Annotated in this window: 49 protein-coding genes (2 of these 49 running past the window's edge); 22 read left to right on the top strand and 27 right to left on the bottom strand. The window is 63.8% G+C overall.

The genetic code is table 11. The annotated features are described in order from the left end of the window. Positions 1 to 699, top strand: the 3' portion of a protein-coding gene (locus tag R3X27_RS02030) for a malonyl-CoA synthase (RefSeq protein ID WP_317707141.1). 813 nt of this gene lie to the left of the window's left edge; 699 of the gene's 1512 nt are visible here — the last part of the coding sequence; its start codon lies beyond the left edge, outside the window; it ends in the stop codon at positions 697 to 699. A gap of 18 nt (positions 700 to 717) precedes the next feature. Here the strand turns inward: R3X27_RS02030 and R3X27_RS02025 are convergent, their stop codons facing one another. The 7 genes from R3X27_RS02025 to R3X27_RS01995 are packed head-to-tail and all read right to left on the bottom strand — an operon-like array spanning position 718 to position 9206. Beyond that, complete coding sequence (locus R3X27_RS02025; protein WP_317707140.1) at positions 718 to 2061, bottom strand: M81 family metallopeptidase; 1344 nt, start codon at positions 2059 to 2061, stop codon at positions 718 to 720. A 10-nt stretch (positions 2062 to 2071) separates the two neighbouring features. Further along, the gene (locus R3X27_RS02020) at positions 2072 to 3961 is read right to left on the bottom strand and encodes a beta-N-acetylhexosaminidase (protein WP_317707139.1); all 1890 of its coding nucleotides are present in this window, start codon (positions 3959 to 3961) and stop codon (positions 2072 to 2074) included. Beyond that, positions 3954 to 5051 carry an N-acetylglucosamine-6-phosphate deacetylase gene (locus tag R3X27_RS02015; RefSeq protein WP_317707138.1) on the bottom strand — a complete coding sequence of 366 codons (1098 nt, stop codon included), beginning with the start codon at positions 5049 to 5051 and terminating at the stop codon, positions 3954 to 3956. Before R3X27_RS02015 ends, R3X27_RS02020 begins: the two co-directional genes overlap by 8 nt. Positions 5052 to 5054: 3 nt before the next feature. After that, positions 5055 to 6305 (bottom strand): class II D-tagatose-bisphosphate aldolase, non-catalytic subunit, encoded by a 1251-nt coding sequence (locus tag R3X27_RS02010; protein WP_317707137.1) that lies wholly within the window; start codon positions 6303 to 6305, stop codon positions 5055 to 5057. A gap of 41 nt (positions 6306 to 6346) precedes the next feature. Beyond that, positions 6347 to 7252, bottom strand: coding sequence for an ROK family protein (locus tag R3X27_RS02005; RefSeq protein WP_317707136.1), 906 nt, complete (start codon positions 7250 to 7252; stop codon positions 6347 to 6349). Between the two features lie 3 nt (positions 7253 to 7255). After that, a complete protein-coding gene (locus R3X27_RS02000) occupies positions 7256 to 8332 on the bottom strand; it encodes a phosphosugar isomerase (RefSeq protein ID WP_317707135.1) in 1077 nt (358 codons plus the stop codon). 4 nt (positions 8333 to 8336) lie between these two features. Continuing rightward, on the bottom strand, positions 8337 to 9206 hold the full coding sequence (locus R3X27_RS01995; protein ID WP_317707134.1) for a DeoR/GlpR family DNA-binding transcription regulator: 870 nt from the start codon (positions 9204 to 9206) through the stop codon (positions 8337 to 8339). A 168-nt stretch (positions 9207 to 9374) separates the two neighbouring features. Between R3X27_RS01995 and R3X27_RS01990 the strand changes: the two genes are divergently transcribed. The 7 genes from R3X27_RS01990 to R3X27_RS01960 all read left to right on the top strand — a co-directional run bounded on the left by R3X27_RS01990 (position 9375) and on the right by R3X27_RS01960 (position 16476). Then, a complete protein-coding gene (locus R3X27_RS01990; RefSeq protein WP_317707133.1) occupies positions 9375 to 10109 on the top strand; it encodes a copper homeostasis protein CutC in 735 nt (244 codons plus the stop codon). Beyond that, positions 10106 to 11263, top strand: a complete 1158-nt coding sequence (locus R3X27_RS01985) for a Gfo/Idh/MocA family oxidoreductase (RefSeq protein WP_317707132.1) — start codon at positions 10106 to 10108, stop codon at positions 11261 to 11263. Before R3X27_RS01990 ends, R3X27_RS01985 begins: the two co-directional genes overlap by 4 nt. Positions 11264 to 11266: 3 nt before the next feature. Continuing rightward, complete coding sequence (locus R3X27_RS01980; protein WP_317707131.1) at positions 11267 to 12148, top strand: sugar ABC transporter permease; 882 nt, start codon at positions 11267 to 11269, stop codon at positions 12146 to 12148. Then, positions 12148 to 12990, top strand: a complete 843-nt coding sequence (locus R3X27_RS01975; protein ID WP_317707130.1) for a carbohydrate ABC transporter permease — start codon at positions 12148 to 12150, stop codon at positions 12988 to 12990. Before R3X27_RS01980 ends, R3X27_RS01975 begins: the two co-directional genes overlap by 1 nt. Positions 12991 to 13016: 26 nt before the next feature. Then, a complete protein-coding gene (locus tag R3X27_RS01970; RefSeq protein WP_317707129.1) occupies positions 13017 to 14228 on the top strand; it encodes an extracellular solute-binding protein in 1212 nt (403 codons plus the stop codon). A 62-nt stretch (positions 14229 to 14290) separates the two neighbouring features. Further along, a complete protein-coding gene (locus R3X27_RS01965) occupies positions 14291 to 15403 on the top strand; it encodes a sn-glycerol-3-phosphate ABC transporter ATP-binding protein UgpC (RefSeq protein ID WP_317707128.1) in 1113 nt (370 codons plus the stop codon). A gap of 41 nt (positions 15404 to 15444) precedes the next feature. Next, entirely contained in the window at positions 15445 to 16476 is a 1032-nt protein-coding gene (locus tag R3X27_RS01960) for an SIS domain-containing protein (RefSeq protein ID WP_317707127.1), read from the top strand. A 9-nt stretch (positions 16477 to 16485) separates the two neighbouring features. Here R3X27_RS01960 and R3X27_RS01955 read toward each other — a convergent pair whose 3' ends face one another. Beyond that, the gene (locus tag R3X27_RS01955; protein ID WP_317707126.1) at positions 16486 to 17301 is read right to left on the bottom strand and encodes a sugar phosphate isomerase/epimerase family protein; all 816 of its coding nucleotides are present in this window, start codon (positions 17299 to 17301) and stop codon (positions 16486 to 16488) included. Positions 17302 to 17540: 239 nt separating this feature from the next. Between R3X27_RS01955 and R3X27_RS01950 the strand changes: the two genes are divergently transcribed. The 3 genes from R3X27_RS01950 to R3X27_RS01940 are packed head-to-tail and all read left to right on the top strand — an operon-like array spanning position 17541 to position 20203. After that, on the top strand, positions 17541 to 18395 hold the full coding sequence (locus R3X27_RS01950; RefSeq protein ID WP_317707125.1) for a transketolase: 855 nt from the start codon (positions 17541 to 17543) through the stop codon (positions 18393 to 18395). Further along, a complete protein-coding gene (locus R3X27_RS01945) occupies positions 18392 to 19420 on the top strand; it encodes a transketolase family protein (RefSeq protein WP_317707124.1) in 1029 nt (342 codons plus the stop codon). The genes R3X27_RS01950 and R3X27_RS01945 overlap by 4 nt, the downstream gene beginning before the upstream one ends. 30 nt (positions 19421 to 19450) lie before the next feature. After that, entirely contained in the window at positions 19451 to 20203 is a 753-nt protein-coding gene (locus R3X27_RS01940) for an SDR family NAD(P)-dependent oxidoreductase (RefSeq protein WP_317707123.1), read from the top strand. 13 nt (positions 20204 to 20216) lie between these two features. On the opposite strand, the gene R3X27_RS01935 is transcribed toward R3X27_RS01940, so the two are convergent. From R3X27_RS01935 to secE, 13 genes are all read right to left on the bottom strand, one after another. Then, the gene (locus R3X27_RS01935) at positions 20217 to 21212 is read right to left on the bottom strand and encodes a LysR substrate-binding domain-containing protein (RefSeq protein ID WP_317707122.1); all 996 of its coding nucleotides are present in this window, start codon (positions 21210 to 21212) and stop codon (positions 20217 to 20219) included. Positions 21213 to 21372: 160 nt separating this feature from the next. After that, on the bottom strand, positions 21373 to 25620 hold the full coding sequence (gene rpoC / locus R3X27_RS01930) for a DNA-directed RNA polymerase subunit beta' (RefSeq protein ID WP_317707121.1): 4248 nt from the start codon (positions 25618 to 25620) through the stop codon (positions 21373 to 21375). Between the two features lie 73 nt (positions 25621 to 25693). Continuing rightward, entirely contained in the window at positions 25694 to 29830 is a 4137-nt protein-coding gene (gene rpoB, locus R3X27_RS01925) for a DNA-directed RNA polymerase subunit beta (RefSeq protein WP_317707120.1), read from the bottom strand. Between the two features lie 232 nt (positions 29831 to 30062). Beyond that, entirely contained in the window at positions 30063 to 30440 is a 378-nt protein-coding gene (gene rplL / locus R3X27_RS01920) for a 50S ribosomal protein L7/L12 (RefSeq protein WP_317707119.1), read from the bottom strand. Between the two features lie 66 nt (positions 30441 to 30506). Then, positions 30507 to 31025, bottom strand: coding sequence for a 50S ribosomal protein L10 (rplJ, locus tag R3X27_RS01915; RefSeq protein ID WP_317707180.1), 519 nt, complete (start codon positions 31023 to 31025; stop codon positions 30507 to 30509). Positions 31026 to 31314: 289 nt separating this feature from the next. Next, positions 31315 to 31863 (bottom strand): helix-turn-helix transcriptional regulator, encoded by a 549-nt coding sequence (locus R3X27_RS01910; RefSeq protein ID WP_317707118.1) that lies wholly within the window; start codon positions 31861 to 31863, stop codon positions 31315 to 31317. Continuing rightward, on the bottom strand, positions 31860 to 32456 hold the full coding sequence (locus R3X27_RS01905) for a hypothetical protein (protein WP_317707117.1): 597 nt from the start codon (positions 32454 to 32456) through the stop codon (positions 31860 to 31862). The genes R3X27_RS01910 and R3X27_RS01905 overlap by 4 nt, the downstream gene beginning before the upstream one ends. Before the next feature lie 167 nt (positions 32457 to 32623). Beyond that, on the bottom strand, positions 32624 to 33166 hold the full coding sequence (locus tag R3X27_RS01900) for an NADPH-dependent FMN reductase (protein ID WP_317707116.1): 543 nt from the start codon (positions 33164 to 33166) through the stop codon (positions 32624 to 32626). A gap of 24 nt (positions 33167 to 33190) precedes the next feature. After that, positions 33191 to 34426 carry a lytic murein transglycosylase gene (locus tag R3X27_RS01895; protein WP_317707115.1) on the bottom strand — a complete coding sequence of 412 codons (1236 nt, stop codon included), beginning with the start codon at positions 34424 to 34426 and terminating at the stop codon, positions 33191 to 33193. A gap of 256 nt (positions 34427 to 34682) precedes the next feature. Further along, on the bottom strand, positions 34683 to 35384 hold the full coding sequence (gene rplA, locus R3X27_RS01890; protein ID WP_317707114.1) for a 50S ribosomal protein L1: 702 nt from the start codon (positions 35382 to 35384) through the stop codon (positions 34683 to 34685). Positions 35385 to 35387: 3 nt separating this feature from the next. Continuing rightward, positions 35388 to 35816, bottom strand: a complete 429-nt coding sequence (gene rplK, locus R3X27_RS01885; protein WP_317707113.1) for a 50S ribosomal protein L11 — start codon at positions 35814 to 35816, stop codon at positions 35388 to 35390. Positions 35817 to 36291: 475 nt separating this feature from the next. Then, entirely contained in the window at positions 36292 to 36825 is a 534-nt protein-coding gene (gene nusG / locus R3X27_RS01880) for a transcription termination/antitermination protein NusG (RefSeq protein ID WP_317707112.1), read from the bottom strand. 215 nt (positions 36826 to 37040) lie between these two features. Then, positions 37041 to 37232 (bottom strand): preprotein translocase subunit SecE, encoded by a 192-nt coding sequence (secE, locus tag R3X27_RS01875; protein ID WP_411572445.1) that lies wholly within the window; start codon positions 37230 to 37232, stop codon positions 37041 to 37043. Positions 37233 to 37448: 216 nt separating this feature from the next. On the opposite strand from secE, the gene R3X27_RS01870 reads away from it, so the two are divergent. The 4 genes from R3X27_RS01870 (at position 37449) to R3X27_RS01855 (ending at position 41533) form a co-directional block, all read left to right on the top strand. Continuing rightward, positions 37449 to 38243: a YdcF family protein gene (locus R3X27_RS01870; protein ID WP_317707111.1), complete on the top strand. Its 795-nt coding sequence runs from the start codon at positions 37449 to 37451 to the stop codon at positions 38241 to 38243. Positions 38244 to 38377: 134 nt separating this feature from the next. Continuing rightward, positions 38378 to 39631, top strand: a complete 1254-nt coding sequence (locus tag R3X27_RS01865; RefSeq protein WP_317707110.1) for an Hsp70 family protein — start codon at positions 38378 to 38380, stop codon at positions 39629 to 39631. Positions 39632 to 39664: 33 nt separating this feature from the next. Next, positions 39665 to 40669: a class I SAM-dependent methyltransferase gene (locus R3X27_RS01860; RefSeq protein WP_317707109.1), complete on the top strand. Its 1005-nt coding sequence runs from the start codon at positions 39665 to 39667 to the stop codon at positions 40667 to 40669. Between the two features lie 45 nt (positions 40670 to 40714). Beyond that, positions 40715 to 41533 (top strand): SDR family NAD(P)-dependent oxidoreductase, encoded by an 819-nt coding sequence (locus R3X27_RS01855; protein WP_317707108.1) that lies wholly within the window; start codon positions 40715 to 40717, stop codon positions 41531 to 41533. Positions 41534 to 41563: 30 nt separating this feature from the next. Here R3X27_RS01855 and R3X27_RS01850 read toward each other — a convergent pair whose 3' ends face one another. Next, entirely contained in the window at positions 41564 to 41965 is a 402-nt protein-coding gene (locus R3X27_RS01850) for a hypothetical protein (RefSeq protein WP_317707107.1), read from the bottom strand. 121 nt (positions 41966 to 42086) lie between these two features. On the opposite strand from R3X27_RS01850, the gene hemF reads away from it, so the two are divergent. After that, a complete protein-coding gene (gene hemF, locus R3X27_RS01845; RefSeq protein ID WP_317707178.1) occupies positions 42087 to 42977 on the top strand; it encodes an oxygen-dependent coproporphyrinogen oxidase in 891 nt (296 codons plus the stop codon). A gap of 152 nt (positions 42978 to 43129) precedes the next feature. Here hemF and R3X27_RS01840 read toward each other — a convergent pair whose 3' ends face one another. Together R3X27_RS01840 and hemE are read right to left on the bottom strand one after the other, a co-directional pair. After that, entirely contained in the window at positions 43130 to 43696 is a 567-nt protein-coding gene (locus tag R3X27_RS01840; RefSeq protein WP_317707106.1) for a hypothetical protein, read from the bottom strand. A gap of 336 nt (positions 43697 to 44032) precedes the next feature. Further along, positions 44033 to 45064, bottom strand: coding sequence for a uroporphyrinogen decarboxylase (gene hemE, locus R3X27_RS01835; protein ID WP_317707105.1), 1032 nt, complete (start codon positions 45062 to 45064; stop codon positions 44033 to 44035). 105 nt (positions 45065 to 45169) lie between these two features. Here hemE and hemC point away from each other — a divergent pair, with 105 nt between their 5' ends. Then, positions 45170 to 46126: a hydroxymethylbilane synthase gene (gene hemC, locus R3X27_RS01830; protein WP_317707104.1), complete on the top strand. Its 957-nt coding sequence runs from the start codon at positions 45170 to 45172 to the stop codon at positions 46124 to 46126. A 205-nt stretch (positions 46127 to 46331) separates the two neighbouring features. Here hemC and R3X27_RS01825 read toward each other — a convergent pair whose 3' ends face one another. Both R3X27_RS01825 and R3X27_RS01820 read right to left on the bottom strand, forming a co-directional pair. Then, entirely contained in the window at positions 46332 to 47738 is a 1407-nt protein-coding gene (locus R3X27_RS01825) for an FAD-binding oxidoreductase (protein WP_317707103.1), read from the bottom strand. A gap of 8 nt (positions 47739 to 47746) precedes the next feature. Next, positions 47747 to 48430, bottom strand: a complete 684-nt coding sequence (locus R3X27_RS01820) for an arylesterase (protein WP_317707102.1) — start codon at positions 48428 to 48430, stop codon at positions 47747 to 47749. Here R3X27_RS01820 and R3X27_RS01815 point away from each other — a divergent pair. Together R3X27_RS01815 and R3X27_RS01810 are read left to right on the top strand one after the other, a co-directional pair. Next, positions 48429 to 49121, top strand: a complete 693-nt coding sequence (locus R3X27_RS01815; RefSeq protein ID WP_317707101.1) for an ABC transporter ATP-binding protein — start codon at positions 48429 to 48431, stop codon at positions 49119 to 49121. The two genes, R3X27_RS01820 and R3X27_RS01815, sit on opposite strands and share 2 nt — an antisense overlap. Beyond that, on the top strand, positions 49118 to 51628 hold the full coding sequence (locus tag R3X27_RS01810; protein WP_317707100.1) for an ABC transporter permease: 2511 nt from the start codon (positions 49118 to 49120) through the stop codon (positions 51626 to 51628). Before R3X27_RS01815 ends, R3X27_RS01810 begins: the two co-directional genes overlap by 4 nt. 6 nt (positions 51629 to 51634) lie before the next feature. Here R3X27_RS01810 and R3X27_RS01805 read toward each other — a convergent pair whose 3' ends face one another. Then, complete coding sequence (locus R3X27_RS01805; RefSeq protein WP_317707099.1) at positions 51635 to 52567, bottom strand: isopenicillin N synthase family dioxygenase; 933 nt, start codon at positions 52565 to 52567, stop codon at positions 51635 to 51637. Positions 52568 to 52716: 149 nt separating this feature from the next. Between R3X27_RS01805 and mnmH the strand changes: the two genes are divergently transcribed. The 3 genes from mnmH to R3X27_RS01790 all read left to right on the top strand — a co-directional run. Then, positions 52717 to 53769: a tRNA 2-selenouridine(34) synthase MnmH gene (gene mnmH / locus R3X27_RS01800; RefSeq protein ID WP_317707098.1), complete on the top strand. Its 1053-nt coding sequence runs from the start codon at positions 52717 to 52719 to the stop codon at positions 53767 to 53769. A gap of 198 nt (positions 53770 to 53967) precedes the next feature. Beyond that, on the top strand, positions 53968 to 56076 hold the full coding sequence (locus tag R3X27_RS01795; RefSeq protein WP_317707097.1) for a glycosyltransferase: 2109 nt from the start codon (positions 53968 to 53970) through the stop codon (positions 56074 to 56076). 134 nt (positions 56077 to 56210) lie between these two features. Beyond that, positions 56211 to 57671, top strand: the 5' portion of a protein-coding gene (locus R3X27_RS01790; RefSeq protein WP_317707096.1) for a hypothetical protein. 33 nt of this gene lie beyond the right edge of the window; the window shows 1461 of its 1494 coding nt (coding positions 1–1461); the start codon lies at positions 56211 to 56213; its stop codon lies beyond the right edge, outside the window.

The raw sequence follows: 57671 nt of genomic DNA, 5'->3' as shown, positions 1-57671 counted from the left end.
CTCTTCGTCTCCGGCAGCGCCCCGTTGCTGGCGGCCACGCATGAGGCTTTCGAAGCCCGCACCGGCCATCGTATCCTCGAACGGTACGGCATGACCGAAACCAACATGAACGCCTCGAATCCCTATGAGGGTGCGCGGATCGCCGGCACGGTGGGACAGCCGCTCCCCGGGGTCGAGATCCGGATCACCGAGCCCGGCAGCGACAGCGTTCTCGGCCAGGGCGAAACAGGCATGATCGAGGTGCGCGGCCCGAACGTGTTTCAGGGCTATTGGCGGATGCCGGAGAAAACGGCCGAGGAGCTGCGCGAGGATGGGTTCTTCCTCACCGGCGATCTCGGCCTGATCGACGCTGCGGGGTACTTGCATATCGTCGGACGCCAGAAGGACCTGATCATCGCCGGCGGTTACAATATCTATCCCAAGGAGATCGAGGTCCTGCTGGACGAGATGGACGGGGTCGCCGAAAGCGCCGTCATCGGCGTGCCGCATCCCGATCTCGGCGAGGCCGTCGTGGCCCTGGTCGTGGCCGGGGACGGAACGCCGCCGGAGCCAGAGGCGCTGCTTGCCGCGCTCTCCTCGCAGCTTGCGCGCTTCAAGCACCCACGCAAGCTTCTGCTGGTCGACAGCCTGCCGCGCAACACGATGGGCAAGGTCCAGAAAAACGCCTTGCGCGACAGCTACGCCGATTGCCTCGGCTGAATCCTCCGCATCGCCCGGTCAGAGCGCCTGGAACGGGTGGCTCGGACGCGGGCGGTGCAGGTTCTCCAGCCGTGCCAGATCCTGCGAGACCGCGCCATCGGTCAGTGCCATGATCTGGCGGCGCGGCAGAGTCCGGATATCGGCGGAGAGGTAGCCGGACTTGACGACGAGAAACGGGTGATCGTCCAGCGAGAGCCCGAGTGCCGCGAAATCAGCGAACCAGTGGAAGGGCCGGCGGCGGTGGCTGATGACCACCGTGGCCGGGCCGGTCGTCACGATGGCGCAGCCTTCGGCGAAACGGCAGCTCTCGATGGAGAGCGTCAGGCGCGGCCCTCCGCCGCCAAGTTCGCCGCCCAGCTCGATCTCTGTCGCACCGCGTTGCAGCGCCTCATAGGCGCGCGGCGCGGCGATCCCGGCAAAAAGCGCCGGACGGTCCGCCGCAAGCACGGCTTGCAGCACGTCCGCGCGATCGCCAACGCCACCGCCCGTGGGGTTGTCGCCGCTATCGGCCAGCACGGCCGGCCCGTCGAGCGCCGCGACGGCATCCACCAACGGCAGGGCTTCCATGTCGAAGAGAAGGTCCGTGCGGGAGTCGAAATAACCCTTCGCGATTTCCAGGGCAGCAGCCTGCCCCGCCTGCGCGTCCTCGCAGGTGACGACAGCTGCGGCGGTGGCGCGCGGGCTGTCGGCCCAGACATAGCCGATCATCAGGTTGGCGTCCCAGATCCCGGGCCGCGCATCCACCTCCGGCAGCGCCGCGTAAAGCCGGTCGCAGGGGGACACGAAGGTCGAGGACATCTCGCCGGAGACCAGAACAGGCACCGGAACCCGCACCACGCAGGGCCGTGCCGCGCCCTTCAGCGCGCGTGCCAGCATGGCAGCAGCGCGGGCATTGGTCTCGGCCACATCGACATGGGGGGCTGTGCGGAAGGCGGCGAAGATGTCGAGCGTCTCGGCGATCCGCGCCGTGATCTGGCCATGCAGATCGAAACTGCCGGCGATCAGGCAATCCGGCCCGACAACCTCGCGCACGGAGGTGATGAAATCGCCCTCCGGGTCGTCGATCCCGGGCACGAACATCGCGCCATGCATCAGCAGCAGTACCCCGTCCAGCGGAGCAGCCGCACGCAACCTGTCGAGCAGTTCGGCGCATTGCGCCTCGAAGACCTCGCTCCGCACCGGTCCGCCGGGGACGGAAGCTTCGTGAAACAGCGGCAAGGTCTGAATTCCGGCGGCGGCGAAATCGAAATTCGCCTTGGCGATCAGAGCCTCGCCCTCCAGCCGCCGGAAATCCGACCGCTCCTGCAGGAGCGGGTTATAGGTCGAGCATTCGGTGTGAAGCCCGCCAATCGCGATACGCATGGATTTGCTCCTACATCTGCGGCATCAGTCGCGACAGCGCCGCGAAACGGGACCAGTCCTTGGCATCTGCTGCGCTCCACCCCGCCTCGGCCACGATGGACCAGCGCGGGAAGGCGATGTCGTTGAAACGGGCCATGCTGTCGATCTGCTCGGTCCACATGCAGCCCTGAACTCCGGCAAGCTTGCCCGGCCCCTCCGGCAGGCCGGTCGTCGCCTCGTAGCCATAGCTGGCCTCCGGCGTCGAGACCCCGGCCCAGAACGTGCCCGGCGCGTCCCATCCGGCGGTTTCGATCATGTCGAGATAGTAGGCCTGCCCCGGCGTGCCGACGACCTCGTAGCCATCGGCGATCAGCGCTGCGACACGCTCCCGTGTGCGCCAGGCGAAGAGCAGCGCATCCGCTTCGACCCCGCCGCCATCGGCGCATTCGTCCCAGCCAGCCATGCGGCGGTCCCGGGCGCGCAGCATCTGCTGGATGCGCCGCAGGAAGAAGCTCTGCAGCGGCGCAGCACCGGGCTCCAACCCTTCACGCTCCACCAGCACCTGCGCGGCGGGCGATTGCGACCAGCTCAACGCGTCCACCTCGTCGCCGCCGATATGCACCACATCGAAGGAGAAAAGCTCGACCAGCCCATCAAGGATCGTCTCCATCACCGGCCAGACCGCCGCGATCGCCGGGTTGGCGGCGTTGTTCGGATAGCCCTGCACGGAGCGATAACTGTCCGGCGTCTCCTCCGGATCGATCAGTTCGGGCATCACGGCGAGAAGGATCCCCATATGGCCAGGCATGTCGACCTCCGGCATGATTTCGATGCCGAGGCTCTTGCCATGGGCGACCAGCGCACGGACTTCATCGGCCGTGTAGGCCCCCGTCTGCCCACTGGGGCCATCGGCATATTGCGGCGGGATCGGCCCATCCATGCCGCGCGTTCCACCAGCGTGCGTGAGTTGCGGCAGGCCGGCAATCGGCACCCGCCAGCCCTCGTCATCCGTCAGGTGCCAGTGCAGCCGGTTCATCCGCTGCCAGCCCATGATGTCGAGCGCACGACGGACTCCGTCATGATCGATGAAATTGCGCGAGACATCGAGCATCACCCCGCGCCAGTCATGCCGGGGGGCGTCCTCGATCACGCCACTCAACGGGAAGCGGAAGCGATGATCCGTGCGTTCGGCATGGGCCATCTGGGCCAGCGCGATCAGACCGTGGCGCAGCCCGTCCGGGTCGCCATGCGCAATCGTGATCGTCTTGCCGAAGTCGATCCGGAAACCGCCTGCGGGCAGCTCCGCCTTCGTGGCCGCAACAGCGCGGCTCCGGGTGCAATCATCAAGGCTGAAGGGAGCGGGGGCGGCGGGGTAGAGGCGCCGGTGCAGCGCGGCGACGCGCGCCATTTCCGGCTTCAGCGCTTGACTGGCCGGGACAAGTTGCGGCGCGGGACCGTATTCCGCGATCTCGATCGAGGTCGGCCAGGGCAGGAGACAGATCGGCAGGGATATCTCGCCCTGGGGCCAGAGCTTCGGCCTGCCTCGCTCCTCCGCTTCAGGCGGCTGCAGGTCCCCGGTCGGGATAATGACCGGCCCGTCGCCGGTCTCGAACCAGGCAGCCATCGCGCCCTGGGTGCGGTTGACCGGCTTGTGGGTCAGCCCATGGATCTCGACCTGCCAGACATCGCCCGGCGCGAACGTCAGCCCTTCGGGTGGCAGGATCTCGACATGGTTGGCATAGTGATTGACCAGCGTACCACCGATCACGCGATGCGCGCGCGCCGGGCGGGTCATGCAGGAATAGCACAGCTTCTCAACCCGGAACGGGTCGCCCGAGAGATGGTGGATGCGGAAAACAAGCGCGCCATGCTCGGCGTCGCTGTCCGGCTGGTAGTGCTGTTCGAGGCGGAACTCAGCCATTTGGCATCTCCGTGAGGGCAAGGGTTTCGTCAAGGCAGATAAGGTCGGCAATCTGTGTGCCTGCATCGATTCTCTGACGCGGCAAGCCGAGAACGTCGCGCGGCACATCAGTCGCCATGGCAATGGCCTCGGCCCGCGGCAGGCCGATCTGTTTGTGGGCATTGGCGAGCGAGGTCACCAGATCGATATGGGCGCCGGCGAGCGAGCCCTCGGCATTGACCAACGCTCCGTCCTGCACATGAATCTTCTGGCCATAGAGGGTGAAGAAATCCGGCCCGCCGACCGTCGCCATGGCGTCGGAGACGAGATATGTGCGTCGTGGGGCGGGCCGCGCCAAGCAGGCGATTCGCGCCATTTCCCAGCTCACATGGATACCGTCTGCGATCAACCCGACATGGGCGTCCGAGCAAATCGACACGCCGACCGGGCCGGGCTCGCGCGAGGTCATCGGCGGCATGGCATTGTAGAGATGGGTGAAACAGGTGACGCCGTTTTCAAGAGCGGCCCTGGTCTCGACGGTGTTCGCAGCGGTGTGACCGGCAGAAAGCACACACCCCATTTCGCGCAGTTCCGCCATGAGCGACGGGTCGGCCAGCTCGGGGGCCAGCGTCAGCAGGACGGGGATATTCTTCGCCCTGAGCGTCGCGATCAGATCCACCGTGATCCGGTCCAGCGGGCGAATACGGGCGGCGTCATGGGTGCCGCGCCGCTCGACCGCAATATGCGGGCCCTCGATATGCAGCCCGAGGATGTTCGGATCCGGCCAGAGCGCCATGACGGCCTGCCCCGCGGCTTCGGTCACATCCGGCGTGTCGGTGATGATCGTCGGCAGGATCCAGCGCGAGCCGCGCCCGGCATGGGCCTCGGCGATGCGGCGAAAGCCCTCGGGTGTGGTGTCGGAATTGGTCATCGCCCCGCCACCGCCATTGACCTGGATGTCGGTGCAGCCGGGCATCAGGAGATGCGGCGTGGGGCCTGTATCGGAGGGCTGGCGCGGGCGCAGGGCGGTGACTTTGCCTGCGTCCACTTCCACGGTCATGTCGCTGTGGAGCGACCCGTCGGACCAAAGCTGTTCGGGCAGAAGAAGCATGTCTTACTCCCCCGGCGCAGCGAAATAGGGCAGCAACATCCCCTGCACGCTCGCCAGCAGCATCGCACGCGGCCAGGGCAGCGGCAACGTCTCGGCGATCTCAAGCGTGTCTGGCGGCAGGTATTGCGCCAGCAGCGGCTCGGGCGGATCCATCCCTTCGAGCGCCTCCAGCATCGTCGCGACGGCCCCCTGCGCCTGCGGCCAGTAATAGCGGATGCGGTCGGAATAGCCGAAATGGCGCAGGCGCTTCTGCTGGTCGGGATCGCCATGAAGATGGCCTTGCCAATAGCCGGGACTGGCCAGCATGAGCCGTTCCATCTCTTCGCTGATATGCGGCGCACCGCTCATCCATCCATGGATATGCGAGAGGCCATAAAGCGCCTCGCGCCAGGCATAGGTCAGCGCCGGGCCAACCTTCAGCAGCGCGAAATGGCGGCGGGCAAGGTCGGGATAGACCGCATCAAGCTGGTAGTCGGTGGAATGGGCCTCGAAACAGAGCAGGTCATGTCCGTCGAGGACAGGGGAGAGATCGTCGGGGCGCTCGATGTCGAACCGGTCGATATGGGCGGGGGCGAACTCGAGCCCCGGTTGCAGGACGAGGCCGCGGATGCGCGACCAGGCGGCGTCGAGACCGCGGGCCGCGAAGGCGTCTCGGTGGGTTTTCAGCGTTGCCAGCGCCCGGGCGGGCGGCGTGGAGACAATGCCGTGTTCGTCGGAGCGGGCACCGCCCGGGGGAGGAACTTCGGTGCCGATGATATAGCGCAGCGCGCCCGGGTCCGGCGCTGCCAGTTCGCAAATCTCGGCCAGATCGGCAGCCCGGGCAGCGACGATCCCGTCGCCAAGCTGGGCTGGCTCTCCGGCGCAGCCTTCCGAGCAATCGAGGTGGATCTTGGTGAAACCGGCTTCGACATAGGCCCGCATCATGTCGCGCGCCTTGGCCATCGCATCCTCGGCCGGCTCGGCCTTCCAGGCCTGCGGCCCGAGATGGTCGCCACCGAAGAGCACCCGCGCCCGGTCCACCCCGGCACGATCGCAGATCGCATGGACGAAGGTGGTGAAATCGGCCGCCTTCATTCCGGTATAACCGCCGAACTGGTTGACCTGGTTCGACGTGGCCTCGACCAGCAGCGGGCGGTCCAGTGTCTCGGCGAGACGCAGCGAGGCCTCCAGCACATCTTCATGTGCCGAACAGACGGAGGGGAGCGCGGGGGCGCCGGCGCGATTTGCGGCGATAATGGCGTCGAGTGGGTTCATGTCGATACTCTCATGCAATGATCCAGCCGGGCGGGCCGAAATCAGTCTGTCTTTGCGGCCTGCATCCGGGCGACGAGGGCAGCGCCGCGCGCACCAGAGCTGTCGCCATGCTGGGCGATGCGCAGCGTCGGCAAGCGGACCGATCCGAGCCGGAGCGCGCCGAACGCCGCTTCCAGCCGTTCGACCGCGCCGGGCATATTCGACACGCCCCCGCCAAACACGATGCAATCGGGGTCGAGCAGGAGCTGTATCGTGTCGAGGCAATCGGCGGTCAGGTCGGCCCAGATGGTGAGGACGTCCTCGGCGCGGGGATGGGCCTCCAACTCGCGCCCGGTGAGTGTCTCGCCGAGCTTCCACTCCGCCAGCCGGGCCAGCCCGGTGCCGGAGATGTAGTTTTCCATGCAGGCCACGCGCCCGCAGCCGCATTTCCAGAGCGGCAAATCATGCCGGGCCAGCGCGCGGGCCGAGATGCCGACATGGCCGATCTCGACCGCGAGCCCTGCGTGGCGATACGCGAGCCGTGAACCGAGGCAAAACCCGCCGCCGACGCCCGTGCCGAGCACCAGCCCCATCACCGAGTGGAACGCCGTGCCCGCCCCGCCATGCGCCTCGGAAAAGGCGAAGGCCATGCAGTCATTGACCACCGGGATCGCACGGCCCGTGTCCAGCGCCAGTTGCCGACCGACGGAGTGGCCGGTCGCCGGGATGTTGGAGGCGAAATTCTCTTCCGTCACTGGGTCGATGACGCCGGGAATGGCGACGCCGATGGGAAGGCCGGGGGCGTGGCCCTCCAGCCAGGCGACCTGCTCTTCCAGCCCTGCCATCATTTCCGCGAAGCTGCTCTGCGGCGTCGGGATGCGCCGGGTCTCCACTGTCAACGCGGCCTCTCCGTCAAAGAGGCGCGCCTCGATCTTTGTGCCGCCGAGGTCAATTCCACCGCAGAGCATGGGTCAGCCCTCGTAGTCGTAGAACTGCACGCCGGAGACGACACGACTGAGGTTCTGGCCCTGGAACGGGTCGTCCACATGCAGACCGAGCTCAGCCGACCAACGGGCGCCGAGGACCTGACTCAGCATCACGTAGAGCGGCGCGTCGGCGCGGGGATTGCCGGTCCCGGCCAGCGGGATGTCGCCGCCGGGGCCAATCGTGGTCACAGCCGTTTTCGGGAATTGCGCCCGGATTTCGGCGGCAATGTCGGCATCGTAGCGGGCCGTATGGGCATCCGGGTTCAGCATGACGAAGACATGGGTCGCGTCGTCAACCGCCGCTTTCGGACCGTGGCGGAAGCCGAGCGCGCTGTCCCAGAGCGTCATCGTCCGCCCGGCGGTCAATTCCAGCACCTTCAGCCCACTTTCCCGGGCAGCCCCGGTCAGGGCGCCGGACCCGAGGAAGATGGCGCGGGCAGGCCGTTCGATCTGCGCAAGCGCAGGCTGCGCCAACAGCGCTTCGGCGGCATCGGCCAGAACCGGCAGCGCGGCAACCGCGTCGAAGGACGACAGGCTGGTCAGCGCCGAGAGCACCATCGTCGAGAAGCTCGAGGTCATGGCGAAGCCGACATCATGGGTCGCCTCCGGCAGGGTCAGGACTCGCGCCTCGCCCGGTCCGGGCGCGGCGCGAGTGGCCAGAGCGCTCTCGGGGTTGCAGGTGATATGGAGGCGGTCCCAGTCCGGGCGGTGCTTGTCCAACAGGTCTAGGGCAGCAATGGATTCGGAGCTGTCCCCGGAGCGGCCGAATTGCACGACGAGCCCGTGGCCGGGCCGGCCGAGCCAGTCTTGCGGGGCGGAGACGAGATCGGTTGTCGGCACCGCACGCAGCCGGGCATCGCCTGCGGCAAGCACATTGCCGATATAGGCCGAGGTGCCGGCACCGCAGAGCCAGATTTCGGAGGGCGCACGGGCGGCAATCCAGTCGCGGATCTCGCCGGCCTGCTCGGCCAGTGGCCCTGCCCAACTGCGCCAGATGGCGGGTTGGGAGTGGATTTCCGACCAGGTTGCACATTCGGTGAGCGGGTTGGTCAGGCTGTTCATGAGATTACCTCGGGTCGGATGGCCGGTCTTCCGGCGAAACGGTTTCAACCTGGACCCCGCGCTCGCGGATGGCCAACAGGATAGGAGATGAAGGCGGCAGGTCGGTCACGAGGATGTCGATATCCTCGAGGCCGCAGATCTTGTGCAGCGCCGATTTGCGGAATTTCGTGTGGTCCGCCAGCACGATGACTCGCGCGGCAGCGGCGACCATGGTCCGCGTGCCATGGGCCTCGTCCTCGCGGAAGGTGGAGAAGCCGAGCTCCGGCTCGACCGTACCCACCCCCATGATGAACGTGTCGAACCGCATGCCTTCAAGCGTGTTTTCCACCTGCCGGCCCGTCAAGGAGAGCGCGCGCGGGCGGATGCGCCCGCCGGTCAGCAGCACGTCATGCGCGCCGCGGACGAGCGCGTTCTGCGCAACGACGAGCCCGTTGGTCATGATCGTTCGTTTCGGCTCTTCGGGCAGGGCCGAGGCGAAGAATTCCGCCGTCGAGCCATTATCGATCAGCAGCGTGTCATCCGACCCCAGAAGCGTGACCGCATGTTCGGCGATTCGGCGTTTGGCGGCGAGATTGGCGCGACGCCGGTCCCCTGCGAGCGGCTCGACAAAGCCATGCCCGCGCGGTTGATGGGCCAGAGACAGCGCGAGGTCGATGCGGAAATCCGACAGGCCGGAATAGCCAAACTGGCGGCAGAAACGAATCAGTGTTGGTTCGGAAGTGCCCAGCTCGGCGCAGATCTCACGGCTCGTATTCCGGATGAACTGCTCTGTTTTCACAAGACACATCTCCCCGGTCGCTCGCATTTTCGGCGTCATCCCGGGCAGTGTGCTGCGAATGACCGTCATCAGGTCCTGATCGGAGGCATGCATCATAATCCAAACATCATGAGTGCAGAATGTTTTGTCAAACAAAAATCTTAGGCGCCCAATTTGCGTTCAGCAAAAAAATTCTTGCCAGAATGCGCGATTCGTGGTGACCTTTAGGGCAACAGGTTGGTTTACCTGAACCAACACGACGGGCTTCGTATGCAGGAAGGATGCATGGTTCATTCGCTGCCATTGCCATTGGAGATCTGCGTGGACAGCGCCGAAGGGCTGGCTGTTGCCGAGTCTGCCGGTGCTGATCGGGTCGAGCTTTGCGCGGCGTTGCCGCTGGGCGGGCTGACGCCGGGGCCTGGCCTGATCGCTGCGGCGCGAGCGGCACAGGTTCCCTGTCATGCAATGATCCGGCCGCGGCCGGGCGATTTCCTTTTTGAAGACGCCGACCTGCGCAGCTGCCTCGACGATATTGCCGCAATCCGCGCGGCCGGGCTGGCCGGGGTGGTGATCGGTGCAGCCGGGCCGGATGCCCGGCTGGACCTGCGGGCGCTGGAGGCGATGATCACGGCAGCGGGTCCGATGCAGGTGACACTGCACCGGGTTTTCGACCTCACCCCCGATCCCTTCGAAGCGCTGGAGCAGGCTATCGGGCTTGGCATCACGCGCATCCTGACCAGCGGGCAGGCGCCTGCGGCCCCGGACGGCATCGCACTTTTGAAAGCGTTGGCGCAGCGCGCGGATCGGCGGATCGAGATCATGGCCGGTGGTGGCGTGATGGCAGAGGCAGCGGCGGCGCTGATCGCGACCGGTGTGAACGCATTGCACAGCTCCTGCTCGACGCCCGCCCCGTTGCGGCAACCGGCCGAGCGCATCGGCATCGCACCCAGCCGGGATACGAACAAGAACAGCATCCTGGCCCTGCGGGCAGCGATGCGCACAAGCGAGGAAGTGGTATGAAGATCGGCGTAATCGGGCTGGGGCTACGGCTCTCCAAGCTGGCGGCGGATTTCAAGGAGGCGGCGCCCGGGATCCACTTTACGGCCGTAGCCGACCCGGACGACACCCGCATGGAGGCGTTGGAAGCCCTGGGCGACAGCCCCGTGCGGTATGACACCGCCGAGGAATTGCTGGCCGCCGACAGCTATGACTTGCTGATGATCGGCTCGGTCAACTCCATGCATCTGGAGCATCTGAGGCTGGCGCTGGAATCGGATGTTCCCTTCATCTTCTCCGAAAAGCCGGTGGTGATTTCGGTCGAGGAAACCATCGAGCTTGGCCGCCTCATCGCAGAACATGACGGGATGAAGCGGCTGATGATCGGCCTCGTGCTGCGCTACTCCCCGCTCTACCGGGCGCTGCGCAAGGCGCAGGCAGACGGCCAGATCGGCGAGGTCATGTCGATCGAGGCCAGCGAGCATATCGGCCCCTATCACGGCTCGTTCTTCATGCGGGACTGGCGGCGCAACTGTGCCGAGGCCGGCTCTTTCATGCTGGAGAAATGCTGCCACGATATCGACCTGTATCAAGGCGCCGTGGGAGTGCGGCCAACGCGCGTGGCCAGCTTCGGCGGCCGCAAGAAATTCGTTCCGAGCCAAAGGCCTGCGACACCGCCGGCATATCTCGGAGAGATGGCGCCGCGTTGGGGCGGGATTGACGACCCTTGGTCCGGCAAGGGCGACATCATCGATTACCAGACCGCGTTGGTCGAATATGAGAACGGCGCCACGATGGCGTTTCACACCAATCTCAACGTGCCTGACGAGTTCCGCCGCTTCTGTGTCATCGGCGTCGATGGCATGGCCGAGGGCGACTTCATTCGCAACACGTTCAAGGTCACGGATTCCAACACCGAGACGGTGATCCAGGAGACCGACAGCATCGGCACCGGCGACCAGAAAGGGCACTATGGCTCCGACATCGCCATGTGCCGGGATGTCATGTCTTTCGTGAAGGGCGATCTTGCCGGATTGCCGCTGAGCGTGAAGGATGCGCTGGAAGCCGGGGTCACGGCATTGGCCATGGACGAGGCGCGAGAGCAAGGCCGCGTCGTCGAACTTGCGCCGGTCTGGGACCGACTCGACGCGGCGCTGGCCGGCAAGGCGGCAGGGTAAGCGATGAAGAAAAAGACAGATCTCTTCCCATACCTGCTGCTGATCCCGGCCTTTCTGCTTGTGGTCACCATCGTCGCCTGGCCGCTGCTGGAGACCTTCCGGCTGTCCTTCACCAATGCCTCGATGCGCCCGACCTGGAACTATGTCGGCTTCGAGAATTACGTCGAGATATTCGAGGATGACTTCAACGAGATTATCCTGCGGACCTTCCTCTGGATGACGATCTCGGTGGTTCTGAAGATCGTGCTCGGCACCGTCGGTGCGTTACTTCTAAGCGCGGCCCTGCCCGGGCGCGGCCTGTTCCGGGTGCTGGTCATGCCGCCCTGGGTCGTGCCGATCGCCATTGGCGTCTTCATGTGGTCCTGGATGTATAACGGCCAGTTCGGCATGATCTCGGGCGTCGCGCAGCGGATCGGGCTGATCGACGGGCCCTTCGAGTTCCTCGCCTACAAGACCTCCTCCTTCCTCTCCACCATCGTCACCGATGTCTGGATCGGGGTGCCGCTGGTCTCGCTCTACCTTCTGGCGGCGATGCAATCGATCCCGCGGGAGCTACACGAGGCCGCCTGGACGGACGGCGCTTCGCGCTTCTATCGCCTGCGCCGGATCACCTTGCCGCTGATTGCGCCCTCGATCTTCACCATGGCGCTACTCTCCGCGATCTGGACCTTCAACTCCTTCGACATCATCTGGATCCTGACCGAAGGCGGCCCGCGTGGCGCCACGACCACGATGATCATCGACACCTACAAGACCGCCATCTCCCGCTTCCGCTTCGGCGAGGGCTCGGCGCGGGCGGTGATGATCCTGATCTGCCTGACGGCCTTCTCGGTGATCTACATGATGCTGCTCATGCGCACCGCACGCAAAGGGGAGTCGCGCTGATGCTCTACAAGTACAAATGGTATGAAAAGCTGGGCATGTATGCGGCGATGCTGGTCTTCCTGACCTTTGTCCTCGCGCCGTTCCTCGAAGCTTTCCTCGTCTCGCTGCGTCCGCTCGAAGCGGTCTTCCGCGCCCCGCACCGCTTCCTGACCGAGGACATGTCCTTCCGCGCCTATGTGACGATGTGGGAGAGCGTGCCAAACCTGCCGCGCTACATCTTCAACTCCTTCTTCATCTCCTGCGCGGTCACGCTGCTCGCGCTTTCCTGCATCATCCCGGCCGCCTATTCGGTCTCGCGTTTCGAGTACCGCTTCCGGGACGGAATCCTGACGGGCTTCCTTGCCATCAACATGGTGGGCGCTGCGGTCCTGATCATCCCGCTCTACAAGCTGATGCTGAGCATCGGCCTGCTGAACACCTATTGGGCGATGATCGTCCCAGGTGCTGCCTTCACCGTGCCGACGGGCATCTTCCTGATGCGCAGCTATTTCCTGCGCATCCCCAAGGAGCTTGAGGAAGCGGCCTATGTGGATGGCGCGGGGCGACTCTACACGCTCTGGCGGGTGATCCTGCCGGTGGCGCTGCCGGGGATCATCGTGGTCTCGATCACCGTCTTCATCTCGGCCTACGCCCAGCAATTCCTCTTCGCGCTGACGTTCAACTCCATCGACAATTACAACCCGCTGCCAATGGGCCTGTTCCAGTTCTTCGGCCGCGAGCGCGTCGTCTATAACGAGCTGATGGCGGCGAGCCTTGTCGGCATCCTGCCGGTGCTCTTCGTCTACATCTTCCTTCAGAAATACATCGTCGCCGGGCTGACCGCCGGGGCGGTGAAAGAATAGTGGTCAACCTCAGGGAGTATTCAGCCATGAAACTCAAGTCACTTCTCTTTGCCGGTACGGCAATCGTTCTGGGAGCGCAGATGGCCAGCGCCCAGACCGAACTCAAGTTCATCAATTGCGGCGGCAATGACGGCGTTGTGCCCGAAGCCCAGGACGCCGATGTCGCGGCATGGGAAGCCGAGAACCCGGATTACAAGGTGATGCAGGAATACATCCCCTGGGGCCAGTGCCAGGAAAAGGCGATCACGCTGGCCGCCGCCGGTGACCCGGTCGGCCTTGCCTATCTCGGCAGCCGCACCCTGCCCCAGCTCTCCGATGCCGGCCTGATCCTGCCCGTCGAGATGAGCGACGAAGAGCAGGCCAGCTACGAGCCCTCCGTGCTCTCCACGGTGCAGTTCAATGGCGCCATCTGGGGCCTGCCCCGTGCCTTCTCAACCAAGGCTATCTTCTACAACAAGGCAATCTTCGAAGAAGCCGGTCTGGACATGCCGAACGGTCCGCAGACCTGGGCCGAAATGCTCGAAGCCGGCAAGGCGATCTCCGAGAACACCGACGCCAAGGCGTTCGGTATGCCGGCGGCTTCCTTCGACAACACCATGCACGCCTTCCTCAACTTCATCTATTCCAACGGTGGTGAAGTCGTGAACAGCGATGGCGAGATTGTCTTCAACAGCCCCGAAGTCGTCGAAACCTTCCAGTTCTACAAGGACATGGTGCCCTTCTCGCAGGAAGGTCCGGTGGCTTATGATCGTGGCAAGGTCGAGCCGCTCTTCTCCGAAGGCAAGGTTGCCATGATGGTGCAGAGCTTCGGCTACCGGTCGCGCACTGGCGATGTCGATTACGGCATCACCTGGATCCCGAATGGCCCGTCCGGCGAGCACTCCACTCTGCTGATCACCGACAGCCTCGCCGTCTTCAAGGGTTCGGGCGTGGAAGAGGCCGCGATGTCGCTGGCCAAGTTCCTCAACGAGACCGACCGTCAGGCGAAGTTCGACGATATCGCCGGCTGGACCCCGGTTCGCGAGACCGACATCAGCCGTGCGCTGACCGAGAAGGATCCGAACTGGAAGTTCTTCCTCGAATCCATCTCTGCTGGCGGACCGGAGCCGCAGGTCATCGACTATAACGCCCTGCAGGACGTCATGAACGAGGCCATCCAGGGCGTCGTGCTCGACGAGATCTCGCCCGAGGAGGCCGCCGAAGACGTGGCCAAGGAACTCGCAGACCTGATGGAGTAATCCTCCATCTTCCGGGGCGGCGCGATCCGCGCGCCGCCCCCTTTCGCCTTTCAGGAGCGGATATGGGACATCTCACACTCACCGGCGTTACCAAGAATTTCGGCACCGCCGAGGTGATCAAATCGACCGATCTGACCATCGAGGATGGGGAATTCATCGTCTTTGTCGGCCCCTCGGGTTGTGGCAAATCGACGATCCTGCGGATGATCGCGGGGCTGGAGGAAATTACCTCCGGGACGATCTCGATCGACGGCGAGGTGGTCAACGACCTCGCCCCCGTCAAGCGCGGCATCGCCATGGTGTTCCAGTCCTACGCGCTCTACCCGCATATGAGCGTATTCGAGAATATCGCCTTCCCGCTGCGCGTCTCCAAGGCGCCGGAAGCGGAGGTCAAGGAGCGGGTCGGCAAGGCCGCCGCAATCCTCAAGCTGGAAGACCGGCTGACGCACCGCCCCGGCGCGCTCTCGGGCGGCCAACGCCAACGGGTCGCCATCGGTCGGGCCATCGTGCGCGAGCCCTCGGTCTTCCTCTTCGACGAACCGCTGTCCAACCTCGACGCAGCACTGCGCGCGGAGATGCGGGTGGAGCTATCGCTGCTGCACAATTCGCTCGGCAACACGATGATCTATGTCACCCATGATCAGGTCGAAGCCATGACCATGGCGACCAAGATCGTGGTGCTGCAAGACGGACAGATCGAGCAAGTTGGCTCGCCGCTGGAGCTTTTCCACAAGCCGGTCAACCGCTTCGTTGCCGGATTCATCGGCAACCCGAATATGAATTTCCTCGACGCGACCTGCCTGGGAAGCGGTCCTGACGGCGTCCGGGTCAAGCTTGCGACGGGGGCCGAGGTCACCGTGCAGGCAGATGGCACGGTTTCTGAAGGCGATGCCATGGTGTTGGGCATCCGGCCTGACGACCTCTGCGTCGGCGGCGGCGAGGCGCGGCTTGAGATGATGCCGGAAGTGGTCGAGCGTCTTGGCAATCACAGCGTGATCCACGGCCACGCCTCCAATGGCCAGCCGATCTGTGCCCAGGTCGACGGTGCTGTGCCGATCGCGGTCGGAACCGCCGCAGAGATCGGTTTCGACGGCAGCCGGGCGCATCTCTTCCTGTCTGATGGCAGCGCGCTTGAGCGGCGGGTCAATCTCGACGAGCTTTCGCTGCCCGACTAATGCGCGTTTCACATCACGACCAGCCCCAAGGGAGCTGACCAATGACTGATCGAACGACCCGGATGCGTCTGGAGATCGACGAAATACCTGCTGCCGCCGAGCGGTTGCTGACGGAAGGTGCCGCGGATGTCGCGCGGGTGGCCGCGCAACTGCGCGAGCGCGACCCGTCGTTGATCGTGACCGTCGCGCGCGGCACCTCGGATCACGCCTGCACCTTCCTGAAATACGCAGCCGAGACAGTCCTCGGCTTGCCTGTCGCCTCGCTCGGCCCCTCCATCGCCTCGATCTATCACACACCGCTGCGGCTGGACGGCGCCGCGAGCCTCTCGATCTCGCAATCCGGACAAAGCCCGGACATCGTGCAGATGACGGAAGCGGCCCGCGCCGGGGCGGCGCTGACCGTGTCCCTGACCAACAGCGCAAACTCGCCGCTGGCCGCCGCCGCCGACCTGTCGCTCGACATGCGCGCCGGGCCGGAGCTGGCTGTTGCCGCAACGAAGTCCTTCTGCAACTCGCTGGTTGCCAGCCTGATGCTGGTCGCGGAGTGGAAGGGCGACGATGCACTAAAAGCAACCCTCGCACGGCTGCCGCAGGCGCTCGAACAAGCGGTCGCGATCGACTGGCCTGAGATCCGCGACGGGGTTTCGGACGCGAGCTCGATGTTCACGCTGGGGCGCGGCCATTGCTTCGCGATCTCCAACGAGGCTGCGCTGAAGTTCAAGGAAACCTGCTTCCTGCATGCCGAGAGCTATTCCTCGGCCGAGGTGCTGCATGGCCCGGTTGCCGTTGTGCAGGAGGGCTTCCCGGTGCTCGCCTTCGCCGCCGGGGATGCCGCCGAGACCAGGCTGGCGGAGGTCGCCGACCGCATCGCCGCCATGGGCGGGCGCGTCTTCGCCACCACGTCCAAGGTCGCACAGGCCCACTCCGTCGCCCATGTCGACACAGACCACCCGCTGACCGATGCGCTCTGCCTGATCGCATCCTTCTATTCGATGGTCGAGCGGTTGGCCGGCAGCCGGGGCATCGACCCCGACACCCCGCGCAACCTGCTCAAGGTGACCGAAACGGTCTGAAACGGCGCGCTACCGCCCCTCGATGAACTTGCGTCCGGCCGCGACAGTGCGGTCGAGCCAGGGCTGTTCCTGCGCCATGGCGTCATCGAGCGAGGCGCCAAGCGGCAGCCAGTGCTCGACGATCACGCTCATATCCGCGTCGCAATGGGCAAGCTGGTCGAGGATCCAGGGGATGTTGGCCCGGCCTTCGCCAAGCGGCACGCCGTGAATGCGGAAGCCGACGCCATAGGGGTCCGGCGTGATCTCGAAATCCTTCAGATGCAGGTTGATCGTCCATGGCGCGAGCATGGTGATCGTCTCTTCCGGCCATTCGCCAGCGCAGATCGAGTTGGCCACGTCGAGGCAGACGCCAAGCGCGGGATCATTCACCGCTTCCAGCAGCTCCACCATGCGCGGGGACGGGTAGTTGAAATGGTTCTCGATGGCGATCCGGATGCCGGCGGCCTTCGCCTCCTCGACCAGCGGGCGGAGCTGTTCGGCCAGCTCGGTCACGGGCACGAGGGCATCCTCGGCATCGAGCGCCACGCGCAGGATCTTCGAAGAGATCACCTTGCAGATGCCGATATATTCCGCGACCTGCTTGGCGTCGAAACATTGGGTGCCGACTTCGAGCGTAATGCCCTTCTCGCGCGCAAGTGCGGCAAGCCGCTCCAGTTCCTCGGCCGAGAGCGCCTCCAGCGGCATGTTGTCGGCATATTGCACAAGATCCAACCCCATCCGTTCGGCGGCCTCGAGCACGTCGAAAGGCGTCATCGGGATCGCCGGAACCTGGTCCTTGATCCCGATATTCCAGCGATAGGCATAGCTTCCAAGACCAAGGCGCATGATGAATCCTCCAAGAATACCCTCTGGCGATGGGTGCCTCCGGCTTTGAAAGCCGTCCACATCCGCCAAGGCCCGGCCAGATCTCCAGACGGGTTCTCCTATTACCCATCACAATCCGCGCCACAGTAATATTTAGCAATACTACGCAAGTTTGTAATTTTTGTTTGTATCGTTTTGCTCCGGCTTGGCTCACTCTCAGCTCCACTGGACGCGAACCGGCGCGTCCGAAGGGAGGAACCATGAACGGGCAAACTTCGACCGACAAACGGTCGAATGTCTCCTTGGCGCGGCGCGCCTACAATATCCGTCGCAAGGCCATCCAGATGGGCGAAGTTCAGGGCCAGGGCTATGTAGGACAGGCGCTCGGCGTCGCCGATCTGCTCGCCGTCTCCTTCTTTCACGCGGTGGAGTACCGCTCCGAAGATCCGGAATGGGAAGGGCGGGACAGGGTCCTGCTCTCGATCGGGCATTACGCCATCGCCTTCTATGCCGCCCTGATGGAGGCCGGCATCCTGCCCGAGGAGGAGCTTGGCACCTACGGGATGGACGATTCCCGGATGCCGATGTCCGGCATGGCCTCCTACACGCCCGGCATGGAGATGAGCGGCGGCTCGCTCGGGCTTGGGCTCTCGGTCGCCGTGGGCCGCGCACTCGGACTGAAGCGCAAGAAGAGCGGCGCGCTGGTTTTCAACCTGATGTCGGATGGCGAGCTGGGCGAGGGATCGACCTGGGAAGCGGCGATGGGGGCTGCGCATCACAAGCTCGACAACCTGATCTGCCTTGTCGATTTCAACAACCAGCAGGCCGATGGCGCCTCGACCGGCATGCTCTCGGCCGAGCCAGTGGACGCAAAATTCGCCGCCTTCGGCTGGTTCGTGCAGCGGGTCGACGGCAACGATATCGACGCGCTGGTCGCCGCCTTCGACGCCGCCCGCGCCCATGACGGGCCGGAGCCGCGCGTGATCATCTGCGACACGAAGATGTGCAAGGGCGTGCCGTTCCTTGAGGCGCGCGAGATGGCCCATTTCGTCCGGGTCGAGCCGGATGAGTGGCAGAAGGCACTGGACGCGCTGGACGAGGAGGCCCCGAAATGAGTGCTGCAACCCGCGCCCGCAAATACGAGCCGCGCAAACTGCCCGAGGGCAAACAGGCCACCTCCGCCATGATCGCCTCGCTGGAAGCGGAAGGCTACGACACCGTCGCCGCGCCTTTCGGCCATGCGCTCAACGCGCTGGCGGAACGGGACGACCGGATCGTCGGCCTCTCGGCGGATCTGTCGAAATATACCGACCTGCATGTCTTCGCGCAGGCCAACCCGGATCGGTTCTATCAGGTCGGCATGGCCGAACAGCTCCTGATGGGGACGGCGGCGGGCCTCGCGCATGAGGGGTTCATCCCCTTCGCCACGACCTATGCCGTCTTCGCCGCGCGTCGGGCCTATGATTTCGTCTCCCAGGCCATCGCCGAGGAAGGGCTGCCGGTGAAGATATGCTGCGCCCTGCCCGGTCTGACCTCCGGCTACGGGCCGAGCCATCAGGCAACCGAGGATATCGCCATCTTTCGTGGCCTGCCGGACATTGCGATCATCGACCCGTGCGACGCGACGGACGTGGCGCAGATGGTGCCCGAACTCGTGGCGTGGAAGGGCCCGACCTATGCCCGCCTGCTGCGCGGACAGGTCGCCAATGTGCTTCAGAAGCACAAGCCGGACTACCAGTTCAAGCTCGGCCGCGCGCAGTTGATCCACGAGGGCAAGGACGTGCTGGTAATCTCCTCCGGCATCATGACCATGCGGGCGCTGGACGCTGCCGAGGATCTCGCCGCCGACGGGATTAATGTCGCCGTGCTGCACTGTCCGACGATCAAGCCGCTCGACACCAAGACCATCCTCTCCGAGGCCGGAAAAGGGCGGCTGACGGTCGTGGCGGAGAACCACACCAAGCTCGGCGGGCTGGGCGAGGCTGTGGCCACGACATTGCTGACGGCAGGCGTGACCCCGGTCTTCCGCCAGATCGGCCTGCCGGACGCCTTCCTCGACGCCGGCGCGCTGCCGACGCTGCACGACATGTACGGAATTTCCCGCCGCGCCGTGGCGGAGCAGATCAAGGGCTGGCTCTGACCGCCGACAGAACAGGAACGGAGAAGAAACATGGGACTACTTGAAGGCAAATTCGCCGTCATCACCGGCGCCGCCTCCCCGCGCGGGCTGGGCAAGGCCACCGCGAAGCTCTTTGTCGAGCATGGCGCGACGGTTGCGATCCTCGATCTCGACGCCGCGCAATCTCAGGCCGCCGCGGCGGATCTCGGGGCGGGTCATGTCGGCCTGGAATGCAATGTGTGCGACAAGGCGCAGGTGCAGGCGGTCATGGACACGCTCATTGCGAAATGGGGTCAGATCGACATTCTTGTGAACAATGCCGGGATCACCCAGCCGCTGAAATTCCTCGAAATCGAACCGGAGAATTACGAGGCAGTGACCGATGTCAGCCTGCGCGGCACGCTTTATTGCAGCCAGGCCGTGGTACCGCATATGCGGGCGCGCAAGTCCGGCTCGATCATCAACCTCTCCTCGGTTTCGGCGCAGCGCGGCGGCGGCATTTTCGGCGGTCCGCATTACTCGGCGGCCAAAGCCGGCATTCTGGGCCTGACCAAAGCCAGCGCCCGCGAACTGGCGCCAGACAATGTCCGTGTCAACGCCATCTGCCCGGGCTTCATCGCCACCGACATCACCCAGGGCAAGCTGACGCCCGAGATGAAGGCGCAGGTTCTGGCCGGCATCCCTATGGGCCGCGCCGGCGAAGCACGCGATGTCGCGGGCTGCGCGCTCTTTCTTGCCTCGGAGCTGTCGGCCTATTGCACCGGGACCGAGGTCGATGTGAATGGTGGCTCACTGATCCACTGAGGCGCGCGGCCTGTCAGGAGCGCTCGGACCCCACATCACCCGGGGTCGGCCCCTCTTCCTGCACCACGCGACACCCCTTCGCCTCAAGGAAGGTGCGCAGCTCAGCCTCGTGCTTCGCGCCCTCCTGCACCACCCAGTCGGTGAAACGCCGCACGATACGACGATTGGTGTGTCGCGGCGGGCAGACCACGCGATAGGCCGGGTAGGCGATGACATCGATCTTCGGCGAAAGTGGAACCAGCCGGCCGGCTTCCAACTCGCGCCAGGCCAGCACGGCGCTCTCCAACGTGACGCCGGCGCCATCGACGGCAAGCTGGATCGCCATCGAGGAACGGTCAAAGCGCAGTGAATAGACGGACGGGATCGACATCGACCGTCCGGCATAGCGATTCAGCCAGAGGTCCCAGCGGTAATGGGCCATGGCGGAGTCGATCAGCTGGGCCTCGCGAAGCTGCTCCAACGTGTCGTCGCTTGTCTTGCGAAGCGTCTCCAGCAGCTCGGGCGAACACATGGGCAGCACGAAATCCTGCATCACCGGGGTTTCGTGCAATTCGGACAGGGCTCCGTTGCCATAACGCAGGTCGAGATCCACATTCTCGGTTCCGAAATCGGAGACCTCCGGCGTTGCGTCAACCCGGACGGACCAGTCGGGATGCTGGTCGAGAAACGACTTGATCCGTGGACCCAGCCAACGGACCCCGAAGGACGGACTCGCCCGCAGGACAAATTCCCGCCCATGTGGCTGACGAACGATGGCGGAATGCACATCGGACATCAACTTGAACGCCTGCGATGTCGCGGTGTAGAGCCGCGCGCCTTCTTCCGTCGGGATCAGTCGGCGATTGTGACGGCGGAACAGGAGGACGCCGAGCTGCTGTTCGAGCAGGCGGATCTGCTGGCTCACGGCCGACGTGGTCACGCGGAGCTCATCGGCGGCCTTGGAGACGCGCCCAAGCCGCACGACCGCCTCGAAATGGCGCAACCCGTTGAAATTGAGATCCTTCAGCATCGATCCGTCCGACTTCGTTCCGGGCGCGGTCAGGCCGGCCCTGGTCCATCGTAACCGCGCGGGAGGAGACCGCAATGCGAGCTGGCCTCTCGCGGTCTTCAAAAAGCAAAACGCCCCACCAAACCGGCGGGGCGTCCTGTTTTCAATCGTCTGTCCGGGCTCAGAGGTCGCGGCTCTCCGCCGTGTCCACGATGAAGATATCCTCGGCGCTTCCGCCAACGACATCCTCGACCGGGGCTGCCAGCGCCGCCGCGGCTTCCGCCTCGGCCTGGCGCTCGTCGATCACCTTCTGATCGCGATCCGTAGCGATCTTGCGGACCCGCTGGGTCGCGCCACCGGTGCCCGCCGGGATAAGGCGGCCGACGATGACGTTCTCCTTGAGACCGACCAGCTTGTCGCGCTTGCCCTGGACCGAGGCCTCGGTGAGCACGCGGGTGGTCTCCTGGAAGGAGGCCGCCGAGATGAAGGACCGGGTCTGCAAGCTCGCCTTGGTGATGCCGAGCAGGATCGGTTCGCCCTGGGCCGGGCGGCGGCCGTCCTTGAGCGCCTTGGCATTGGCCTCGTCGAACTCGGCCTTGTCCACGTTCTCGCCCTTGAGCAGCGTGGTTTCCCCGGAATCCTGGATCTCCCACTTCTGCAGCATCTGGCGAACGATCACCTCGATATGCTTGTCGTTGATCTTCACGCCCTGCAGACGATAGACCTCCTGCACCTCGTTGATCATGTAGTCAGCCAGCGCTTCGACACCCATGATCGACAGGATGTCATGCGGCGCCGGGTTGCCGTCCATGATGTAGTCGCCCTTCTGGATGAAGTCGCCTTCCTGCACCGGGATGTGCTTGCCCTTCGGCACCATGTATTCGACCGGCTCCAGCCCTTCTTCGGCAGGAACGACCGCAATCCGACGCTTGTTCTTGTAGTCGCGTCCGAATTTCACATAGCCATCGGCCTCGGCGATGATCGCGTGATCCTTGGGACGACGCGCCTCGAAGAGTTCGGCCACACGCGGCAGACCACCGGTGATGTCCTTCGTCTTCGCGCCTTCCCGCGGAATACGCGCGACCACGTCACCGGCCTTGACCTCGGAGCCTTCCTCGATCGAGAGGACCGCATCCACCGACATCTGGTAGGTCACGGGGTTGCCGAGATCGTTGCGGACCGCCTCGCCCGTTTCCGGGTCGAGGATCAGGACTTCCGGCTTGAGCTCGTTGCCCTTGGGCGCGGAACGCCAGTCGGACACGATCTTCTGCGTCATGCCGGTCGCATCGTCCGTATCTTCGCGCACCGAGATGCCCGAGATAAGGTCGACGAACTTCGCGGTACCGGCCTTCTCGGCGATGATCGGCTGGGTGTATGGGTCCCATTCGAAGAGCTTCTCGCGACGGGCGATCTGCTGACCGTCCTTGACGAAGATCTTCGAGCCGTAGCTGATCTTGAAGTTGCCACGCTCCACACCATGCTCGTCCATGATGGCGATCTGCATGTTACGGCCCATAACCACATGCTCACCAGCTGCGTTTTCCAGCAGGTTCGCATTGCGGAACTCGATCTTGCCGTCGAAGTTGGCCTCCTGGAAGGATTGCTGGCCACCCTGGGCAACGCCGCCGATGTGGAAGGTCCGCATCGTCAGCTGTGTGCCCGGCTCACCGATCGACTGCGCCGCAATGATACCCACGGCCTCGCCCTGGTTCACCGTCGTACCGCGCGCAAGGTCACGGCCATAGCACATGGCGCAGACGCCCTCTTCGCTCTCGCAGGTCAGCGGCGACCGCATGCGGATGGAAACGAGACCGGATTTCTCGATCTCGTCGGCCTTGCGCTCGTCGATCAGCTCGTTGCGCGCAACGATGACCTCGTCGGTGCCCGGACGCAGGATGTCCTCGGCCGCGACACGGCCCAGCACACGCTCGCCGAGCGTCGCCACGACCTCGCCATCCTTGATCGCCGGCTCGGCGGTGATCGCGATATCGGTGCCACAGTCATGCTCACGGATGATGCAATCCTGCGCCACGTCCACCAGACGACGGGTCAGGTAGCCCGAGTTCGCCGTCTTCAGAGCGGTGTCCGACAGACCCTTCCGGGCGCCGTGAGTGGAGTTGAAGTACTCCAGCACGGTCAGGCCTTCCTTGAAGTTCGAAATGATCGGCGTCTCGATGATCTCGCCGGACGGCTTGGCCATCAGGCCGCGCATGGCGCCCAGCTGCTTCATCTGCGTAACGGAGCCACGCGCCTTGGAGTCGGCCATCATGTAGACCGAGTTCGGCTCTTCTTCAGCGCCGTTCTCGTCTTTCCGCTTGGCGGAGATGGTGTTCATCATGGCGTCCGTGACGCGGTCGTTACATTTCGACCAGGCATCGACGACCTTGTTGTACTTCTCACCCTGGGTGATCAGGCCGTCCATGTATTGCTGTTCGAAATCCTTGACCTGGTCGCGGACCGAGTCGACGATCTCCCACTTGGTGTCGGGGATGACCATGTCATCCTTGCCGAAGGAGATGCCGCCCTTGAACGCTTCGCGGAAGCCCATCGTCATGATCTGATCGCAGAAGATGACCGATTCCTTCTGGCCGCAATAGCGGTAGACGGTATCGATGACCTTCTGGACGTCGCCCTTCTTGAGCAGGCGGTTGACCAGCTCGAACGGCGCCTTGGCGTTCTTTGGCAGCAGCGCGCCAAGACGGACCCGGCCGGGCGTCGTCTCGTAGCGGATCATCACTTCCTGGCCATGATCGTCGATCTGCGAGACGCGGCACTGGATCTTGGCATGCATATGCACTTCGCCTGCATCGAGGGCGTGTTGCACCTCCTCGATGCCGGAGAAGATCATGCCTTCGCCCTTCATGCCTTCGCGCATCATCGACACGTAGTAGAGGCCGAGGATCATGTCCTGCGAGGGCACGATGATCGGCGCGCCGTTGGCGGGCGACAGCACGTTGTTGGTCGACATCATCAGCACGCGCGCTTCAAGCTGGGCTTCCAGCGAGAGCGGCACGTGGACGGCCATCTGGTCACCGTCGAAGTCGGCGTTAAAGGCCGAACAGACGAGCGGGTGCAGCTGGATCGCCTTGCCTTCGATCAGCGTGGGTTCGAAGGCCTGGATGCCGAGGCGGTGCAGCGTGGGCGCGCGGTTCAGAAGGACCGGGTGCTCACGGATAACCTCGTCGAGGATATCCCAGACCTCGGGACGTTCTTTCTCCACCAGCTTCTTCGCCTGTTTCACGGTACTGGACAGGCCCTTGGCCTCCAGCCGCGAATAGATGAAGGGCTTGAAAAGCTCGAGCGCCATTTTCTTCGGAAGACCGCATTGATGCAGCTTCAGCTCCGGGCCGGTCACGATGACCGAGCGGCCGGAGAAGTCCACGCGCTTACCCAAAAGGTTCTGCCGGAAGCGACCCTGCTTGCCCTTGAGCATGTCGGAGAGCGACTTCAGCGGACGCTTGTTGGCGCCGGTGATAACGCGGCCACGACGACCGTTGTCGAACAGCGCGTCAACGGATTCCTGCAGCATCCGCTTTTCGTTACGGATGATGATGTCCGGCGCGCGCAGCTCGATGAGACGCTTGAGACGGTTGTTCCGGTTGATCACGCGGCGATAGAGATCGTTCAGGTCCGAGGTCGCGAAACGGCCACCATCCAGCGGGACGAGCGGGCGCAGTTCCGGCGGAATAACCGGCACGACCGTGAGGATCATCCATTCCGGACGGTTGCCCGATTCCAGGAAATGCTCGACGATCTTCAGACGCTTGATGATCTTCTTCGGCTTCAGCTCGCCAGTGGCTTCCTTCAGCTCGTCGCGCAGTTGCTCGGCGGTCGACTCAAGGTCGATCTGGGAGAGCATCTCGCGGATCGCTTCGGCGCCGATATTGGCGGTGAAGGCGTCCATGCCATAGGTATCCTGGGCATCCATGAACTCCTCTTCGGACATGAGCTGCCCGTAGGAGAGGTCAGTGAGACCCGGCTCGATGACAACGTAGTTCTCGAAGTAGAGAATGCGCTCGAGATCGCGAAGCGTCATGTCCAGCATCAGGCCGATGCGGGAGGGGAGCGACTTCAGGAACCAGATATGCGCAACCGGCGCGGCCAGTTCGATATGGCCCATGCGTTCGCGGCGCACCTTCTGCAGCGTGACTTCCACGCCGCATTTCTCGCAGACAACGCCGCGATATTTCATGCGCTTGTATTTGCCGCAGAGGCATTCGTAATCCTTGATCGGGCCAAAGATCCGGGCGCAGAACAGGCCGTCGCGCTCCGGCTTGAAGGTCCGGTAGTTGATGGTCTCGGGCTTCTTGATCTCGCCATAGGACCACGAGAGGATCCGTTCCGGGCTCGCCAGCGACACCTTGATCTCGTCAAAGACCTTCGGCGGGGTGAGCGGGTTGAACGGGTTGTTGGTCAGTTCCTGGTTCATCTTCAAATCCTTGAAATGGTGCGGGAGGGGAGGAGCCGGGCGACGCGTGCGCCGCCCGTTTCAGGCCGGGGCCTTATTCCTCGCCCTCCGCATCCAGGAGTTCCATGTTGAGGCCGAGGCCACGCACTTCCTTGACGAGAACGTTGAACGATTCCGGCACGCCGGCTTCGAAATTGTCCTCGCCCTTGACGATGCTCTCGTAGACCTTGGTCCGTCCTGCCACGTCGTCCGACTTCACCGTCAGCATCTCCTGCAGGGTGTAGGCGGCGCCGTAAGCTTCCAGGGCCCAGACCTCCATCTCCCCGAAACGCTGACCGCCGAACTGCGCCTTACCACCAAGCGGCTGCTGGGTGACGAGCGAGTACGGGCCGGTGCTCCGCGCGTGGATCTTGTCATCCACGAGGTGGTGCAGCTTGAGCAGGTACTTCATGCCCACGGTGACCTTGCGGGAGAACTGCTCGCCGGTGCGGCCGTCGAACAGGTCCGACTGACCGGACAGGTCAAAGCCGGCACGCTTGAGCGCGTCATTGACGCCCTCTTCGCGGGCACCGTCAAAGACAGGCGTGGCGATCGGAACACCGTTGGTGACGAGCGAGGCGCTCTCCACCAGGTGATCTTCGTCCATCTCGGCGATGCCTTCTTCGTAGACATCCTCGCCATAGACCAGCTTCATCGCGTCCCGGACCGGGGTCAGGTCGCCAGAGCGGCGATACTCGTCCAGAGCGTCATCGACCTTGATGCCGAGGCCGCGCGCGGCCCAGCCCATATGGGTCTCGAGGATCTGTCCGACATTCATCCGCGAGGGCACGCCGAGCGGGTTCAGCACGAAGTCGACAGGCGTACCGTCGGCGAGGAAGGGCATGTCCTCCATCGGGACAACCCGGGAGATAACACCCTTGTTGCCGTGACGGCCGGCCATCTTGTCGCCCGGCTGAAGCTTGCGCTTCACCGCGATGAAGACCTTGACCATCTTCATCACGCCCGGCGGCAGGTCGTCGCCGCGGCGAACCTTCTCGACCTTGTCCTCGAAACGGGCATCCAGCGCGCGCTTCTGCACGTCGAACTGCTCGTTCAGCGCCTCGACCACCTGCGCGTCGGCCTCTTCGGCCAGCGCCAGCTGCCACCACTGGCCCTTGGACAGGGTTCCCAGCAGATCCTCGGTGATCGCCGCATTGGACGGAACGCCCCTCGGACCCTTCACCGCGGTCTTGCCGAGGATCATGGACTTCAGGCGCGCATAGATGTTGCGCTCGAGGATGACGAGCTCGTCGTCCCGGTCACGGGCCAGACGCTCGACCTCTTCGCGCTCGATCTGCAGCGCACGCTCGTCTTTTTCCACACCATGGCGGTTGAAGACGCGCACTTCGACGACAGTACCAAAATCCCCCGGCGGCAGGCGCAGGGAGGTGTCACGGACATCGGAAGCCTTCTCACCGAAGATGGCGCGCAGGAGTTTCTCCTCCGGCGTCATCGGGCTCTCGCCTTTCGGGGTGATCTTGCCCACGAGAATGTCTGCCGGGCCCACTTCGGCGCCGATATACACGATCCCCGCCTCGTCGAGGTTGCGCAGGGCTTCCTCGCCGACATTCGGGATATCGCGGGTGATCTCTTCCGGGCCGAGCTTGGTGTCACGGGCGGCGACTTCGAATTCCTCGATATGGACAGAGGTGAAGACGTCATCCTTGGCGATGCGCTCGGAGATGAGGATCGAGTCCTCGTAGTTGTAGCCGTTCCAGGGCATGAAGGCGACGATCACGTTCTTGCCGAGGGCCAGCTCACCGATATCGGTGGAGGGGCCGTCCGCGATCACTTCGCCCTTGGTCACCAGGTCGCCCACCTTCACCAGCGGACGCTGGTTGATGCAGGTGTTCTGGTTGGACCGCTGGAACTTGCGCAGGCGGTAGATATCGACGCCGGGATCACCGACCGCGAGATCGGCCGTGGCGCGGACAACGATCCGCTGGGCGTCGACCTGGTCGATGACGCCGGCACGCTTGGCCTGGATGGCCGCGCCCGAGTCGATGGCGACCTTGCCCTCGATGCCGGTGCCGACAAGCGGCGCCTCGGCGCGCAGGAGCGGAACCGCCTGACGTTGCATGTTCGAGCCCATCAGAGCGCGGTTGGCATCGTCATTCTCGAGGAACGGGATCAGCGAGGCAGCGACCGAGACCAGCTGCTTGGGCGACACGTCGATCAGGTCGACCGTGTCACGCGGCGCCATGGTGTATTCGCCCGACTGGCGGGTGTTCACCAGATCGTTCTCGAAGCGACCGTTGACGTCCAGATGCGCGTTGGCCTGGGCGACCGTGTGGCGCATCTCCTCCGTCGCGGACATGTAGTGAACCTCATCGGTCACCTGCCCGTCTTTCACGACGCGGTAGGGGGTCTCGATGAAGCCGTACTTGTTCACGCGGGCAAACGTGGCCAGCGAGTTGATCAGACCAATGTTCGGGCCTTCCGGCGTCTCGATCGGGCACATCCGGCCATAGTGGGTCGGGTGCACGTCGCGAACCTCGAAGCCGGCACGCTCACGGGTCAGACCGCCCGGGCCAAGCGCCGAGAGACGACGCTTATGCGTGACCTCGGAGAGCGGGTTGGTCTGGTCCATGAACTGGCTGAGCTGCGAGGAGCCGAAGAATTCGCGCACGGCAGCCGCGGCGGGCTTGGCGTTGATCAGATCCTGCGGCATGACCGTGTCGATCTCGACGGAGGACATGCGCTCCTTGATCGCGCGCTCCATGCGAAGCAGGCCGACGCGGTACTGGTTTTCCATCAGCTCGCCGACCGAGCGAACACGACGGTTGCCGAGGTGGTCGATATCGTCGATGTCGCCCTTGCCGTCACGCAGCTCCACCAGCGCCTTGATACAGGCAATGATGTCAGCCTTGCGCAGGGTCCGTTGCGTGTCTTCGGCGTCCAGCGCCAGACGCATGTTCATCTTAACCCGGCCAACGGCGGAGAGATCGTAGCGCTCGCTGTCGAAGAACAGGCTGTCGAAGAGCGTGGACGCGGCCTCGACGGTGGGCGGCTCGCCCGGACGCATCACGCGATAGATGTCCATGAGCGCGGTGTCGCGGCCCATGTTCTTGTCCATCGCCATGGTGTTGCGCATGTAGGGGCCGACATTGATGTTGTCGATGTCGAGCACGGGGATCTCGGTGAAGCCCGCATCCATGAGATCCTTGAGAATCCCGCCGGTGACCTCGCCATCCTTGTCGGTTTCCCAGGTCAGCTCGTCGCCGGCCTCGGCATAGATCGCGCCGGTATCTTCGTTGATGATATCCTTGGCGACAAAGCGGCCGACGATATGATCGAAGGGCACGAGCAGCTCGGTGATGGTCCCCTCTTCGAGGATCTTCTTCACGGCGCGCGGCGTGACCTTCTTGCCGGCCTCGCAGATCACCTCGCCGGTGGCGGCATCGACCAGATCATAGGTCGGACGCGTGCCACGAGCCCGCTCGGGGAAGAACTTGGTAACCCAGCCCTTGTTCTTCTCGAGCTTGAAGTCGACCGTATCGTAATAGGCGTCGCAGATGCCTTCCTGATCGAGACCGAGTGCATAGAGCAGGGTCGTGACCGGCAGCTTGCGGCGGCGGTCGATGCGGGCATAAACGTTGTCCTTGGCATCGAATTCAAAGTCGAGCCAGGAGCCGCGATAGGGGATGATCCGGCAGGCGAAGAGCAGCTTGCCCGAAGAATGGGTCTTGCCCTTGTCATGGTCGAAGAACACGCCCGGGGAGCGGTGCATCTGGGAAACGATCACCCGCTCGGTGCCGTTGACGATGAAGGTGCCGTTGGGCGTCATCAGGGGCATGTCGCCCATGAAGACATCCTGCTCCTTGATGTCCTTGACGGATTTCGCGCCAGTATCCTCGTCGATATCGAACACGATGAGGCGAAGCGTGACCTTCAGCGGGGCGCTGTAGGTCATGTCGCGCTGCATGCATTCTTCAACGTCGTATTTCGGCTTTTCCAGCTCGTAACGAACGAATTCAAGAACAGCGGTCTCGTTGAAATCCTTGATCGGGAATACCGACTGGAAGACACCCATGATGCCTTCGCCGTCTTTCGGCTCGGTTGAATCGCCGGACTTCAAGAATAGATCGTAAGAAGATTTCTGAACCTCGATGAGGTTCGGCATTTCCAGGACTTCCCGGATCTTGCCGAAATACTTGCGGAGTCGCTTCTGGCCAAGGAAGGTCTGCGCCATGTGGTAAGTCACCTTTCGTCTGTCGCGTTGCACATGCCGTCGGGCCCCGGCTGTGCGCCGCTCACGAATGAAGGGGGATCAGGTTCTATTCCCGTCACCGTCCCACCGGCAACTCCCGAACCATTTGAACCGCGCCTTGGAAAGGGTCGGGCAGTTCGGCCCTTTCCAAGACAGGTTCGGCAGGAGCCGGTTTTCACCGGCTCCTGCCTCACAAATCAGGTCAAAACTCGGATTACTTGAGTTCGACTTCGGCGCCAGCTGCTTCCAGCTTGCCCTTGATTTCTTCGGCTTCGTCCTTGGAGCACTGCTCCTTGACGGCCTTGCCACCAGCTTCGACGAGCTCTTTGGCTTCCTTGAGGCCCAGGCCGGTGATGGCGCGGACTTCTTTGATGACGTTGATCTTCTTGTCGCCAGCGGCTTTGAGGATCACATCAAATTCGGTCTGCTCTTCGGCAGCCTCACCAGCGCCTTCAGCCGGGCCAGCCATCATGACAGCGCCGCCAGCGGCGGGCTCGATGCCGTACTCGTCCTTGAGGATGGTTTTCAGTTCCTGGGCTTCGAGAAGGGTCAGACCCACGATCTCTTCAGCAAGTTTCTTCAGATCAGCCATTGTACTGTTTCCGTATCTCTATTTGTGTTCCAACGCGAAGTTCTTGTCTCCACGAAGGTCTCGCGATCACGCGGCCTCGCCGCGCTCCTCGATGGTGCTGAGAATGCTCGCGATGTTCGAAGCAGGTGCGCCAATGGCCCCGGCAATGTTGGATGCAGGCGCGCCGATGCAGCCGACGATGGAAGCAATGAGCTCCTCGCGCGACGGCATTTTCGACACGGCCGTGACACCAGCACGGTCCAGGGCGTTCTCTCCCATGGCCCCGCCGAGGATCTCGAATTTCGAGTTTTCCTTGGCAAAGTCCTCGGCAACCTTGGCCGCGGCCACGGGGTCTTCCGAGAAGGTGAGAACAGTCATGCCCGTCAGATACTCGCCGATGCTTGCGCAGGGCTTGTCCTCAAGGGCGATCTTGGCGAGCCTGTTCTTGGCAACACGCACGGATGCTTCGGCGCCGCGGGCGCGAGCACGAAGATCCTGCATCTCGGCAACCGTGAGACCTTCGTAGTGGGCAACCACTACGACGCCAGAGCTTTCAAAGATCTGGCCGAGTTCGTCGACCAATTTCTCTTTCTGGGCTCTATCCACAGTTTCACTCCAAGTATGGGAGGCTTGCACCCCCCGGCTCATGTTTGCCGGCGAAAGCCGGCGTTCAGGTCCGATATACGGGGCTGCGCCAATCCGCCCGAGGTCACCCTCGGCCAATCTTGTCGTATCCCGTCTCAGGCAGGAATTATGGCGACCGTCTTTTGGATCGCTCGCCACCCACCGTCTTGGACGAAACGCAAAACAGCGCACGACGAATCGCACGCTGGTTTGCGAGATGTTTACTTAGTGGCTTCTTCATCCATTGCCAAGACAAAACAACGTAGGACGACTAAAGCGGTTCTGCGAGCAACTCGATGAAATAGCTGACCAGTTGCACCCGCCCCGACTGGCCGGACTTCTGATAGATGGAGGAGTTCTGCGCCTTTATGGTGCCTTCGCTCTTGTCCAGCAGCCCGGCAATCTCGGCAATCGAGAAGCCCTTGACGATGAGTGTGGCGACCTCGCGTTCGGCCGCACTGAGGCCCCATTGATCGAACTTCGCCATCATCACGGAATGAAACGAGGCCGACGCGACCCGGAGTTGCTCCTCGAGGCGCTCTGTCCGGCGCATGGACCGCCGGAGCATCAAAAGCGTGATCACGGATCCGGTCGCCATGCCGACGATCGACAGCAACTCCACGATCTCATGCACTTCCCAGGAAAGCGCGTGTCCGTGCAAGTCCAGCACCGTTCCGGCAAAATCGAACAGGAACAGGCACAATGCGGCAAGCTGGACCACCAGCGCCACAGCCAGCCAACGTCCGATTCCGCCCGGCGCGGCACCGCCCCGCGCCGATGGCGCGGGCGCGGATCCGGAATCTGTGAGATCAACACTCACGAGTCGTCATCATCATCATCGTCGTCGTCGTCATCATCGTCATCGTCGTCGTCGTCGTCATCATCGTCATCGTCGTCGTCGTCATCATCGTCGTCATCATCGCCGCGGTCATCGTCGCGATCATCATCGTCATCGTCATCGTCGTCGCGGTCGTCATCACGGTCGTCATCGCGATCATCATCGTCATTGTCATCGTCGTCGCGGTCGTCATCGCGGTCGTCATCGCGGTCGTCATCGCGGTCATCGTCATCGCGGTCATCATCGCGGTCGTCATCGTCATAGTCGTCATCGCGGCCGCCACGACGATCATCATCATCATCTTCATGATCGTCGTCGTCGTCCCGTTCGACCTCATCCTTCAAGACGCGCCCGGAACCCGTCAAAACGATCTCCCGTTCGATATCGCCGCGTTTGGCCTCGATCTTGGTTCGGCCGAGCATAGTGCGTTTCACCTCGAATTGCCGGAAACCCTGTTCGCGAAGTTGCTGGATCACCGCCTCCGTTGGTGTCTCGGCCATCAGAAGACCTGTCCCCGCAAATGTCGCAACGAGGAAGGTCGTGATTTTCAGCGCCTTTTTTGTCGATCCGGTCATTGTCTTCATACCTCCTGTGGATTGAGTTGACCTGCCTTCAAGCTGTCGCCGCAAAGGTCTGGGCTCAATCCGACCATGGTCCAAAAGGCGCCGGATGGACGAAGGATTATGCCGTTCCGGGCATCGCCAAGGTCACCGTCGCACCCCCCGCATCGGCAGTGTGCTGCTCACCCTCGGGTCCAGTCGACGAATCCCTCCAGGAACGTCGCGAGCCGGCCCCGTGTCTCGGCGTCGACCACCTCGCCTGCATCATCAACCAGTTTCCGGACCCCGGAGACCATGAGACGCCCCTCGTGATACTGCCGGGCTTGCAGCGCGCGCAGCACCTGCAGCCAGTGTGTCTGGGCCATGATCGTGCCAAATCCGCCCGGAGACGCGCCGATCACTGCCACCGGCTTTCCCTTGAACACGGCCGCACCCGGCCCGCTGCCGACCCAGTCCAGCGCGTTCTTGAACACGCCGGGAATGCCATTGTTGTATTCCGGCGTGGACAGGAGCAGCCCATCTGCCGCCTCGATCCGGGCGCGCAGGTCGAGCACGGCGGCCGGGACTCCGTCCGCTTCCAGATCGGCGTTGTAGAGCGGCACATCGGCAATCGAGCCGATCTCGAGGCTTGCCCCGCCCGGCATCTCTTCCGACGCCGCTTTCAGCAACGCCGCGTTGAAAGACTTGCGGCGCAGACTGCCGCTCAAACCAAAGATGCGTGTCATGTCCGGACCTCCTGTTCAGTCCGCCTAACGTAGGCTGTTCAGCAAGGCGGACGAGGGTTGTCCGGTCACCGCCATGCCATTGGCCCGCTGATAGTCGCTGATCGCGGCTTCGGTTTTCGAGCCGATCACGCCGTCGGGCTCACCCACGTCATAGCCCTTCGCATTCAGCCGCCGCTGCAACTCCTTGCGATCATCGATCCGCATCCCGTAACGGTCCGGCGCAAAGCTGCCCTGAATCGGCGGCTTTCCGATCAACCGGTCCGACAGGTGCCCAACGCCGATGCCGTAGCTCTCGGCATTGTTGTAGCGCAGGATCACGTTGAAATTGTTGAACACCATGAAAGCCACACCGCCGATCCCGTCCGGGGCCAGAATCGCCGCCGAGCCGTGATTGGGCACCTTGCGACCATTCATGTCCCGTACGCCAGACGCCGCCCATGCATCCGGGCTGCGCTTCGTGCCGCGGCCGGTCGGGCCGGTGTAGCCGGCGGGAAGCTGCACCTCGACACCCCAGGGTTGGCCGCGCCGCCAGCCATTGCGCTGCAGATAGGCGGCCGTGGAGGCCAGCGAGTCAGACGGGTCGTCGGACCAGATATCGCGCCGCCCATCGCCAGTGAAATCGACAGCGAATGCCTGGTAGGAGGTCGGGATGAACTGCGTGTGCCCCATCGCTCCGGCCCAGCTTCCGAGCATCTTCTCCGGTGTCGTGTCGCCGCGCTGCAGGATCTTCAACGCCGCGATCAGTTGCTTCTCCATGAAGACGCCGCGACGTCCGTCAAAGGCCAGCGTCGACAGCGAGGAGATCACCGGAATATCGCCGCGCCGGGTGCCGTATTTGCTTTCCAGCCCCCAGATTGCGGTCACGACCTGCTTCTCGACGCCGTAGCGGCTCTCGACGGCCGAAAGGGTGGAGCCATGCCGGTTCAGCGCCGCCTTGCCCATACGGATACGTTCATCGGAGGCGGCAATCGCAATGTAGTCCTCCAGCGTGCGCTTGAACTCGGTCTGGTTGCGATCCTTGTCGATCACATCCGGCAGGTAGCCGACATCACGGAAGGCGCGCTCAATCACGCTCGACGAGATCCCTGCCGACGCCGCCCGCCCCTTGAAGGAAGCCACCCAGGCATCGAAAGCCGGATTCGGAACCGCACGTACGCTCGTCCCGCCCGATCGCGACACGCTGCTGCCACCACCACTCATACAGCCCGAAACCAGCGTCGCCGTCAGACCGCAAAAAACCGTTCGCCGGGAGATCTCCATGGCAATGCCCTTTGTTGATAAACTGCTCGCAGCGAGCTTACAGCCTTCCAACCGCCGCGCCTAGCGTGTGCCGGAGCAGGCGAGCGGAAAATAGCGGCACCACAGCGTCCGGGGAACGCCCCAGCGCTGCTGGACCGGGACCCAACCTTGCCAGCCTTGAAACATGCAAGCTCCGAACTCCGGCGCCCCAGACCAGTGCCATAAAAAAAGGCGCCCCTCAGGAGCGCCTTCTTTCGAATTTTCCGAAACCGTTCGGTTACTGCTGTTCGGTCGCAGCAGCCACATCGATGGTCACGCCCGGGCCCATAGAGGAACTCAGCGAGATCTTTTCCATGTAGGTGCCCTTGGCGCCCGAGGGCTTCGCCTTGGCAACCGCATCGCAGAACGCCTTGACGTTCTCGATAAGCTTGGCCTCGTCGAAGGACGCCTTGCCAACGCCAGCATGGACGACACCGCCCTTTTCGGCCTTGAACTGCACCTCGCCGCCTTTGGCAGCGTCGATGGCGGTCTTGACGTCGGGGGTCACGGTGCCGACCTTCGGGTTCGGCATCAGGTTGCGCGGGCCCAGGATCTTACCAAGGCGGCCGACGATCGGCATCATGTCCGGGGTCGCGATGCAACGGTCGAAGTTGATCTCGCCACCCTGGATGGCCTGCATCAGGTCTTCGGCACCAACGATATCGGCGCCGGCAGCGGTTGCTTCCTCGGCCTTGTCACCACGGGCGAAGACAGCCACGCGGACGGTCTTGCCGGTGCCGTTCGGCAGAACAACGGTGCCACGGACCATCTGGTCGGCGTGACGGGTGTCGACGCCCAGGTTCATCGCGATCTCGACGGTCTCGTCGAACTTCGCCTTGGCGTTGGCCTTGACCAGGGAGACGGCCTCCTCGACGGAGAGGTCTTCCTTGCCGGCAAAGGCTTCACGGGCGGCGCGGGTACGTTTTCCAAGCTTGGCCATAATTTACCCTTTCACCTCGATACCCATGGAACGGGCGGAGCCGAGGATGATCTGCATCGCGGCTTCGATATCGTTCGCGTTGAGGTCCTTCATCTTGGCCTCTGCAATTTCTTTCACCTGGGCGACCGTCACGGAACCGACGATTTCCTTGCCCGGGTTGTTGGCGCCGGACTTGAGCTTGGCGGCCTTGCGCAGGAAGTAAGACGCGGGCGGCGTCTTGATGTCCATCGTGAAGGACTTGTCCTGGTAGTAGGTGATGATGGTCGGGCAGGGCGCACCCGGCTCGAGTTCCTGCGTCTTGGCGTTGAACGCCTTGCAGAATTCCATGATGTTGATGCCGCGCTGACCGAGCGCAGGGCCAACGGGGGGGGACGGGTTCGCCTGTCCGGCGGGCACCTGCAGCTTCATGGTGCCGGCGAGCTTCTTGGCCATCTGGCCTCTCCTTCTCTACAACGGCCCGCGAACGCGTTCGGGGCCTTGACGATGTTGCCGTGGTCAGGGTCCGGGCGCGCCCGAAATACCTCCCACGTTGCCATGTGGTACACGACCACACGCCGCTGACGGACTCCGCCGCGGAGCCGCTGCTCTACCCCCTTCGATACAAAGATGCAAGCCTGTCCGCCGCGCCGCGCCATGGGAGCAAACCGACCGCACGGGCGTAGCCGAAGCAGGTTCCATGGTGTCGCCATCGAAGCCTGAGACAGGGCACAGTGATCGTCCGTTTCAGGCCGTGAGATCTTGGATTTTGGATCTTGATCCAATCCCCAAGAAACGAGGGCGCGCGCAGACCGAAAGATTTCAGCACACCGACGCAAGCTGCCGACAGTCGAAGGATGGAAAATGCGTGTAGAAGCCCACTCCGGCAGGTTCAGGGCTGTTTTCCAGCGCTAAAACGCGTCGACCGCGATCAGATTTCCTTGGTCACCTGCGTGAACTCGAGCTCGACCGGTGTTGCCCGCCCGAAGATCGAAACGGTCACCTTGAGGCGATTGTTGTCTTCGTCCACATCCTCGACCATGCCCGAGAAGCCCTCGAAAGGACCATCGGTCACGTTCACGGTCTCGCCAACCTCGTAGGTGATAAGCGATCGCGGCGCCTCGACGCCTTCTTCGACGCGGTTGAGGATCTGGTTCACCTCCGCATCGCGCATCGGCATCGGCTTACCTTGCGGGCCAAGGAAGCCCGTAACCCGGTTGATAGAGTTGATCAGGTGATACCCCTGGTCGGACATTTCCATGTGCACGAGAACGTATCCGGGCATGAACCGACGCTCGGCGGTCACTTTCTTGCCGCGGCGCACCTCGATCACTTCCTCGGTCGGGACAAGCACCTCATCGATCTCATCCTCAAGACCGGCTTGCACGACGTCGTGCCGGATCTGTTCGGCAATCTTCTTCTCGAAATTCGAGAGAACGCTAACCGAATACCAACGCTTCGCCATATGCCCCGCCTTGCCTTGTTCAAATCGGCCCTAGGGGCCGGTAATTCCACATCTCCGGGCTCAGCACCCGACCCTCCCGAAACGAAAAAGCGGCGTGCGACTCGAATCGGTGCACGCCTGCTCAGGAAGGTCCGGCTGCTTTAGCGCTCCGAACCGCCAGTTTCAAGAGCAATGCCCAGCGCGCCGGAAGGCCCGGCACACCAGCCACCCTGAATTCAGCCGAACATGCCCAGAACGAATTGCAGCCCCTGCCGGATCAGCAGATCGACGAGGAAAAAGAAGATCGCGGTCAGCGTGGCCATTGCCAGCACCATGATCGTGGTCAGCAGGACCTCGCGGCGCGACGGCCACACGACCTTGCCGACCTCGGTGCGCACCTGCTGCATGAACTGAAGGGGGTTGGCCATTGGAATTCCCGCGTGTTTCGCTTGTCGTGTTCTGAAGGCGGCACATACGCGGCACGGCAGCGGAATTCAAGATGCAAGCCGCATTCAGTGTACGCCTTGGCCAGATTTCCACCGGCGCCGGCAAAAGTCAGGTTCCGAAAACAGGTTGCGGCGGATAGTCCTGTCGGAACACGATCTCAATCCGGCCTTTGCGCCGACATGTCGTCCGGAGGGTTCATGGAGAATCTGTTCTTTGTCCTGTCGAAGCTTGTCTGGGCAGTCCTTCGGCCAGAGACCTGGATACCGCTTGGTCTGCTTGTCATCGCAATCCTTGTCCGTCGCAAAGCGCTCACCGCAGCCTATCGCTGCACGCTCGCCCTTCTCGTTTTCGTTCTCGCCATCGGCACCTTCCCCATCGGCTCCCTGCTCCTGACCCGCCTCGAGAAAGCCCATGCGCCCAATCCAACGCTCGAACGGGTTGATGGCATTATCGTCCTTGGCGGCGCGGAATGGATCTCGCTCCACGGACAACCGCAGTTCAACAGCGGCGCCGAACGCTTCACCGAAGCCATGGCCCTCGCGATTCGCTACCCTGACGCAAAGGTCGTGTTCACCGGGGGCAGCGGATTGCTCAGGGACCTTGGAACGGTCCCCGGGCATTCAGCCGATACCGCGGAGCTGTTCTTTCGCGGTCAAGGGCTGGAACCGGAACGGCTCCTGCTCGAAAGCGCCTCTCGCAACACTGCCGAAAACGCCGCCCGCAGTCTCGAGCTTGTCTCGCCCGGGTCGGACGAACGCTGGATCCTTGTCACGTCGGCAATGCATATGCCGCGCGCGATGCGCTCTTTCGAACGCGCAGGCTGGTCCGGACTTGTCGCCTGGCCTGTGGATTACCGTGGCCTGTCGGACGAGGGGGACGGCTGGAGTTGGCGCGAGAACATTGCCTGGAACTTCGCCGAAAATCTCGACCATCTCAACATTGCCACCAAGGAATATGTCGGCGCGCTCGCCTATGATCTGACCGGGCGTTGATCCCGCCCCGACCCGGCCAGCGGCCGAGCTGTCTGTCTGGGCTTGGTCCCATCGTCCCCCGGCCTCTTTCCACTTGCCCCGTTGGATCGCCCGGATTAAAGACGCCGGCTCTCTCATAGCCTGAGGATTTCTCCATGTGCGCCACCGTGCTCGCTGTCGATTTTGGTACGTCGAACTCTGCCGCAGCCATGCTCGAGGCAGGCGCCGTGCGTCGCATCCCCATTGAGACCGGGGCTGAAACCCTGCCCACGGCGGTCTTCTTTCCGGCGGAGAATGGAGCGATGCGCATTGGATCGGAAGCCGGAAAGGCGCTGATCGATGGCGAGGAGGGCCGCTACATGCGGGCGCTGAAATCCATTCTCGGCACGACACTTTTTCATGAGACACGGTGGGTCGGAGGAAAGCGCCGTTCGCTGGCCGAGATCGTCACGGCCTTCCTTGCTGTCGTGAAGCAACGTGCCGAAGCGCAAACGGGCCAGGATTTCAGTCACGTTCTGTCCGGGCGCCCTGTGCATTTCCACTCGGCCGATCCAGAGCGCGACGCCCGTGCCGAAGCCGATCTGCGCGGCTGCTACGAAGCGGCCGGCTTCACGGAGATCCGCTTCCTCTTCGAACCCGAAGCCGCGGCCCATGCCGCCAATCCGGATGAAAGGGAGGACGCACTCGGGCTAATCCTCGACATTGGCGGCGGCACATCGGATTTCTCGCTCTTCCGACGCAACGGCTCGAAGACCGAGATCCTCGCCAGCCACGGCATCCGCCTTGGTGGCACTGATTTCGATCAGGAAATCTCCATGAACCACGTCATGCCATTGCTCGGACATGGTGGGCTGCTGCGCCGAAGCTTCGGCGAGGGGCTGCTGCCAGTGCCGAATGCGATCTATCGCGACCTGTCGAACTGGGCCAGCATTCCATTCCTCTACGTGCGCGAAACCGAACGCGCCGTCGAGGACTTGCTGCGCCACGCAGTCGAGTCGGAAAAGATCGGTCGCCTGCAGGACGTGATCACGGAGCAACTCGGCCATGAACTGGCCTTTGCGGTCGAACGCGGCAAGATCGCGGCCAATCGCGAAAGCGCTGCGGCCCGGATCGATCTGGGCTTCATCGACCCGGCGCTTTCCGCGCGGATCACGCCGGGCTCGCTCAATGCTGCTCTGAGCGGTTTTCGCGAGAAACTTCGCACTGCGATCATGGAGACGTTCCTTCTTGCCCAGATCCCGCCGAACAGGGTCGACTCGCTGGTTCTCGTCGGCGGCTCCAGCCTGATGCGGCTCGTTTCGGACGAGGCGCGCGAGATCTGTCCCGGCGCGACGCTCCGGCGTTCGGACGCCTTTACGGCGGTGGTCGACGGGCTGGCCCTGGCAAGCGCGGAGGCATTTTCCGCGTGACCCAGGCCTCCGAAGCGATTAGAGGGGCAATCCATGTCCGATAGCCGCCTGACATTCGCGCTCAAATCCGGCGCGCTCCACTTGCCACAGACCGGCCAGATCGCCGTCTTCCGTCCACGCGCGGGGGCCGATCTCTCGGCGCTGCCACGCGAGCGGGTCGAGATCGTGCAAGGCAACCGCGCCGATCACGACGCCTGGGCCCGGCAGGGCTATGCCACCAATATCACGCCACCGGAAGATTTCGCCACCGCTCTGGTCCTGCTGCCGCGCGCCAAGGCCGAGTCGAAGGCGCTGATCGCCGCCGCCTCTGCCAATGGCGGCTCCGTCATCGTCGACGGACAGAAGACCGACGCCATCGATTCGATCCTGCGAGAAATCCGCAAGCGCGCCGAGACGACGGCACCCGTCGCCAAGGCGCATGGCAAGATCTTCCAGTTCCAGGCCAGCCCCGGCTGTTTCGCCGACTGGGCGCTGCCGCCGGTGACCCGGCTGGAGAGCGGCTGGATCACGGCACCGGGCATGTTCTCCGCCGACGGTCCGGATCCTGCCTCCGTTGCGCTGGCAAAGGCGCTTCCTGTCAAAATGCCGGGCCGCGTCGCGGATCTCGGGGCTGGCTGGGGCTATCTCGCCTTCCACGTGCTGGAGCGTCAGGGCGTGAGCGAATGCGTGCTGGTCGAGGCTGAACATGCTGCGTTGGAAGCCGCGCGGCAGAATCTGCATGGCGGGCGGGCGCGCTTCCTCTGGGAGGACGCCAGGGCCTGGAATGCACCGGAGCCCTTCGACCATGTCGTGATGAATCCGCCCTTCCACACCACGCGGGCCGCCGAGCCCGCGCTTGGCGCCGCCTTCATCGCAACCGCCGCGCGCAACCTCGCATCGCATGGCACGCTCTGGATGGTGGCCAACCGCCACCTCCCCTATGAGACCCCGCTGCGGGAAGCCTTCGGCGAGATCCGCGAACTCGACGGACCGCCCGGTTTCAAGATTCTCGCCGCCCGACGCCCGCGGGGGCAATCCGCCGCGCGCAAGCGCCGCTGAGTCTGAGCTAACATCCCCGTCACGTCACATCGACAGGACCCGATCATGACATTCTCCATCCAAGGCAAGACTGCTATCGTCACCGGCGCCGCCCATGGAGTCGGGCTCGCCATCGCCCGTCATTTCCTCGACCAGGGCGCGAACGTGATGTTCGCGGACATGGACGAACAGCGCCTCTGCGACGAGCTTGGTGCCCGAAAGGGCGATGACGGCACCGTCAATGCGCGGGCCTTCGCGGGCGATCTGCGAGAGAAGCTGACCATCGCCAACCTGCTCTCGGCCACGCTGGACAGTTTCGAACGAGTCGACATCCTCGTGAATGCCTGCCGTCAGATGGTCGCCTCGGACCCGCTGGATCCCGATAGCGACGCGGTAGGCATATTGCTCGAGCAGAACCTGATGACCGCCCTGCGCCTGAGCCAGACCGTTGCAAAGCGGATGATCAAGCAGGCCGAGAACTCGGAGCCCGACGAGCAGCATGCCATCGGCTCGATCATCAACCTGTCCTCGATTGCCGCCCGGAGGACACACCCCGAACTTCTTGGCTATTCGGTCTCCACTGCGGCGCTGGACCAGATGACCCGCTCTCTTGCCGTCGCGCTGGCGCCCTACCGGATCCGGGTCAACGGGGTCTCTTTCGGATCGGTCCTGTCGTCGAGCTTGATGGAAGCGCTGAAGCAGAACTCCGATTACCGCGCCGACATCCGGGATCACACGCCGATGAACCGCATCGCCAAGCCAAGCGAAGTCGCCGAGGCGGCGCAGTTCCTCGCCTCCGACGCAGCGGCCTTCATGACCGGCCAGATCATGACCGTCGATGGCGGGCGCACCTTGCTTGATCCGGTGACAGCGCCGGCCCACTAGTGTCACAGCGGGCGGCGGTCGGAGCCACCGTCAGTTCAACGGGTACTTGGCGTCGCAATACTCGATTTTTGGCTTGGCTTCGCGCGCCAGTCTTTCGCGAGTCCGCTTCAGTTCGGCCAGCTTGCGCCGTTCCGCATCGACATCGATCGTGACCGGGACGTTGCGATACCGCGTCTCCGGCACCGTGCAGTAATTCCAGCCATAGCCGACGCGGGAGCTGCGGTAGCCGCGGCTGCCGAGGCACAAATCGACCCGAGACGAGGTATAGGCCTCGCGGCGGACACCATAGCCGCGCTCGAGATTGGCTTCCGTCTGCACGATCAGGCCGTTGACAACAGAGAGGTCCCGGGCGGCCGATTTGATGCAGGTCTCGCGCGGCGTTGAGCATGCAGCGAGCGCTGGCAGCATAACGAGGAGAATCAATCGTTTCATGGCAAGATCATAGCCTTCTGAAGTCATTGCGCAAATAGCGCTTTTCGAGCCGGGTCTGGTCTGGCACGGCGATAGCTGCTAGCCCGTTCTGACGAACAGGAGGGAGGCCGCCATGACCGACATGACCGACATGATGCAACCGCAGAAGGACCGCGCATCGGCCTGGTTTCAGGAGCTGCGGGACCGGATCGTCGCCGCCTTCGAGGCGCTGGAGGACAGCCAGACAACCGGTCCACTGGCCGGTGCGCCCGCCGGACGGTTCGAGCTGCGCAAGACGACACGCGCAACCCCCGATGGCGGCGATGCCGGGGGCGGGCTGATGAGCGTGATGCGCGGCGGGCGTGTGTTCGAGAAGGTCGGCGTCAATATCTCCACCGTTCATGGGACGCTGGGCGAGGCGGCGCAGAAGGCGATGGCGGCGCGCGGCGTTCCCGGGATCGAGGCGGATCCGCGTTTCTGGGCCTCCGGCATCAGCCTTGTGGCGCATATGCAGAACCCCCATACGCCTGCGGTGCACATGAACACGCGGATGTTCTGGACTCCCGGCGCCTGGTGGTTCGGCGGCGGTGCCGATCTCAACCCCTGCCTGGAATATGACGCCGACACAGCTACCTTCCACGCCGCGCTCAAGGTGGCTTGCGGCGCACATGACCCCGCGTATTACGACCGTTTCAAGGCCTGGGCAGACGAGTATTTCTTCGTCCCCCATCGGGGCAGGGCCCGCGGCGTTGGCGGTATCTTCTATGACGACCTCAACACCGGCGACTGGGAGGCGGATTTCGCCTTCACCAAGGCTGTTGGCGACGCCTTTCTCCCGGCCTTCCTGCCGGTGACAGAGGCACGACGCGACACCGCCTGGAATGACGCGGACAAGGAGGCACAACTCGTCCATCGCGGCCTCTATGCCGAATACAACCTCGTCTATGATCGCGGCACCAAGTTCGGCCTTGCAACCGGCCACGACCCGGAGGCGGTCCTGATGTCACTGCCGCCACTGGCGAAGTGGATCTGACCTCCAGTTGGTTTGCCAGTTGGGCGTCGTCATCTTGGCGCAATCGACGGATCGCAAAGTGCCAAGGCCGGCACGGTCGTTGAATCCGGCTACAAGCATCAAGGAAGCTTGAGCCGTCCGGCACTCGGGGAACCTGACCTCAGGCGGTGTGTTCAGGGGCAGGCCGACGTTGTGATCTGGTCCGACCGAAGGTCGGCAAAGCTCTGCAACCAGGTCGAGAACTCCTTTGCCGCCACGATCGGCCGGTCGGTAAAGATCGGATGGCGAGAGACGTCCTCGATTGCTGCGATCAGGTCCAGAGCCGTGTCGAGATGCGCCTCAAGCGTGTTCCCGGGCCTGGCGGTCAACCCGGCCTGCCAGGCGACATTGGCGAGGTTGCGACGAAACTCGGCGCCGTAGCTCAGAAGGTTCCGTCGCGCCGTTGCATCGGGTCCCTCCGTGGAGAGAGCGTCAGCGAGTGCGTCGATCTCCTTGGGGGTGATGGCACGAATGTCGAATTTCCGCGCCAGAGTCGCACGAAGCTCCAGCGCATCCTGTCGGTTACGGACGGTCTTGCGCAGGGCAATTGCGGCCGTCGCAACTTCATCCGACCCCATTGGTCTCATTGAACGGTACAGGCGACCTCTTCCCGCAGCGACCTGCCGACCCGTATCGCCCGTTTGCCCGCTCTGCCCGAAATTCCGCTCCTGCGCCGCGCCGATATAAACACTCCTGTCCATGGTTTGACCTCTCCCAGGCGAATACTCCTGCGTCCAATAGAACCCAGACTGGGTTCGGAGACTTAATGAAAGGTTTACAATCACAGGTCGTGCAGCCCGATGATTTCGAAAATGACCATTTTCGCGCCAGCGATAGCGGCTTTATTCCGATTCTGTCATCAGACTGACAATTTCTTGGGACATCGGGCAAGAAACCGCGGGGGCCGCCTGCCTGTCATCCCGCACCGAGTCGCGGAACAACAACCTCGGATTGAAACACCCAAGGACTCGCCTCGAACCGCCCGGAAGGGCGCGTCCGCGAGCGTGGTTGGATACGACCGTTCCCTGCCTTCGCAGCTAGGCGCAGCTGCGAACTGTCTCGATCATCAGGGCAACATTCTCCGGATCGGCATCGGGGGTGATTCCATGGCCGAGATTGAAGATATGCGGTCCGCCGGAAAAGGCCTCTACGATGTGGCGGGTCTCTTCGATCAGCGCCTGCCCTCCGGTGACCATATGCGAGGAGGCAAGATTGCCCTGAACGCAGCCATCGACCTGCACATGTTTGGCGGCCCATTCCGGCGCGACGGAGTTGTCCAGCGCCACGCAATCGGCGCCCGTGGCCTTTGCGAAGCCGACATATTTCTCCCCCGCCTCTCGCGGGAAGGCGATGATCGGCAGGTCCGGATGGCGCGCCTTCAGCTCGGCGATGATCCGTTTTGCAGGCTCCAGAGCGTATTTCTCGAAATCCGCGCCCTTGAGGGAGCCGGCCCAGCTGTCGAAGAGCTTCACGGTTTCGGCGCCGGCCTCGACCTGCATGGAGAGATATTCGATGGTCGCCTCGGTCAGCCGGTCTAACAGCGCTTCGAAGAGCGGCCGGTTGCCGTCCTTGAGTGCATGGGCCGGCCCCTGATCCGGCGTACCACGCCCGGCGATCATATAGGTGGCGACAGTCCAGGGGGCCCCGGCGAAGCCAATCAGAGCGGTCTCGGCGGGCAGTTCGCTGGACAGGCGCCGCACCGTCTCATAGATCGGCGCGAGATGGTCATGGATATCGTCCTTGCCCTTGAGCTTGTCGAAATCGCCCTGTTCGGTGATCGTCGAAAGGCGTGGCCCTTCACCGGTGACGAACCACAGGTCGGCGCCAAGCGCCTCGGGGATCAACAGGATATCGGCAAAGAGGATCGCGGCGTCGAACCCGTAGCGGCGGATCGGCTGCAACGTCACCTCGGTGGCCAGCTCCGGGTTGTAGCAGAGCGAGAGGAAATCGCCCGCTTGCGCGCGGGTTGCGCGATATTCCGGCAGATACCGGCCCGCCTGGCGCATCATCCAGATCGGCGGCACGGGTTGCGTTTCTCCGGCCAGCGCCCGCAGCAGCTTTTTGGTCATTTTCGGTCTCTCCCCTCGTCTTGACCCGTTGGGTGCGGCCTTGGCGCAAGGAAGTCAAGCCGGCGGGTGTTGTCAGCGCGCGGGACGGCATTTAAGCACGAACGCATGACACAACCGCTTCCCTCGCCCGCCTCGCCCTTCAGGATCGGAACCCGTGGTTCGCCGCTTGCGCTGGCGCAGGCCCATGAGACGCGCAGCCGCCTTGGCGCCGCGTTCGAATTGCCGCCTGAGGCCTTCGAGATCGCGGTGATCAAGACCACGGGCGATGACCGCACGTTGATTGATGCCGACCGGCCGCTCAAGGAGATCGGCAACAAGGGTCTCTTCACCCGCGAGATCGAGGAAGCGTTGCTTGACGGCGGAATCGACATCGCCGTGCATTCGATGAAGGACATGCCGGTAGAGCAGCCCGAGGGACTTACACTCGACTGCTACCTGCCACGCGAGGATGTCAGGGACGCATTCGTGACACTGGAGGGGGCATCCTTCGAGGCGTTGCATGAGGGTGCGGTTGTCGGGACATCGTCGTTGCGCCGCCGGGCACAGCTACTCCACCGTCGGCCCGACCTGAAGGTCGTGGAGTTCCGCGGCAATGTGCAGACACGGATGCGCAAGCTCGGCGATGGCGTGGCCGAGGCGACCTTTCTGGCCTGCGCGGGGCTGAACCGGCTCGGACTGGAGATCGCCCGGGTGCCGATCGAGCCGGAGGCGATGCTACCGGCGGTAGCGCAGGGTGCCATCGGAATCGAACGGCGGATGGCGGATAGCCGCGCTGCGATGATGCTGGAAGCGATCCATGACGGACCGACCGGACAACGCCTTGCCGCCGAGCGTGCCTTCCTGGCTGCGCTGGATGGCTCCTGCGAGACACCGATCGCCGGCCTGGCGCAGCTGGAGGGGGACACGCTGTGGCTGCGCGGCGAGATCCTGCGGCCGGATGGATCCGAGTGCCTTGCCGATGACGGCCGGGCACCGATCGAGGACGGCGCGGAGCTTGGCCGCGCTATGGCCGCGAAGCTGTTGGAGCAGGCAGGGCCGGGCTTTTTCGACTTCCGGGAGTGAGTGCCGCCGGAGCGATTTCACCGCGGTCCGGGATGGTCGCGTCAATCCGTTCATGGACTTTGGATCGGAGCAAGGAAGGGCACGGAACTACGCCGAAAGCACCGTGCCGCTTCGTTTCAATTGCGATGAAGCTCCGCCCTGTCCGCGACCCGACGCAATGCGGCTCGCGAACGTATTTCAAGCGACGGCCCCACGCACCCTGCGGTCAGGGCAGAACCTTGCCCGGATTCATCCGGCCTTCCGGATCAAGCGCCAGCTTGATCTGACGCATGACGTTCAGCGCCACCGGGTTCTTGCGCCGCCGCATGGAGGCGAGCTTGGACTTGCCGATCCCGTGTTCGGCCGAAAAAGAGCCGCCATGGGCGATGGCCAGTTCCTCAACCACTTCGAGAATCTGATCAAGCAACTCCGCGTCATCGCGGCTCGGTTGCGCCGTGTAGTGGATATTCCCGTCGCCGAAATGGCAGACGATCATGCAACTCATATCCTCGTCCAGCGCCTTGAGACGTGGGCCGATCTCGTCCAGCCAGGCTTCCACATGGTCCAACGGCACACAGACATCGGTATTGACGAAGGGCGGATTTTCCAGCGCCACCTCGGCATTGCCCTCGCGGATCGCCCACATTGCGGCCCGTTGCGCCTCGTTCTGCGCCACGACCGCGTCGAGCACGGCCTCTTCTTCCAGCATCTCGCCCAACACCTCCTCGAGATAGCTCACGACCGGGATCGTGCCGTCATCGGCCGGGGTGGCATCGCGCGGGGCCGTGGCGCCGACCTCGATGAGCACGTTCACGTCGTAGGTCTCCTCGAACGGCGCGCGCATCCCGTCGAAATGGTCGACAATCGCATTGATGGTCGGCCCCGGCATGTATTCGAACGCCTCGACCGCGCCGCCGGTTGCCGTTTGAACCCGGTTGAGCAACGTGAGCGCATCTCCGAGAGACGGCACAGCGACCATTGCGGTGGCATAGGCGGCCGGTTTCGGAAAGAGCTTGAGATTGGCGGCGGTAATGATCCCGAGCGTGCCTTCTGCGCCTATGAAGAGATCCTTCAGCGCGTAACCGGAATTGTCCTTATGCAGAGCCGTCATCAGGTCGAGGACCTCGCCCGACGGCAACACCACCTCCAGCCCGAGGCAGAGTCCCCGGGTCGAGCCATAGCGCAGCACGTTGGAGCCGCCGGCATTGGTCGAGAGGCAGCCGCCCATCATTGCCGAGCCGCGAGCGCCGAAGATGAGCGGAAAGATCAGCCCGTGTTCGTCGACCGCCGTGTGCAGGTTGTCGAGCACGACACCGGCCTCGACCGTCACCACGCGTGCGTCCGGGCGGATCGCGCGGATGGCCTTCATCCGCTCCAGAGAGACCATCAGCGCGCCTTCGCCATAGGTGCCACCGCAGAGCCCGGTATTGCCGCCCACAGGCACGATCGCGACACCCGCCTTGCCTGCGGCCTTGACCACGGCGGAGACCTCCTCTGTCGCGGCCGGACGGACCACCGCCAGCGGCGTGCTGGCATAGACCTTGGTCCAGTCCGTGGCGTAGCGCTCCGTCTCCGCTCCGGTCAGGACATGGGCCGCACCGACGATCCGGCCAAGTTCTTCCAACAGTTCCATTCTTCCACTCACTCGATTTGATCCAACAGCGCTTCGACCTGCGGACCGAGCGCTTCGATGATGAGGGCAACGCCCTCGGCATTGGGGTGTATGCCGTCCGACTGCATGTGGCGCGCGGCGGCAGCGGGATCGCCCTCGACCGCCAGCCCGGCAAAGAAGCTCTCCGCATGAAGCGCGCCGAAATCCTGTGCAAGTTCGGGATACATGGCGTCGAACGCCACCTTGTAGTCAGGACCGAAATTGCCCGGCGCCTGCAGCCCGACCAGCAGCACCTCAACACCGGCCGCCTGCGCTGCCTCGAGGATGCCGCGCAAATTGGCACGGGAATTCGTCGGATCGATGCCGCGCAGCATGTCATTGCCGCCAAGTGTGACGATCATCCCGTCTACCTCTGGGGTCAGCGTCCAGGCCACGCGGGACAGCCCGCCGGCCGTGGTGTCACCAGAGACGCCGGCATTGATCAGCGCTACATCATGGCCGCGCGCGGTCAGCCAGGCTTCAAGCTGCGGCACGAACCCCTGTTCCTGCGGCAGGCCGTAGCCCTGGGTCAGGCTGTCGCCGAGTGCCGCAATCGTGAGCTGTTCCGCCACGGCAGGCAACGGCAAGAGGAGCGCAAAGACCAGAGCCGCCTTGCGCGCAGCCCATTGCGCGCCATATGCAAATGCTGAGATGCTTCTGGAGGCGCGACCCATGGCCGAACCAATTCTGTCCCTGCGGGACGTCACCCTGTCGTTGAGTGGCAACGCGGGGCGCGTGGAGATCCTGCACGGGATCTCGCTGGACGTGACGGCGGGGGAAACCCTTGGGCTTGTGGGTCCGAGCGGGTCGGGCAAGTCATCCCTCCTGATGGTCATGGGCGGCCTCGAACGCGCGAGCTCCGGCTCCGTTGCAGCGGCAGGGCACGACCTGTCGGCGATGGGAGAGGATTCGCTGGCCCGGTTTCGCCGCGACACTATGGGCGTGGTCTTCCAGAGCTTCCACCTCATTCCGACGATGACGGCGCTCGAAAACGTCGCAACCCCGCTGGAACTGGCCGGTCGGGCCGATGCCTTCGAACGCGCCGCCGAAGAGCTGGACGCGGTCGGGCTGGGCGAACGCATGGACCACTATCCCGCACAGCTCTCGGGCGGCGAGCAACAGCGCGTCGCACTCGCCCGCGCCGCGGCCCCTCGTCCGCGCATCCTTCTTGCCGACGAGCCGACAGGCAATCTCGACGGCACAACCGGCCAGGCAATCATGGAGTTGCTTTTCGGCCTGCGCGATCGGCATGGCGCAACGCTGGTGCTTGTCACCCATGCGCCGGAGTTGGCAGAGCGCTGCGATCGCATCGTGCGGCTGGTGGACGGTCGTCTCGACAGAGACGCCGCGGGAGCAGCAGCGTGAACCTGCCTGTCGCTGCGCGCATCGCGCGTCGGGAACTGCGTGGCGGATTGAGCGGCTTCTGGGTGTTTCTGGCCTGCCTGGCGCTTGGCGTCGCGGCGATTGCGGCTGTCGGCACGGTAAGGGCCGGGATCGAGGCGGGACTGGCGCGTGAAGGTGCGGTGCTGCTGGGCGGCGATGCCGAGATGACTTTCACCTATCGATTTGCCAGCGAGGACGAGCGCGCCTGGATGGAAGACGCGTCCGAGGCACTCTCCGAGGTGGTCGATTTCCGCTCTATGGCTGTTGTGGGCGAGGAGCGTGGGCTGACGCAGATCAAGGGAATCGACGGCGCTTATCCGATCTATGGCGAGCTCACCCTGGAGCCCGAGATGCCGCTGGAACAGGCGCTGGCCGGGCATGGCGCCGTGATGGAGCGCGTGTTGGCGGACCGGTTGGGACTGGCTCCGGGCGACGGCTTCCGCCTCGGAACGCAGGATTTCACCCTCTCTGCCATTCTCACGCGCGAGCCGGACGATGCGGGAGACGGGTTCGGGCTCGGACCACGTACGCTGTTGCGTACGCAGGCGCTGGAGGGCTCTTCCTTGCTCGCACCGGGCACGCTCTACGAGACGCGCTATCGTCTGCAATTGCCCGAGGGCACGGATGTCGAAGCGGCCAAGGCCGAGGCGCAGGCGCTCTTCCGCGATCAGGGGATGCGCTGGCGCGACGCGCGCAACGGGGCACCAGGCGTGGCGCGTTTCGTCGAGCGGCTGGGCGCCTTCCTCGTGCTGGTCGGGCTGGCGGGGCTGGCAGTTGGCGGAGTCGGCGTCTCGGCGGCGGTGCGGGCCTATCTCGACGGCAAGCGTGAGGTGATCGCCATCCTCAAGACGCTGGGCGCCGAGAGCGGGACGATCTTTGCCGCATACCTGATGCAGATCGGTGCGCTGGCCCTGCTGGGCATCGCGCTCGGGCTGGTCCTTGGCGGGCTGCTGCCGCTGGCCTTTGCGCCGGTGATCGAGGCGCGCCTGCCCATTCCGGCCGCCTTCGCGATCTATCCGGCACCGCTCGCGGAGGCCGCACTGTACGGAGCGCTCACCGCGCTTCTCTTCACCCTCTGGCCATTGGCACGCACCGAGGAGATCCGCGCCGCCACACTCTTTCGCGACCTCGTCTCCAGCCGGTTCCACTTGCCCCGCCCGCGCTACCTGATCCTCACGGTGGCTCTCCTGGCAGCGCTTGTCGGCTTCTCCGCCTGGTTCTCAGGTGTGCCGCACCTGACCTATTACGCCGCCGCCGGGATCGCCGCCTCTCTGCTGTTACTGGTGCTCGCCGCCCTCGCCATCCGCAGCCTGTGCAGCAAGCTCGCCCGGGCGCGGTGGGTGCGCGGAAAGACCCCGCTGCGACTGGCGCTCGGCGCTGTTGGTGGTCCGGGGGGCGAGGCGACCTCCGTGGTGCTGTCGCTGGGGCTCGGGCTGACGGTGTTGGCCTCGGTGGGCCAGATCGATTCCAACCTGCGCAGCGCCATCGCACGGGACCTTCCCGAAGTTGCCCCCTCTTATTTCGTCGTCGACATCCAGCCGGACCAGCTTTCGGGCTTTCTGGAACGGGTCGAGGGCGATCCGCAAGTGAGCCGGGTCGACAGCGCGCCGATGCTGCGTGGCGTCCTCACCCGGATCAACGGTGTGCCGGCGCGCGAGGCGGTGGGCGAGCATTGGGTGATCTCGGGCGACCGGGGCGTGACCTATGCCGCCCTGCCCGATAGCCGCACGACCGTGACGGCGGGGGCATGGTGGCCTGAGGACTATGCCGGCCCGCCTCAGATCAGCTTCGCCGCCGAAGAGGCCGAGGAGATGGGGCTGGCGCTTGGCGACAGGCTCACGATCAACATCCTTGGCCGTGATATCGAAGCGGAGATCACCTCCTTCCGCGAGGTCGATTTTTCCACCGCCGGGATCGGCTTCATCCTGACGATGAACCCCGCAGCCGTGGCCGGTGCGCCGCATAGCCATATCGCCACTATCTATGCCGACCCGCAGGCGGAGGCCGCGATCCTGCGAGACCTGGCCAAGACCTATCCGAACATCACCGCCATCCGCGTGCGCGACGCCATTGACCGGGTCAGCGAGGTGCTGGCCGGTATCGCGGCGGCGATCACCTATGGCGCGGCGGCGACACTGCTGACCGGACTGGTCGTGTTGATCGGAGCGGCGGCGGCAGGCGAACGGGTGCGGATCTACGAGGCGGCCGTGCTGAAGACGGTCGGGGCTGCGCGCGGACAGATCCTCGCCTATTTTGCCATCCGCTCGGCCCTGCTCGGGGCTGCCGCGGGATCGGTCGCGATCCTCTGCGGCGGGCTGGCCGGATGGGCGGTGACGACATTCGTCATGGAGACGGATTTCGCCTTCGAGCCGGTCTCTGCGCTGGCCATTGTCCTTGGCGGTGTGTTGGCGACGCTGTTGGCCGGGCTCGGCTTTGCCTGGCGTCCGCTCGCGGCACGTCCGGCGCGTGTCCTCCGGGCGCGGGAGTGAGGCGGATCAGCGTCGCGGAGACATGTGCGAGGCGGCAAGGCGTTCGGTGAGATAGGCAGCGTAGGTCTTGGCCCGCCCTTCCGCAGCCTCCGTCGCGGCGAGGTCCGGCAATGGCGCGACCGGCACCCCGGGTCCAGGATCGAGATAGAAATTGATCGCGTAGCGCCGGTTCTTCGGCGTCTGCACCCGATGCGGTGTGGCGCGATAGCGGCCACCGCTCCAGCATTCGAGACAATCACCGACAAGCAAGACGAAGCAGCCCGGCTCTGGATCCACATCGACCCAGTCGCCGTTGGCCAACCGCGCCTGCAACCCGGGTTCGGTATCGATGTTGAGAAGTGTGATCGAGCCATAATCGGTATGCGCCCCGGCGCCAATCTCCTTCTCCACACCGGTGGCAGGCGGGTAGGTGACGAGACGCAGCGTCGCCAGAGGATCGGAAAAGAACGGCGCAAAATGGTTGGCGGGCAGGCCGAGATCGAGCGCAATCGCTTCCTGAAGCTTGGTGCCAAGCGCGAGCATCACGTCGAAATAGGCCAGCGTGGCCTCCCGGAAGCCACGGATCATCGGCCAGGGGGTTGGCGTGCGGAACGGCTGGAGCGTGGCGGCTCGAGGATCGTCGCGCGGCAGTTCCAGCCCGATATTGAAGCCTTCCCGCCGCTCAAGGATCGACGCGCCATCGGCCAGTTGCTCTGCCCCCATCCGGGTCCAGCCACGGTTATGCTGCCCCGGCTGCATGGCGAGGGTGCGTTTCTCGGCCTCGGTCAGGTCAAAGAAGGCAGCAGCGTGGTGGAAGACTTCCTCGCTCAGTTCAGTCGGAATCCCGTGGTTCGAAAGTCGCAGAATACCGGGACCGCGCAATGCCGCGCCCAGGTCGTCTACGAACCCTTCCCTGTCCGTCGCTTCACCATAGCGGCGCCAGTCGAGCTTCGGGATCATGTTGCCTCCCCGCATTCCATACTCCGACGCTCCACTTTTGGGCGAGTTTTATCAAGCGCCTATCTGCCGCAACTTGTCGGTTTTCCGGAACGTCCCTGCCCCTTTCGCCAGCGCTTTCCCTCAGCGCGGCGCTGCGCTATGAGCCGACCATGCCGTATCAGCTGCCTGACCTCTCCCGCCCGCTGGAGCTGCCCTTCGACAGCATCATCGATGTCCGCTCCCCCGACGAATTCGCCGAGGACCACCTGCCTGGTGCCATCTCCCTGCCGGTTCTGGACAATGAGCAGCGCGCTGAGGTCGGCACGATCTACAAGCAGGAGAGCCCCTTCAAGGCCCGCAAACTGGGGGCGGCGCTGGTGGCGCAGAATGCGGCCCACCATTTGCAGGGACCGCTGGCGGCAAAAGACGGGGCGTGGAAACCGCTGGTCTATTGCTGGCGCGGCGGGCAGCGCTCGGGCTCTTTCACGACGATCCTGAAACAGGTCGGCTGGCGGGCGGATGTGCTCTCGGGTGGCTATCAGGATTATCGCAGGGCAGTGGTCGCACAGCTCTATGAAAATGAACTGCCGTATCGCTTCGTCCTGATCGACGGAAATACAGGGACGGCCAAGACAGAGATCCTGCATCTCGTCGCGGCGCGGGGCGGGCAGGTGCTGGACCTCGAAGGACTGGCCAATCATCGCGGCTCCGTGCTTGGGCCGCGCCCGGGCGGGCAGCCGAGCCAGAAGATGCTGGAGAGCCGGCTGGTGTCGGCGCTGGCCGAGCTGGACCCGGCGCGGCCCGTGCTGGTGGAAGCAGAGAGTTCCAAGGTGGGCGACCTGCTGGTGCCGCCCGCGATCTGGGCCTTGATGCGGGCCGCGCCGAGGGTGCGAATGCAGGCCAGCGTCGAGGATCGCGCCCGCTATCTCGCCCGGGCCTATGCCGATATCTGCGCCGCCCCGGAGGAGCTGAAACGAATCCTGTCGCTGCTGGTGCGGCTGCAGGGGCATGAACGGATCGATGGCTGGAAGCGGCTGGTCGATACGCGGGACTTCGAGACACTGGCGCTCGATTTGATCACGCAGCACTATGACAGCCGCTACGCGAAATCGCGCTCCGCGGCCGGCGAACCAGCCGAGTCTATGCAGATCACCCTCGACGACGACGGTCTGGAACGGGCGGCAGATGGTGTGCTGGCGGCGGTCAACCGGCTTCGCCCCTGAGCGGCTGACAGGGCCACGGAAACGGTGGGGCGCTCCTCTGGGCCGCCCCAAGAGCCAGCCAGGGCCACTTCGCGGACTTTGCTTGCGACACTTCGGCAAACAGCTTAGCTAGGCATAGCGCTGCGGTGGGTCGTGGTAAATTCGGTTCCGGTGCCCGATACAGGATCGGCCCGATGATTCAGACTGATGCAGGACGAGATGACTTCCACGAAGAACGACATCGTAGACTGGGTATTCAAGAACGGATCGTTCGATCCCGAATGGTACGGCAAGAGTTTTCCCGATGTCGGGGCGTTGGATCTTGAACCAGAGCAGCATTATCGTCGTTTCGGCGCCCTTATGAAACGACCGCCAAACGCCCGTTTCGCTGCCGATCCGACGTCTTTTCTGATTGCCGTGCAAGGCAAGCCGAAAGAGAATCACGAGTTGCTCGTCGCAAGCAGGATTGCGCAGGACGGGGATCACGATATCGCCGTCCGTTTCGCGGAGACGTATGTCCCCGAAGACATGGCCTACGCAATCGAAACCCTGCGCGCCAACCGGGCGTTGGCGACTGGAGATTCCGCTGGCTGGCTGCGGCACCTCAACAGCTACATCGGTCGCTTCGGCGCCGCGCCGGTTCAGATGGGTGCTGGAGGGCAATTGCTCGACCGGCTCTCGACAGGGCCTTTGCCCGCCGTGACGGGCGGGCCGCTGGTCTCGGTGATCATGCCGGCCTGGAATGCCGAGAAGTCGATCCGGCCAGCGGTTGCCTCGATCCTCCGACAGACCTGGCGGAATCTCGAACTGCTGATCGTCGACGATGCCAGCGAGGACGGAACATGGGGCATTCTGCAAGAGATTGCCGCCAGCGACAGCCGGGTGAAGATCTTCCGCAACAAGGTCAATGTCGGTCCCTATGTCGCCAAGAATATCATGGTCTCGATGGCATCGGGCGACTGGATCACCGGCCATGACGCCGATGACTGGGCCCATCCGCAACGGCTGGAACATCACCTCGGTGCCGTCCTGAAGAGCCCGACACCGCCGCGCGCCTCTCTGCCGCTCATGTTGCGGCTGTTGCCGGATGGTTCGCTTGACCGGTTCACCCCGATTTCGCATTTCTCCATCGACGGGATCGCGCGCGAAGCGCCCATCGCCTGTGTCTTCAATGCCGGTTTCCTGCGCGACGACCTCGGAAGCTGGGATTGCGTGCGCTTCGGTGCCGACAGCGAAATGATCGGACGAGCGCGCAAGCTGCTTGGCGACGAGTGCCGATCGCACGATCAGATCGCCATGTTCGCCATGAGCTTCGAGGACAGCCTGACCAACCATGCCACCCACGGGGTCAGCCGCACGACCGGACCTTCGCAGATCCGGAAGGATTATGCCGCCGCGTGGCGGAACTGGCACAAGACGATTGATGCCGACAGGCCGGGCACGGCGCGATTGCCGTTTCCGCCGGAGGACGCATCGGAGCGGCCCTTTGCGGCATCGCCGGAGGCCCTTGTCCCACTCTGCAATGTACGGCGCAACCATGCCGCCATGACCGGCGACGGGATCGACGATATTTCCGTGACGGTGCTCTGCCCATCCAAGCGTCCCGGCTTTCTCGGCCATATCTCGGCGCAGATCCGGTCGCAGGTGCACCCCAACCTGCACGTGGTATTCGTTGCGCACGGACCGGGGCATGATCCGGAGGAAATCCGACGCAGTTTCGCCGGGGTCGCTTCGGTGACGGTGATCGAGCTGCCCGACCCGGATGTTACCCTCGGCGTTGCATTGAACTTGGCCCTAGAGCAGTGCCAATCGGACCTTGTCGCCAAGATCGACGACGACGATTTCTACGGCCCGAACTATATTCGCTCTTCGCTCGCGACGTTCCTTTTCAATGGCCATGACGACGTGGGTATTGTCGGGCGCAACCGTGCATTCTGCTATGTCGAGGATACGGACGCCTTTGTGCTGCGGTTCAAGCGCACCGATACGAACGTGATCAAGAGCAGGGTTTTCGGTGGTACCATCTTCTGGTCCCGCCAGAAGTTGCAAGACCAGAAGTTCCAGGATCTCCCCCGAGCGATCGATACCGCCTTCTTCAAGGATGCCGAGGAAAAGGGTGTGAAGATCTTCTCGGGTGAACCGGAAGACTATGTTCATGTCAGGTATTCCCTTATTTCCGAGCACACCTGGAAAGCCAGCGTGGAGGATTTCCTGCGCCCTACGACAGAGCTCGCCAAGGGATTGCGCCTCGATCTGGCCTGGAGTTCGCAACGCGCCCCGGAGATCGCGGAATTGCCAAAACATCCCGTACGCGACGAAAATCCTTAGGGGGGGACTGATTTGCGGCAGATCGGGCTCTTTCAACACAGACTCACGCGGAACGTCGCCGGCTCGCGCAATCCGACACGGCGCCCGGCGCCTTTTCGGGCAGCGATGAGATCCTGTAAGTAAGGCAGAACACCATGACGAAACGAAAAATCATTCTCCATGTCGGCCAGTCGAAAGCCGGCAGCACCTCGATTCAGAACTACCTGGAGCAACAGCACGACCGGCTTGCCGAACAGGGTGTACTCTTTCCGACCTCGGTCCTGGCGCGACAGAACCCGTTCGACAAGGAACGGACCCCCGGTCACCGCAAGCTGCTGACAGATATCGAGAACGGCGATGTGTCGGCGTTTGAGGCGGAGGTTGCGCGACACGATCCGCACACGTTGATCCTGAGCGTCGAGGGCCTTTTCTCCGACATGCCCGCAGACACGTTGCACATGTTGCGAACGTTCTTCGCCGATGATGACATCGAGCTGGTTGCCGTGCTTCGCCCACAGCTGGACTGGCTGCGATCGCGCTACGTGGAGGATGTTGTGACCGGGTTCAAATCCGCCTTCACCAAACCCTTCGCCGAATATGCGCGAGATACTTACGAGGACCAGACGCTCTCCTACCGGAAGCGCCTGAAGGTGCTGGAGCAGACGTTCGAGGCAACCAAGGTATCGGCGATTGCCCTGGTGCAGGGAGAGAGACCGCTGGTGCCTCGCTTCATGGAAGCCATCGGCCTGCCGGTGACCGACGCGGAGCTCGCGCGCGGGATTCACGCCAATCACCGTGAAAAACCGGCAGCCCTGATCGAAGCGAAACGCCGCCTGAACACCATGACCCGGACGCTGGAAACCCGGGAACGCCTCGAACTCGAGAAGTTCCTGCGCGATATGGCCGCTGAACTGGCCGAGGATCTGGACGGATCGGATGAGGATGCCCTGCAATGGAAGGTGCCCTACACCGATAGCGAGTTTGACACCCTGGTCTCGGGCAACAGCGCCCTGCATCGGGAGGGTGTTCTCGATACGCCGCTTCCGATCGGCGACCCGGGGACGGGAGATCCCGCACTCGGTCCCAAAGCACGGGCCGCCATGGAACACCTGTTCGCCTGCGGACTGTCGGACGCGATCGAGATTGCCGGGCGTGCCGAAGAGCCGAAGCGCTTCCGTGGCTCCGCGCTGGAGCTGACGCAGGAGGATGCGACCCTGATCCTGAGCGCCGTTCGCCAGGCACGGGTGTCGCTGCATCTGAACGCGCCGGTCACAGCACTGTTGGCGGCCTGCGTGGACGACGGGTTGGTCAATCTGATCCTCTATCCCGGAGCCGCACATTACCGGCAGATCGCGCAACTCGAACAGCTCGACACCGCGTCGCCGCTGGCGGCGGTCGCGATACCATCCGCAGAGGTGTCGTTCCTGCGGCGCTGCCTCGACCGACTCGGCGTTGTGACCCCGGACCTGATCGTCGTGGGCGGCAAAACGACCCTCCGCCCACTCAAGCTGGCGCTGGAGAAGATCAAGCCGGCCTACCTGCTGCTCGTTGACGAAGCGACGGAGCGGCTGCCAGACTTGCTGCTGGACGGGTATGACGTCCAACACGCGAACCGA

The sequence above is a fragment of the Tropicimonas sp. TH_r6 genome (genome assembly GCF_033101155.1).
Taxonomy (GTDB): Bacteria; Pseudomonadota; Alphaproteobacteria; order Rhodobacterales; family Rhodobacteraceae; genus Tropicimonas.
The sequence above is the reverse complement of the archived record's forward strand: the minus strand, read 5'-3'. Positions and strand labels throughout refer to the sequence as shown.

What these genes read in the sequence shown, in the direction of transcription:
- R3X27_RS01905 (WP_317707117.1), bottom strand. Translation starts at nt 32,456, where the DNA reads ATGACCGGATCGACAAAAAAGGCGCTGAAAATCACGACCTTCCTCGTT.
- R3X27_RS01940 (WP_317707123.1), top strand. Translation starts at nt 19,451, where the DNA reads ATGGGACTACTTGAAGGCAAATTCGCCGTCATCACCGGCGCCGCCTCC.
- secE (WP_411572445.1), bottom strand. Translation starts at nt 37,232, where the DNA reads ATGGCCAACCCCCTTCAGTTCATGCAGCAGGTGCGCACCGAGGTCGGC.
- R3X27_RS02025 (WP_317707140.1), bottom strand. Translation starts at nt 2,061, where the DNA reads ATGCGTATCGCGATTGGCGGGCTTCACACCGAATGCTCGACCTATAAC.
- rpoB (WP_317707120.1), bottom strand. Translation starts at nt 29,830, where the DNA reads ATGGCGCAGACCTTCCTTGGCCAGAAGCGACTCCGCAAGTATTTCGGC.
- R3X27_RS02010 (WP_317707137.1), bottom strand. Translation starts at nt 6,305, where the DNA reads ATGAACCCACTCGACGCCATTATCGCCGCAAATCGCGCCGGCGCCCCC.
- R3X27_RS01870 (WP_317707111.1), top strand. Translation starts at nt 37,449, where the DNA reads ATGGAGAATCTGTTCTTTGTCCTGTCGAAGCTTGTCTGGGCAGTCCTT.
- R3X27_RS02020 (WP_317707139.1), bottom strand. Translation starts at nt 3,961, where the DNA reads ATGGCTGAGTTCCGCCTCGAACAGCACTACCAGCCGGACAGCGACGCC.
- mnmH (WP_317707098.1), top strand. Translation starts at nt 52,717, where the DNA reads ATGCCGTATCAGCTGCCTGACCTCTCCCGCCCGCTGGAGCTGCCCTTC.
- R3X27_RS01825 (WP_317707103.1), bottom strand. Translation starts at nt 47,738, where the DNA reads ATGGAACTGTTGGAAGAACTTGGCCGGATCGTCGGTGCGGCCCATGTC.
- R3X27_RS01795 (WP_317707097.1), top strand. Translation starts at nt 53,968, where the DNA reads ATGACTTCCACGAAGAACGACATCGTAGACTGGGTATTCAAGAACGGA.
- rplK (WP_317707113.1), bottom strand. Translation starts at nt 35,816, where the DNA reads ATGGCCAAGAAGCTCGCCGGCACCATGAAGCTGCAGGTGCCCGCCGGA.
- R3X27_RS02000 (WP_317707135.1), bottom strand. Translation starts at nt 8,332, where the DNA reads ATGAACAGCCTGACCAACCCGCTCACCGAATGTGCAACCTGGTCGGAA.
- R3X27_RS01970 (WP_317707129.1), top strand. Translation starts at nt 13,017, where the DNA reads ATGAAACTCAAGTCACTTCTCTTTGCCGGTACGGCAATCGTTCTGGGA.
- R3X27_RS01850 (WP_317707107.1), bottom strand. Translation starts at nt 41,965, where the DNA reads ATGAAACGATTGATTCTCCTCGTTATGCTGCCAGCGCTCGCTGCATGC.
- R3X27_RS01900 (WP_317707116.1), bottom strand. Translation starts at nt 33,166, where the DNA reads ATGACACGCATCTTTGGTTTGAGCGGCAGTCTGCGCCGCAAGTCTTTC.
- R3X27_RS01815 (WP_317707101.1), top strand. Translation starts at nt 48,429, where the DNA reads ATGGCCGAACCAATTCTGTCCCTGCGGGACGTCACCCTGTCGTTGAGT.
- nusG (WP_317707112.1), bottom strand. Translation starts at nt 36,825, where the DNA reads ATGGCGAAGCGTTGGTATTCGGTTAGCGTTCTCTCGAATTTCGAGAAG.
- rplL (WP_317707119.1), bottom strand. Translation starts at nt 30,440, where the DNA reads ATGGCTGATCTGAAGAAACTTGCTGAAGAGATCGTGGGTCTGACCCTT.
- R3X27_RS01855 (WP_317707108.1), top strand. Translation starts at nt 40,715, where the DNA reads ATGACATTCTCCATCCAAGGCAAGACTGCTATCGTCACCGGCGCCGCC.
- R3X27_RS02005 (WP_317707136.1), bottom strand. Translation starts at nt 7,252, where the DNA reads ATGCTCTGCGGTGGAATTGACCTCGGCGGCACAAAGATCGAGGCGCGC.
- R3X27_RS01955 (WP_317707126.1), bottom strand. Translation starts at nt 17,301, where the DNA reads ATGCGCCTTGGTCTTGGAAGCTATGCCTATCGCTGGAATATCGGGATC.
- R3X27_RS01860 (WP_317707109.1), top strand. Translation starts at nt 39,665, where the DNA reads ATGTCCGATAGCCGCCTGACATTCGCGCTCAAATCCGGCGCGCTCCAC.
- R3X27_RS01985 (WP_317707132.1), top strand. Translation starts at nt 10,106, where the DNA reads ATGAAGATCGGCGTAATCGGGCTGGGGCTACGGCTCTCCAAGCTGGCG.
- R3X27_RS01980 (WP_317707131.1), top strand. Translation starts at nt 11,267, where the DNA reads ATGAAGAAAAAGACAGATCTCTTCCCATACCTGCTGCTGATCCCGGCC.
- hemE (WP_317707105.1), bottom strand. Translation starts at nt 45,064, where the DNA reads ATGACCAAAAAGCTGCTGCGGGCGCTGGCCGGAGAAACGCAACCCGTG.
- R3X27_RS01945 (WP_317707124.1), top strand. Translation starts at nt 18,392, where the DNA reads ATGAGTGCTGCAACCCGCGCCCGCAAATACGAGCCGCGCAAACTGCCC.
- R3X27_RS01805 (WP_317707099.1), bottom strand. Translation starts at nt 52,567, where the DNA reads ATGATCCCGAAGCTCGACTGGCGCCGCTATGGTGAAGCGACGGACAGG.
- hemC (WP_317707104.1), top strand. Translation starts at nt 45,170, where the DNA reads ATGACACAACCGCTTCCCTCGCCCGCCTCGCCCTTCAGGATCGGAACC.
- rplA (WP_317707114.1), bottom strand. Translation starts at nt 35,384, where the DNA reads ATGGCCAAGCTTGGAAAACGTACCCGCGCCGCCCGTGAAGCCTTTGCC.
- hemF (WP_317707178.1), top strand. Translation starts at nt 42,087, where the DNA reads ATGACCGACATGATGCAACCGCAGAAGGACCGCGCATCGGCCTGGTTT.
- rpoC (WP_317707121.1), bottom strand. Translation starts at nt 25,620, where the DNA reads ATGAACCAGGAACTGACCAACAACCCGTTCAACCCGCTCACCCCGCCG.
- R3X27_RS01840 (WP_317707106.1), bottom strand. Translation starts at nt 43,696, where the DNA reads ATGGACAGGAGTGTTTATATCGGCGCGGCGCAGGAGCGGAATTTCGGG.
- R3X27_RS01960 (WP_317707127.1), top strand. Translation starts at nt 15,445, where the DNA reads ATGACTGATCGAACGACCCGGATGCGTCTGGAGATCGACGAAATACCT.
- R3X27_RS01865 (WP_317707110.1), top strand. Translation starts at nt 38,378, where the DNA reads ATGTGCGCCACCGTGCTCGCTGTCGATTTTGGTACGTCGAACTCTGCC.
- R3X27_RS01895 (WP_317707115.1), bottom strand. Translation starts at nt 34,426, where the DNA reads ATGGAGATCTCCCGGCGAACGGTTTTTTGCGGTCTGACGGCGACGCTG.
- R3X27_RS01820 (WP_317707102.1), bottom strand. Translation starts at nt 48,430, where the DNA reads ATGGGTCGCGCCTCCAGAAGCATCTCAGCATTTGCATATGGCGCGCAA.
- R3X27_RS01935 (WP_317707122.1), bottom strand. Translation starts at nt 21,212, where the DNA reads ATGCTGAAGGATCTCAATTTCAACGGGTTGCGCCATTTCGAGGCGGTC.
- R3X27_RS02015 (WP_317707138.1), bottom strand. Translation starts at nt 5,051, where the DNA reads ATGCTTCTTCTGCCCGAACAGCTTTGGTCCGACGGGTCGCTCCACAGC.
- R3X27_RS01995 (WP_317707134.1), bottom strand. Translation starts at nt 9,206, where the DNA reads ATGATGCATGCCTCCGATCAGGACCTGATGACGGTCATTCGCAGCACA.
- R3X27_RS01965 (WP_317707128.1), top strand. Translation starts at nt 14,291, where the DNA reads ATGGGACATCTCACACTCACCGGCGTTACCAAGAATTTCGGCACCGCC.
- R3X27_RS01990 (WP_317707133.1), top strand. Translation starts at nt 9,375, where the DNA reads ATGGTTCATTCGCTGCCATTGCCATTGGAGATCTGCGTGGACAGCGCC.
- R3X27_RS01975 (WP_317707130.1), top strand. Translation starts at nt 12,148, where the DNA reads ATGCTCTACAAGTACAAATGGTATGAAAAGCTGGGCATGTATGCGGCG.
- R3X27_RS01950 (WP_317707125.1), top strand. Translation starts at nt 17,541, where the DNA reads ATGAACGGGCAAACTTCGACCGACAAACGGTCGAATGTCTCCTTGGCG.